This is a genomic window from Streptomyces ziwulingensis, from assembly GCF_039542605.1.
Classification (GTDB): domain Bacteria; phylum Actinomycetota; class Actinomycetes; order Streptomycetales; family Streptomycetaceae; genus Streptomyces; species Streptomyces ziwulingensis.
The window spans coordinates 110,218-167,767 of sequence record NZ_BAABIG010000084.1; the positions used below are offsets into that span (position 1 = coordinate 110,218).

At 72.3% G+C, this 57,550-nt stretch carries 45 protein-coding genes, 1 tRNA gene and 1 pseudogene (2 of these 47 running past the window's edge); 21 read left to right on the plus strand and 26 right to left on the minus strand.

The features are described 5' to 3' along the window. Positions 1-1,278, plus strand: partial view of a sensor histidine kinase gene (locus ABEB00_RS32205; protein ID WP_345624224.1) — the 3' portion only. Its footprint begins 132 nt before the window's first position; the window shows 1,278 of its 1,410 coding nt (coding positions 133-1,410); the start codon falls outside the window, past its left edge; the stop codon is at positions 1,276-1,278. Positions 1,279-1,415: 137 nt separating this feature from the next. Further along, positions 1,416-2,870, plus strand: a complete 1,455-nt coding sequence (locus tag ABEB00_RS32210) for a glycoside hydrolase family 18 protein (protein WP_345624225.1) — start codon at positions 1,416-1,418, stop codon at positions 2,868-2,870. 107 nt (positions 2,871-2,977) lie between these two features. Here the strand turns inward: ABEB00_RS32210 and ABEB00_RS32215 are convergent, their stop codons facing one another. From ABEB00_RS32215 to ABEB00_RS32230, 4 genes are all read right to left on the minus strand, one after another. Beyond that, positions 2,978-4,417 carry a GH1 family beta-glucosidase gene (locus ABEB00_RS32215; RefSeq protein ID WP_345624226.1) on the minus strand — a complete coding sequence of 480 codons (1,440 nt, stop codon included), beginning with the start codon at positions 4,415-4,417 and terminating at the stop codon, positions 2,978-2,980. Between the two features lie 103 nt (positions 4,418-4,520). Then, on the minus strand, positions 4,521-5,429 hold the full coding sequence (locus ABEB00_RS32220; protein WP_345624227.1) for a carbohydrate ABC transporter permease: 909 nt from the start codon (positions 5,427-5,429) through the stop codon (positions 4,521-4,523). A 12-nt stretch (positions 5,430-5,441) separates the two neighbouring features. Then, positions 5,442-6,449, minus strand: coding sequence for a carbohydrate ABC transporter permease (locus tag ABEB00_RS32225; protein ID WP_345624282.1), 1,008 nt, complete (start codon positions 6,447-6,449; stop codon positions 5,442-5,444). 5 nt (positions 6,450-6,454) lie between these two features. After that, positions 6,455-7,774, minus strand: coding sequence for an ABC transporter substrate-binding protein (locus ABEB00_RS32230; protein WP_345624228.1), 1,320 nt, complete (start codon positions 7,772-7,774; stop codon positions 6,455-6,457). Between the two features lie 326 nt (positions 7,775-8,100). Here ABEB00_RS32230 and ABEB00_RS32235 point away from each other — a divergent pair, with 326 nt between their 5' ends. Further along, a complete protein-coding gene (locus ABEB00_RS32235; RefSeq protein WP_345624229.1) occupies positions 8,101-9,156 on the plus strand; it encodes a LacI family DNA-binding transcriptional regulator in 1,056 nt (351 codons plus the stop codon). Positions 9,157-9,170: 14 nt separating this feature from the next. Here the strand turns inward: ABEB00_RS32235 and ABEB00_RS32240 are convergent, their stop codons facing one another. Together ABEB00_RS32240 and ABEB00_RS32245 are read right to left on the minus strand one after the other, a co-directional pair. Continuing rightward, the gene (locus ABEB00_RS32240) at positions 9,171-9,707 is read right to left on the minus strand and encodes a hypothetical protein (RefSeq protein ID WP_345624230.1); all 537 of its coding nucleotides are present in this window, start codon (positions 9,705-9,707) and stop codon (positions 9,171-9,173) included. Positions 9,708-9,906: 199 nt separating this feature from the next. Beyond that, positions 9,907-10,227: pseudogene (locus tag ABEB00_RS32245) on the minus strand (winged helix-turn-helix transcriptional regulator); the annotation flags it as partial. A 35-nt stretch (positions 10,228-10,262) separates the two neighbouring features. Between ABEB00_RS32245 and ABEB00_RS32250 the strand changes: the two are divergent. Beyond that, the gene (locus ABEB00_RS32250; protein ID WP_345624290.1) at positions 10,263-10,397 is read left to right on the plus strand and encodes a hypothetical protein; all 135 of its coding nucleotides are present in this window, start codon (positions 10,263-10,265) and stop codon (positions 10,395-10,397) included. 64 nt (positions 10,398-10,461) lie between these two features. On the opposite strand, the gene ABEB00_RS32260 is transcribed toward ABEB00_RS32250, so the two are convergent. From ABEB00_RS32260 to ABEB00_RS32280, 5 genes are all read right to left on the minus strand, one after another. Then, positions 10,462-11,124 carry an HAD family hydrolase gene (locus ABEB00_RS32260; RefSeq protein ID WP_345624232.1) on the minus strand — a complete coding sequence of 221 codons (663 nt, stop codon included), beginning with the start codon at positions 11,122-11,124 and terminating at the stop codon, positions 10,462-10,464. Positions 11,125-12,168: 1,044 nt separating this feature from the next. Further along, positions 12,169-12,241 (minus strand) — tRNA-His (locus ABEB00_RS32265). 131 nt (positions 12,242-12,372) lie between these two features. Beyond that, positions 12,373-12,975: an oligoribonuclease gene (orn, locus tag ABEB00_RS32270; protein ID WP_345624233.1), complete on the minus strand. Its 603-nt coding sequence runs from the start codon at positions 12,973-12,975 to the stop codon at positions 12,373-12,375. A 205-nt stretch (positions 12,976-13,180) separates the two neighbouring features. Further along, a complete protein-coding gene (locus tag ABEB00_RS32275; RefSeq protein WP_345624234.1) occupies positions 13,181-14,374 on the minus strand; it encodes a helix-turn-helix domain-containing protein in 1,194 nt (397 codons plus the stop codon). Between the two features lie 386 nt (positions 14,375-14,760). Then, positions 14,761-15,009: a hypothetical protein gene (locus ABEB00_RS32280; protein WP_345624283.1), complete on the minus strand. Its 249-nt coding sequence runs from the start codon at positions 15,007-15,009 to the stop codon at positions 14,761-14,763. A gap of 454 nt (positions 15,010-15,463) precedes the next feature. Here ABEB00_RS32280 and ABEB00_RS32285 point away from each other — a divergent pair, with 454 nt between their 5' ends. Beyond that, positions 15,464-15,991, plus strand: a complete 528-nt coding sequence (locus tag ABEB00_RS32285; RefSeq protein WP_345624235.1) for a universal stress protein — start codon at positions 15,464-15,466, stop codon at positions 15,989-15,991. Positions 15,992-16,025: 34 nt separating this feature from the next. Here the strand turns inward: ABEB00_RS32285 and glmS are convergent, their stop codons facing one another. Together glmS and ABEB00_RS32295 are read right to left on the minus strand one after the other, a co-directional pair. Further along, positions 16,026-17,843, minus strand: a complete 1,818-nt coding sequence (gene glmS, locus ABEB00_RS32290) for a glutamine--fructose-6-phosphate transaminase (isomerizing) (protein ID WP_345624236.1) — start codon at positions 17,841-17,843, stop codon at positions 16,026-16,028. A 136-nt stretch (positions 17,844-17,979) separates the two neighbouring features. Beyond that, entirely contained in the window at positions 17,980-18,237 is a 258-nt protein-coding gene (locus ABEB00_RS32295) for a hypothetical protein (protein ID WP_345624284.1), read from the minus strand. A gap of 165 nt (positions 18,238-18,402) precedes the next feature. On the opposite strand from ABEB00_RS32295, the gene ABEB00_RS32300 reads away from it, so the two are divergent. Further along, a complete protein-coding gene (locus ABEB00_RS32300) occupies positions 18,403-19,965 on the plus strand; it encodes a purple acid phosphatase family protein (protein WP_345624237.1) in 1,563 nt (520 codons plus the stop codon). Between the two features lie 209 nt (positions 19,966-20,174). Here ABEB00_RS32300 and ABEB00_RS32305 read toward each other — a convergent pair whose 3' ends face one another. Genes ABEB00_RS32305 through ABEB00_RS32320 form a run of 4 tightly spaced genes read right to left on the minus strand, consistent with a single transcriptional unit; the run spans position 20,175 to position 25,880 of the window. Further along, a complete protein-coding gene (locus ABEB00_RS32305; protein ID WP_345624238.1) occupies positions 20,175-21,338 on the minus strand; it encodes an acyl-CoA dehydrogenase family protein in 1,164 nt (387 codons plus the stop codon). A 4-nt stretch (positions 21,339-21,342) separates the two neighbouring features. Beyond that, the gene (locus ABEB00_RS32310) at positions 21,343-22,275 is read right to left on the minus strand and encodes a hydroxymethylglutaryl-CoA lyase (RefSeq protein ID WP_345624285.1); all 933 of its coding nucleotides are present in this window, start codon (positions 22,273-22,275) and stop codon (positions 21,343-21,345) included. 8 nt (positions 22,276-22,283) lie between these two features. Continuing rightward, positions 22,284-24,257, minus strand: a complete 1,974-nt coding sequence (locus ABEB00_RS32315) for an ATP-binding protein (protein WP_345624239.1) — start codon at positions 24,255-24,257, stop codon at positions 22,284-22,286. A gap of 6 nt (positions 24,258-24,263) precedes the next feature. Further along, entirely contained in the window at positions 24,264-25,880 is a 1,617-nt protein-coding gene (locus ABEB00_RS32320) for a carboxyl transferase domain-containing protein (RefSeq protein WP_345624240.1), read from the minus strand. 97 nt (positions 25,881-25,977) lie between these two features. Between ABEB00_RS32320 and ABEB00_RS32325 the strand changes: the two genes are divergently transcribed. The 4 genes from ABEB00_RS32325 (at position 25,978) to ABEB00_RS32340 (ending at position 29,804) form a co-directional block, all read left to right on the plus strand. Beyond that, the gene (locus ABEB00_RS32325; RefSeq protein ID WP_345624241.1) at positions 25,978-26,619 is read left to right on the plus strand and encodes a TetR/AcrR family transcriptional regulator; all 642 of its coding nucleotides are present in this window, start codon (positions 25,978-25,980) and stop codon (positions 26,617-26,619) included. Positions 26,620-26,757: 138 nt separating this feature from the next. Next, positions 26,758-27,915, plus strand: a complete 1,158-nt coding sequence (locus tag ABEB00_RS32330) for an acyl-CoA dehydrogenase family protein (RefSeq protein WP_345624242.1) — start codon at positions 26,758-26,760, stop codon at positions 27,913-27,915. Between the two features lie 36 nt (positions 27,916-27,951). After that, entirely contained in the window at positions 27,952-28,824 is an 873-nt protein-coding gene (locus tag ABEB00_RS32335; RefSeq protein ID WP_345624243.1) for an acyl-CoA thioesterase, read from the plus strand. A gap of 5 nt (positions 28,825-28,829) precedes the next feature. Continuing rightward, complete coding sequence (locus tag ABEB00_RS32340) at positions 28,830-29,804, plus strand: cation diffusion facilitator family transporter (protein ID WP_345624244.1); 975 nt, start codon at positions 28,830-28,832, stop codon at positions 29,802-29,804. Positions 29,805-29,829: 25 nt separating this feature from the next. Here the strand turns inward: ABEB00_RS32340 and ABEB00_RS32345 are convergent, their stop codons facing one another. Beyond that, entirely contained in the window at positions 29,830-30,621 is a 792-nt protein-coding gene (locus ABEB00_RS32345) for a phosphatase (protein WP_345624245.1), read from the minus strand. 160 nt (positions 30,622-30,781) lie between these two features. Here ABEB00_RS32345 and ABEB00_RS32350 point away from each other — a divergent pair, with 160 nt between their 5' ends. The 4 genes from ABEB00_RS32350 to ABEB00_RS32365 all read left to right on the plus strand — a co-directional run bounded on the left by ABEB00_RS32350 (position 30,782) and on the right by ABEB00_RS32365 (position 35,329). After that, positions 30,782-31,480 carry a hypothetical protein gene (locus ABEB00_RS32350; protein WP_345624246.1) on the plus strand — a complete coding sequence of 233 codons (699 nt, stop codon included), beginning with the start codon at positions 30,782-30,784 and terminating at the stop codon, positions 31,478-31,480. A gap of 202 nt (positions 31,481-31,682) precedes the next feature. Continuing rightward, on the plus strand, positions 31,683-32,663 hold the full coding sequence (speB, locus tag ABEB00_RS32355) for an agmatinase (RefSeq protein WP_345624247.1): 981 nt from the start codon (positions 31,683-31,685) through the stop codon (positions 32,661-32,663). Next, entirely contained in the window at positions 32,660-34,345 is a 1,686-nt protein-coding gene (locus tag ABEB00_RS32360; protein ID WP_345624248.1) for a thiamine pyrophosphate-binding protein, read from the plus strand. Before speB ends, ABEB00_RS32360 begins: the two co-directional genes overlap by 4 nt. 384 nt (positions 34,346-34,729) lie before the next feature. Then, the gene (locus tag ABEB00_RS32365) at positions 34,730-35,329 is read left to right on the plus strand and encodes an NADPH-dependent FMN reductase (RefSeq protein ID WP_345624249.1); all 600 of its coding nucleotides are present in this window, start codon (positions 34,730-34,732) and stop codon (positions 35,327-35,329) included. 18 nt (positions 35,330-35,347) lie between these two features. On the opposite strand, the gene ABEB00_RS32370 is transcribed toward ABEB00_RS32365, so the two are convergent. Beyond that, entirely contained in the window at positions 35,348-36,157 is an 810-nt protein-coding gene (locus ABEB00_RS32370) for an endonuclease I family protein (protein ID WP_345624250.1), read from the minus strand. Between the two features lie 156 nt (positions 36,158-36,313). After that, positions 36,314-38,602 carry an ArnT family glycosyltransferase gene (locus ABEB00_RS32375; RefSeq protein ID WP_345624251.1) on the minus strand — a complete coding sequence of 763 codons (2,289 nt, stop codon included), beginning with the start codon at positions 38,600-38,602 and terminating at the stop codon, positions 36,314-36,316. Between the two features lie 162 nt (positions 38,603-38,764). Between ABEB00_RS32375 and ABEB00_RS32380 the strand changes: the two genes are divergently transcribed. Further along, positions 38,765-39,853 carry an esterase-like activity of phytase family protein gene (locus ABEB00_RS32380; RefSeq protein ID WP_345624252.1) on the plus strand — a complete coding sequence of 363 codons (1,089 nt, stop codon included), beginning with the start codon at positions 38,765-38,767 and terminating at the stop codon, positions 39,851-39,853. A gap of 72 nt (positions 39,854-39,925) precedes the next feature. Here the strand turns inward: ABEB00_RS32380 and ABEB00_RS32385 are convergent, their stop codons facing one another. Together ABEB00_RS32385 and ABEB00_RS32390 are read right to left on the minus strand one after the other, a co-directional pair. After that, positions 39,926-42,670: a KGGVGR-motif variant AAA ATPase gene (locus ABEB00_RS32385; protein WP_345624253.1), complete on the minus strand. Its 2,745-nt coding sequence runs from the start codon at positions 42,668-42,670 to the stop codon at positions 39,926-39,928. A 21-nt stretch (positions 42,671-42,691) separates the two neighbouring features. After that, positions 42,692-43,108, minus strand: coding sequence for a hypothetical protein (locus ABEB00_RS32390; protein ID WP_345624254.1), 417 nt, complete (start codon positions 43,106-43,108; stop codon positions 42,692-42,694). Between the two features lie 106 nt (positions 43,109-43,214). On the opposite strand from ABEB00_RS32390, the gene ABEB00_RS32395 reads away from it, so the two are divergent. The 3 genes from ABEB00_RS32395 to ABEB00_RS32405 all read left to right on the plus strand — a co-directional run bounded on the left by ABEB00_RS32395 (position 43,215) and on the right by ABEB00_RS32405 (position 49,058). Next, the gene (locus ABEB00_RS32395) at positions 43,215-46,946 is read left to right on the plus strand and encodes an ABC transporter ATP-binding protein (protein ID WP_345624255.1); all 3,732 of its coding nucleotides are present in this window, start codon (positions 43,215-43,217) and stop codon (positions 46,944-46,946) included. Between the two features lie 203 nt (positions 46,947-47,149). Further along, a complete protein-coding gene (locus tag ABEB00_RS32400) occupies positions 47,150-47,491 on the plus strand; it encodes a hypothetical protein (RefSeq protein WP_345624286.1) in 342 nt (113 codons plus the stop codon). Between the two features lie 133 nt (positions 47,492-47,624). Next, a complete protein-coding gene (locus tag ABEB00_RS32405) occupies positions 47,625-49,058 on the plus strand; it encodes a S28 family serine protease (protein WP_345624256.1) in 1,434 nt (477 codons plus the stop codon). Between the two features lie 248 nt (positions 49,059-49,306). Here ABEB00_RS32405 and ABEB00_RS32410 read toward each other — a convergent pair whose 3' ends face one another. Together ABEB00_RS32410 and ABEB00_RS32415 are read right to left on the minus strand one after the other, a co-directional pair. Continuing rightward, positions 49,307-51,160: a glycoside hydrolase family 3 protein gene (locus tag ABEB00_RS32410; protein WP_345624257.1), complete on the minus strand. Its 1,854-nt coding sequence runs from the start codon at positions 51,158-51,160 to the stop codon at positions 49,307-49,309. A gap of 108 nt (positions 51,161-51,268) precedes the next feature. Then, a complete protein-coding gene (locus tag ABEB00_RS32415; protein WP_345624258.1) occupies positions 51,269-52,186 on the minus strand; it encodes a LysR family transcriptional regulator in 918 nt (305 codons plus the stop codon). Positions 52,187-52,284: 98 nt separating this feature from the next. On the opposite strand from ABEB00_RS32415, the gene ABEB00_RS32420 reads away from it, so the two are divergent. After that, complete coding sequence (locus tag ABEB00_RS32420) at positions 52,285-53,181, plus strand: EamA family transporter (protein ID WP_345624259.1); 897 nt, start codon at positions 52,285-52,287, stop codon at positions 53,179-53,181. A 344-nt stretch (positions 53,182-53,525) separates the two neighbouring features. After that, complete coding sequence (locus ABEB00_RS32425; RefSeq protein WP_345624260.1) at positions 53,526-54,560, plus strand: hypothetical protein; 1,035 nt, start codon at positions 53,526-53,528, stop codon at positions 54,558-54,560. Between the two features lie 43 nt (positions 54,561-54,603). Here the strand turns inward: ABEB00_RS32425 and ABEB00_RS32430 are convergent, their stop codons facing one another. Next, positions 54,604-55,404, minus strand: coding sequence for a sugar phosphate isomerase/epimerase family protein (locus ABEB00_RS32430; RefSeq protein ID WP_345624261.1), 801 nt, complete (start codon positions 55,402-55,404; stop codon positions 54,604-54,606). A gap of 152 nt (positions 55,405-55,556) precedes the next feature. After that, a complete protein-coding gene (locus ABEB00_RS32435) occupies positions 55,557-56,603 on the minus strand; it encodes a LacI family DNA-binding transcriptional regulator (RefSeq protein ID WP_345624262.1) in 1,047 nt (348 codons plus the stop codon). 149 nt (positions 56,604-56,752) lie between these two features. Between ABEB00_RS32435 and ABEB00_RS32440 the strand changes: the two genes are divergently transcribed. Further along, positions 56,753-57,550: the 5' portion of a Gfo/Idh/MocA family protein gene (locus tag ABEB00_RS32440; protein ID WP_345624263.1), read on the plus strand. 354 nt of this gene lie beyond the right edge of the window; only the first 798 of its 1,152 coding nucleotides appear in the window; it begins with the start codon at positions 56,753-56,755; its stop codon lies beyond the right edge, outside the window.

Below are 57,550 nucleotides of genomic sequence, written 5' to 3' on the forward strand. Positions count from 1 at the left end.
GCGGCCGTCGCCCCGGCGCTCTCCATCACCACCGACCGCGAGCAGTTGGAGCGCGTCGTCGCCGCGGCCGGTTCCGACGACGCCGGGGTGGCCGTGCACATACCGGCGGCCGGCGGCGCCGGGGACGCCGTCGACATCGGCCGCACCCGCGCCGCCGCCGAGGACATCGCGGCCGTACGGGAACTGGGCCGCGCCTCCACCACCCAGGTGCCCGGCGGCTCCACCCTGCTCCAGCCGGTCGCGCTCAGCTCCGGCCAGATCGCCGTCGTCGAGGTCTACGTCCCCGAGTCCGAGATGACCAACGGCGTCGGCACGGCCTGGGCGGTGCTCGCCGCCGTCGGTGCCGCGCTCGTCGTCGGCTCGGTCGCCGTCGCCGACCGGCTGGGGATACGGATGGTGCGGCCCGCCCAGCGGCTGGTCGAGGGGGCGCACGAACTGGGCGAGGGACGGCTCGGCTCCCGGGTGCGGGAGGAGGGGCCGACCGAACTGCGGCTGGCCGCGGTGGCGTTCAACTCCATGGCCGACCAGGTCGTCCAGCTCCTCGCCAACGAGCGGGAGCTGGCCGCCGACCTCTCCCACCGGCTGCGCACCCCGCTGACCGTGCTGCGGCTCAACGCGGCCTCGCTCGGCCAGGGCCCGGCCGCCGACCAGACCCGCGCCGCCGTCGAGCAGTTGGAGCGCGAGGTCGACACCATCATCCGCACCGCCCGGGACGCCAAACCGCAGACCGCCGCCGCCGGACCCGGCGCCGGGTGCGACGCCGCCGAGGTGGTCCGCGAGCGGATGGGGTTCTGGTCGGCGCTGGCCGAGGACGAGGGCCGCAAATGGCGGGTGGCGGGAGCCGAACGGCCGGTGCGCGTCCCCGTCGCCCGCGCCGACCTGGCCGCCGCCCTCGACGCCCTGCTGGGCAACGTCTTCCGGCACACCGCCGAGGGCACCGCCTTCGCGGTCGACGTGCACAACGGCGAGGACGCGGTGATCGTCCTCGTCTCGGACGCGGGACCGGGCATACCCGACCCCGGGGCGGCCATGGCACGCGGCCGGGGCTCGGGCAGCGACGGGTCGACGGGGCTCGGCCTGGACATCGTGCGCCGGCTCGCGGAGTCCACCGGCGGGGACGTCCGCATCGGCTCCTCCGTGCTCGGCGGCACCGAGGTGCGGATCTGGCTCCAGCTCGACGGCCGGGCGCCCGTGCGACGTGGCCACCGGGGCGCGGTGCGCAGACGCAGACCGCCCCGGCAGACCCCCAGTGTTAATCGGTCCCGATCCCTTCCTTAAGCGCACCCTAAGATCACCGACCGCCGCCCGGATCAGGCACTTTGCCCGTTTCCCCGCGGCTAGCGTGCTGCCGCACCCCCTCCCCGGACCCCAGCCCCACGTCCGGGAACCCCGTGAACAGCGAAGGCAGGCACGCGATGAGTACGCACCGACGCAGGATCAGCGGCAGGAACAAGGCGATCGGCGCTGTCGTGGCGGCGGCCGTCGCGGGCGGCGGCGCGCTGCTGCTCACCGGCTCCGCCCAGGCGGCCGGGGTCGGCGCCGCGTACACGAAGACCAGCACCTGGTCGACGGGGTACACCGCGCAGTACGTCGTCACCAACGGCAGCGGGCAGGCGAAGGCCGGCTGGACGCTGGAGTTCGACCTGCCCGCGGGGACGAAGCTCGGCTCCCTGTGGAACGGCGAGTCGAAGGTGAGCGGGCAACACGTCACCGTCACCGCCCCGAAGTGGGACTCCGACGGCCTCGCCGCCGGCGAGTCGGTCACCGTCGGCTTCGTCGTGGACGGCGCCGCGGACCCCACCGGATGCACGGTCGACGGCACCGCCTGCGCCACCGACGCCGGCGCCACCCCCGAGCCCAGCGGCCGCCCCACCGAGACCGCGACGCCGACCGCCACTCCGACCGACACCGCCACCCAGACCCCCGCCCCCACCCCCACGGCGACCGCCTCGGAGGACCCCGGCACCGGCACCACCGCCGGCGCCGGCTTCGCCCCGTACGTCGACACCTCCCTCTACCCGGCCTACGACCTCCTCGCCAACGCCGAGGCGACGGGCGTGAAGGAGTACACCCTCGCCTTCATCACCGACGGCGGCGGCTGCACCCCCAGATGGGGCGGTGTCACCGACCTTGCGAGCGACGCGGTCGCCGCCCAGATCGGCGGCCTGCGCGCCGCGGGCGGCGACGTCCGGGTCTCCTTCGGCGGCGCGGCCGGCTCCGAACTGGCGACCACCTGCGCCTCCGCCGACGCGCTGGCCACGGCGTACGAGAAGGTCGTGGACGCCTACGACCTCACCAAGGTCGACTTCGACGTGGAAGGCGGCGCGCTGCCCGACACCGCCGCCAACACCCGCCGCGCCCAAGCGATCGCCACCCTCCAGCAGGACCACCCGGACCTGGACGTCTCCTTCACCCTCCCGGTGATGCCCGAGGGCCTGACCCAGCCCGGCGTCGACCTCCTCGCGAACGCGAAGGCGAACGGCGTCGCGACCGACACCGTCAACATCATGGCGATGGACTACGGCGGCTCCTACAGCGGCGACATGGGCACCTACGCCGAACAGGCCGCCACCGCCACCCAGGCCCAGATCAAGGGGGTGCTCGGCCTCTCCGACAGCGCGGCCTGGCAGGCGGTCGCCGTCACGCCGATGATCGGCGTCAACGACGTCGTCACCGAGGTCTTCAAGGTGGAGGACGCCACCCAACTGGTCGCCTTCGCCGAGCGGAAGGGCCTGGGCCGGCTGTCGATGTGGTCCGCCACCCGCGACAAGGCGTGCCCCGGCGGCCCCAAGCAGCAGGCCGACGCCACCTGCAGCTCCATAGACCAGGCGGCCAACGCCTTCGCGAAGGCGTTGGCCGCCTACAAGTAGGGCGTGCCCGGCCGGGAGCAGCGCGGGCCCGGACAGGACACGCGGGGCGCGGCGCCCCCGTCGGACGCCGCGCCCCGTTCCCCGCTCCCCCGTCCCCGGACAGTGGTCTACTCGGCCGGCTCCACCGACGGCAGCGTGCCCGTCTTCGCCGCGCGCCCGTACCACAGGGCGCTCGACTTCGGCGTGCGCTCCAGGGTCACGTAGTCGACGTACACGGAGCCGAACCGCTTGTCGTACCCGTACGCCCACTCGAAGTTGTCCATCAGGGACCACAGGTAGTAGCCGCGTACGTCGGCGCCGTCGGCCAGCGCCCGGCGGACCGCCGACAGGTGGCCGTGCAGGTAGTTCACCCGCTCGGGGTCGTGGACCCGGCCGTCGGAATCGGGCTTGTCGTCGTAGGCGGCGCCGTTCTCCGTGATGTACAGCGGCAGGCCCGGCACCTCCCGGGTGTAGCGCATGATCAGCTCGTGCAGACCGGTCGGGTCGACGGTCCAGCCCATCTCGGTGCGCTCGCCCGGCGTCTGGTGGAACGCCACGTCCTCGGCGGCCGGCCACGGCGAGTGGCTGCTGTCCCCGTGCCCGTCGGAACGCGGCGCGCGGGAGTCCGCGTCGGCCGCCGACACCAGGGTGGGCGTGTAGTAGTTCAGGCCCAGCGCGTCCAGCGGCTGCCGGATCGCGGTCAGGTCGCCGTCCTGGACGAAGGACCAGTCGGTCACCGACGCCGTCGCCTCGAAGAGGTGCTCGGGGTAGGCGCCGTGCAGGATCGGGCCGTGGAAGATGCCGCCGGACAGGTCGTCGATCTTCCGGGCCGCCACCAGGTCGGCCGGCTGCTGCGAGAGCGGGCGGACGACGGAGGTGTTCAGGCTCAGCGCCACCGAGTTGCGGGCCGGCATCACCGAGCGCAGGGCGACCGCGCCGAGCCCGTGGGCCAGGTTCAGGTGATGGGCCGCGCGCAGCGAGGCCGCCGGGTCGGTCCGGCCGGGGGCGTGCACTCCGGAGGCGTAACCGAGGAAGGCGCTGCACCACGGCTCGTTGAGGGTGATCCACTGCTCCACCCGGTCGCCGAGCGCCTCGCCGACGATCGCCGCGTACTCGGCGAACCGCAGGGCGGTGTCCCGCGCGGGCCAGCCGCCCGCGTCCTCCAGTTCCTGCGGCAGGTCCCAGTGGTACAGGGTGACCGCGGGCTTGATGCCCTTGGCCAGCAGTTCGTCGACGAGCTTGCGGTAGAAGTCCAGGCCGCGCTGGACGGCCGGGCCGCGGCCGGTGGGCTGCACCCGGGACCAGGAGACCGAGAAGCGGTAGGCGTTCAGGCCCAGGTCGGCCATGAGCGCCACGTCGTCGCGGTAGCGGTGGTAGTGGTCGACGGCGAGGTCGCCGGTCTCACCGCCGGCCGTCTTGCCCGGGGTGTGGCTGAAGGTGTCCCAGATCGACGGGGTGCGGCCGTCCTCCCGTACCGCCCCCTCGATCTGGTACGCGGAGGTCGCCGCACCCCAGAGAAAGGCGGACGGGAAGGTCACCGGGGTCTGTGGTGTCGCGGGTTCAGGCATGGAAGCGCTCCCATAGGAGGTCGAGAGGACCGACGAGTGGCGAGGGGGGAGGGGGCGGAGGGGCCGGGGCGACGGTGCCCGGGCCCCCGGGAGAGGAAGGACGTCAGCCCTTGACCGCGCCCTGCATGATGCCGCCGACGATCTGCTTGCCGAAGATCGCGAAGACGATCAGCAGGGGAAGCGTACCGAGCAGCGCGCCCGCCATGATCAGGGACTGGTCGGGGGTGTAGCCGCGGCCCAGGCCCGCGACCGCGACCTGCACGGTCGGACTGCCGGTCTGGGTGAGCACCAGGAACGGCCAGAGGAAGTCGTTCCAGGTCTGCACGAACATCAGCATGCCCAGCACCGCCATCGCGGGCCGCGCCGCCGGGAACACCACGTGCCACACCACGCGCCAACTGCTGGCACCGTCCACCCGGGCCGCCTCGATGACCTCGTCCGGCAGCGCCTGGAGCAGGTACTGCCGCATGAAGAACACACCGAACGCGCTCACCAGCGACGGGAAGATCACCGCCTGGAGCTGGTCGGTCCAGTCGAGCTTGGCGACCATCATGTACAGCGGGATGACGCTGAGCTGCGGCGGCACCATCATCGTGCCGATCACGACCAGCATCAGCGCGCCGCGCCCCTTGAAGCGGAGCTTGGCGAAGGCGAACCCGGCGATCGTCGACAGGCAGACGATGGTCAGCGCCGAGACGCCGGCGACCAGCGTGGTGTTGAGGAACGCCTCGCCCAGGTTGGCGTCGGTCCAGGCCAGCTCCAGCTTGTCGAACAGGTTGGCGCCGAACCAGAACGGCGGCGGGTTCTGCGCCAGCCGCTGGTTGTCGCGGGAGGCGGCGATCGCCGTCCACACCAGCGGGAACAGCGAGCCGAGCGTGAACAGCGCGAGGATCACGTACGCGATCGGCCCGGCGTGCATGTGCCCGCCCGCGCGGGACGCCTTGGCGCGCCGGGGCCGCTTGGGCGGCGGGAGCGCCGGCTCGGCCGGGGGTTTGGTCAGGGTCGTCGTCACGGCCGGTTCTCCTTAACTACTGGCGCGCAGCCGGCGCGAGATGAGCGAGTTGACGAGCCCGATCACGATGAGGATCAGGAACATCGTCCAGGCGATCGCGGAGGCACGGCCCAGGTGCTGGTTGACCCAGCCCTGCTCGTACAGGTAGAGACCGAGCGTCTGGAACTGGTGCTGGGAGCCGCCGGAGGCGCCCTTGTTCGCGTCGAAGAGCAGCGGCTCGCCGAAGACCTGCGAGGCGCCGATGGTCGACACGACGACGGTGAACAGGATCGTCGGGCGCAGCGAGGGCAGGGTGACGTGGATGAACTGCCGCCACCGGCTGGCGCCGTCCAGCGCCGCCGACTCGTACAGGTCCTGCGGGATCGCCTGCATCGCCGCCAGGTAGATCAGCGCGTTGTACCCGGTCCAGCGCCAGATGACGATGGAGGAGACGGCGAACTGGGACGCCCAGTGGCTGTTCTGCCAGTCGACGTTGTCGATGCCGACGGCACCCAGCGCCCAGTTGATCATGCCGTAGTCACGGCCGAACAGCAGCACGAAGACCAGCGAGGCCGCGGCGATGGAGGTCGCGTACGGGGCGAGCATGGCCACGCGGAAGAAGGTGGAGCCACGCAGCTTGTAGTTGAGGATGTGCGCCAGGCCCATCGCCATCAGCAACTGCGGCACCGTGGAGATGATGCCGATGGTCAGCGTGTTGCGCGCCGCGTTCCAGAAGAAGTCGTCGTCGAAGATCCGGGTGTAGTTGCGCAGGCCGACCCAGTTCATGTCGGTCGGCGCGGTCAGCTCCACCTGGTGCAGCGAGGCCCAGCCGGTGTAGATCAGCGGGAAGAGGCCGAACGCCAGGAAGAGCAGGAAGAACGGTGAGACGAAGGCGTACGGGCTCCAGCGCATGTCGCGCTGCCAGCGGCGGGAGAGCCGCGCCCGCTTCTTCTCCGCCTCGGGCGAGGCCCCGGCCGGCCGGCGGCCCGGGGCCGCGCCCCCCTTGACGGGGGGCGCGGCGGTGTCGTGCTCGGTCGCCATTCCGGTCACTGGTCCAGGTTGTTGTTGATGGTCTTGACCGCGTTGTTCCACGCCTCCTCGGGCGACTTGCCCTGGGCGACGAGGATGACGCCGTTGTCGGTCAGACCCTGCTGGACGATCTGGTCCTTCGGGCCGATGGTCTGCACCGGGCTGCTCTTGGCGGCCTCGGCGAAGATCTCACCGATCGGCGCGTCACCGGTCATGTCGTTCTTGGCGTTCTTGACCGCGGCCGAGTCGTAGGCGGCCGGGGTGCTCGGGAAGCTGCCCTGCACGGCGAAGAGCTTGGCCTGCTGCTCGGGCGCGGTCAGCCAGGCGGCCAGCTTCGCGGCCTCCTCCGTGTTCTTGCCGGACTTCGGCACCGAGAGGAAGGAGCCGCCCCAGTTGCCGGACTTCGGGGCGGTGGCCACGTCCCACTTGCCGGCCGCGTCCGCCTTCGACTTGCCCTTGATGTAGCCGAGCATCCAGGGCGGGCAGGACATCGCCGCGAACTTGTTGTTGGCGATGGTGGTGTCCCAGGCGGGCTGGAACTGCGTCTGGTTGCCGACCAGTCCGTCCTCGGCGGCCTTCGCGGTGAGGTCGAACGCGGCCTTCACGGCCGGGTTCTTCTCGTAGATGACCTCGCCGGAGGAGTCGTAGAAGCGCTCCTTCTCACTGCTGAGGATCGCCTGGATCAGACCGCCGGGGGAGTCGAGGAAGGTGGTGCCCTTCGGCGCCTTCTTCTGGTAGTCCTCGCCGACCTGGACGAACTTCTCCCAGTCGCCCGCCCAGAGCTTGGCGACCTCGGTGCGGTCGGTGGGCAGACCGGCCTTCTCGAACAGGTCCTTGCGGTAACAGATGGCCATCGGGCCGACGTCCGTGCCCAGGGCGACCGTCTGACCGTCCTTGGCGGTGCCCTGCTGCCACTTCCAGTCCAGGAAGTCGCCCTCCTTGCCGTACTTCGACAGGTCGAGGAGCTTGGCCGACTGGGTCTGCACGACCTCGGCGATGTTGCCGACCTCGACGCCCTGGATGTCCTGGAGGCCGCTGTTGGTCGTCAGGTGGTTGACGAGCGCGGGGTAGTAGTTCTCGTTGCGCTCGACGACGGTCTGCTGGATGTCGACGTCCGGGTGGAGCTTCTCGTACTCCTTGTACAGGCCGGCCTCCTCGAACCCGAAGGTGCCGAAGAGCCCCAGGGTGATCTTGGTCTTGCCGCTGCCGCCACCGGACGACGAACTGGAGTCGTCGCCTCCGTCATCGGCGCAGCCGGCCAGCAGCCCGGCGCCCAGCGACGCCACGGCCACGATGGCCAGCGTTCGGCGGGCGGTTGTCGTGCGTGCTGCTCGCATTGCATCCTCCAGTTGCCCTGACGTGCCGACCCCCCGGCCAACTGCATTGTTGGGCCCGTTAGTTCATCACTGTTCTACGCTGCGGCTCGGGCGGGGAACGTGCGGGATGTGTATGTGCCAGGTACTGTGGGAGCGCTCCCACAAGTGATGTGTTGAAGAGTCGTCGGTCCGGGCGGGGGTGTCAAGACAGTCGACGCGCGTATGTGCGTTCAGTTATCGGCCTGTTAACTGGACTTGGCCGGTCACACTCCGAGGAGCCACACCGGTACGACTGTTAAATTCCAGGCCAGCCGCAGAGTGCGGGGTGTCGACAGGAGGCGGAGCCGATGGCAGGCCACGGAACGCGGGGGCGGAGCGGTGGCCGGCCCACCCTGGAGGAGGTGGCGGCACGCGCCGGCGTCGGCCGCGGCACGGTCTCCCGGGTGATCAACGGCTCGCCCCGGGTGAGCGACGCGACCCGGGCCGCCGTCGAGGTGGCGGTGGCGGAACTGGGGTACGTGCCGAACACCGCGGCCCGCGCCCTGGCGGCCAACCGCACCGACGCGATCGCCCTGGTCGTCCCCGAGCCGGAGACCCGCTTCTTCGCCGAGCCCTACTTCTCGGACATGCTGCGCGGCGTCGGGGCCGAGCTGTCCGACACCGAGATGCAGCTCCTGCTGATCTTCGCGGGCAGCGACCGGGAGCGGCAGCGGCTCGCCCAGTACCTGGCCGCCCACCGGGTGGACGGCGTCCTGCTGGTCTCGGTGCACGCCGACGACCCGCTGCCCGACCTCCTCGCCCAGTTGGAGATACCCGCGGTGATCAGCGGCCCGCGGTCGGCCGCGGAACGCCTCGCCTCGGTCGACTCCGACAACTACGGCGGCGCCCGTTCGGCCGTGGAGCACCTGGCCTCCCGGGGCCGCGGCCGGATCGCCCACATCACCGGGCGGATGGACGTCTACGGTGCCCAGCGTCGCGTCGACGGCTACCGCGACGCCCTGCGCGACGCGGGCCTGGACACCGACGAACGGCTGATCGAGCGCGGCGACTTCAGCGAGGAGGGCGGCCGCCTGGCCATGGCGGAACTGCTGCGCCGCCGCCCCGACCTGGACGCGGTCTTCGCCGCCTCGGACGTCACCGCGGCCGGTGCCCGGCACGCCCTGCGGGCGGCGGGCCGCCGCATCCCGGACGACGTGGCGCTGGTCGGCTACGACGACTCGGCGATCGCCCGCCACATGGATCCGCCGCTGACCAGCGTCCGCCAGCCCATCCAGGAGATGGGCCGGGCGATGATGAACCTGCTGCTGACGGAGATCGCCGACCGGCGCCCGGCGGCCTCCCGGGGCCTGGACCGGCACCAGGCGGTACTGGCGACGGAGCTGGTGGCGCGCGCCTCCTCGTGAGGCGCGCCGGCCGGTCAGTCCAGTTCCGCGCGGGTCAGCGCCTCGGTGACCAGGCGGGTGGCGAAGTCCTGGTCGTCGGCGATCCGGTTGATCTGCTCGGCGAGCAGCACGGCCGTGGCCTCCAGTGGATTCAGCTCGGCATCGGTCCACTCCCCGTACTGCGCGCGCCACAGATTGGGGCTCAGACCGGTGCCCGCCGCGATGAGCAGCCCGGCCATGGTGGGGATGACCTCGGGCTGGAAGGTCCGGGGCATCTGCCGCATCGTGGCCACCAGGGTGGGCACCGAGTGCTCCAGTACGTCCTTGCCATGCTCCTCGCACGCCGCCCGCAGCCACTCCACCAGCATGTAGATGAGCGTGCACACCCCGTCCAGCAGCGCGTCGACGCCCTCGGAGTCGAAGGACGCGGCGAACTGGTCGAGCAGCCGCCGCTGTTCGGCATCGGCCCCGCCCTTGTCGTCGTAGATGGCTCTGAGCCGCGAGTCGACCATCAACAGCGCCGCGCCCACGTCGCCGGCGGGAGCGTTCTGGGGGCCACAGGGCGATGACATGGAACTCCTCCTCGTACGGCCGCGACGGGCGGCACGGTATGTCGTCCGTACGGTAGACCGGTGGGAGGAAGGGGGTCCGGGGAATGCGGGGGGATGCCTTTATTTGTGGGGTCGGGTCGAACGTCTGGGCGTGCGCGCGCCTCTGTCCTCCGTCGCCGTCGACGCCTGTGTCACCGCCGTGGGCGACGGGCCGAGCGCGTCACCGGCCCGCCTGCCCCGCAGCGGCATCGTCGGCGGCGTCGGCGGCGCCGGCCTCTTGATCGGCGGCCGTGCGGGCGCGGTCGATCTCGGCCATGTGCTCCTCCGCCCAGGTACGCAGCTCCGCGAGCGCGGCTTCCGGGGACAGCCCCAGTGCGGTGAGCCGGTGGAAGACCCGCGGCGGCACGGTCGGTTCGACCCGGCGCGAGACCAGCCCGTCGCGGGCAAGGCTCCGCAGCGTCACGGACAGCATCTTCTGCGAGACGCCGGGCATCCGGCGTCTCAGCTCCGCGAAGCGCACCTCGCGCGGTGCGGCGTCGGCCCGAGGACGATTTCGAGTCGTCTCGCCGGGAGTGGGTGCCCCTCACGCGCGTGCCCGACCTGGTGACGCGCGGCGAGGTCCGCGGTGCCGATGCCGTGGCGGCGCTGATGCTGCTGCACCACCTGCGCGTCACCAGGTGGACCGGGTGCGGGAGGTGCGGCGCGCGCTGACTCCGCACCAACACGAGCGGTGCGTGCGTGATCCGGATGAGGCTGTACCAGTGGGGTACGACGGTCAGCGCGCTCGCTCGTTGAACCGCTTGATCTCCGGGGACAGCTCCAAGAGGCTCTCGACTCTCATGGTCGGGAGCTTCTCCGCGTCCTCCGTCCGCCACTGGATCGTCGCCCACGGACCGCGGCGGACGAGCGCGGTGTGCATGCCGGCCGCCACCGCCGGCCTGATGTCGTTGTCGACGCGGTCGCCGACATACAGCAGCTCGGCCGGTTCGGCGGGGACGACCTCGGCTACCCGGTCGAAGAAGGCGCGGTCGGGCTTCGAAGCGCCCCAGTCGTCCGAGGTGCCGATGAGGTCGACGTCCGGGGTGAACAGCTCGCGGAGGATACGGCCGGCCCGGATGGTCTGATTCCCGGCGATGCCCAGCCACAGTCCGTCAGCGCGAAGGGCGGCGAGCGTGTCGCGGACGTCGGGGTAGAGGTCGTCCTCGTCGAAGTGTTCTGGCTGCCCGGCGGCCGCGCGGGCCTCCCGCTCGGTGTACAGGTCGAAGGCGGGCCGGAACTCCTGGAACACGTCGCGGTAGTCGCGGCCCTGGGCGATGACGGCGCCGAACATGGCGGCGAAGGTGTGGCGGGGGACGCCGAGCCAGTCGGCCCAGGTGCCGTACTCCCGGGTCTCGTCCACGAGGCATTCACCGACGTCGAAGATGACTGCGCGAATCATGGGCCGACCCTACCCACAGCCCGGCATCCCTTCGCCCGGGTAGCACTTTCCCGCTGGGCCTGACGCAGATGACCCGGATCGGGCATCCTGGTCATATGGCTAACCCGCCCTGCCCCGCCTGCGGAGGCTCCGGCCTGACCGACCACAGAGAACACACCGTCGAGACCGACCAGGACGGACGCCGGCAGCCGGTGGAACGCCGGTGGACCGGGCCTTGCTCCGCGTGCAACGGCACCGGCGAGGGCTGACAGAGGAGAGCACCATGCGACCGATCTACGTCTGTGTCGGCTGCGCAGTCACCTACCTGCCGCCCGAGCACCCCTCTTCCGGGCCGCCGGTGTCACCCGCGCACTGCGGGAAACCGGCGTGTGAGGAGGCCGTCCGCCAGGCCGTCGTCATGTCCGGGCTGTCGGAGGGGAGGATCGGCGAGCTGGCCCGGCGTGCTGTCGGTGTGGAAGGTGAGCAGCGGCTGCTCCTGCTGCGGCGCGCGTGCGGTCTGGAGGGTGCGTCGCCTCTGAGTCGCCGTGCCGTTCGTGGGCGCCGTGCCGGGGCTCCTCCTGGCGGTGGGCGCAGCAGGCTGCGGTAGCCGCTTCCGGGCATGACGAAACGGTCTCCACCGCCCGGAGGCGATGGGGACCGTTGGTCATGGGTGCTGCCGGCGTTGCGGCAGACGAGAGCGTCCGCGTCCCAGCTCGGCGCCTGCAGGTCGTACCCGTCCGGGCACGACGGCCCGGCCGGACCACGCTCCCCCGCGGGGCCTTGTGCTCCGGCAGGCCCGGGCTCACCCTGTGGTCCCGGCGGCCCGGCCTCCCCGGCAGGACCTGAAGCACCCGCTGCACCCGCCGCACCAGGTTCTCCATCAGCCCCGGCCTCACCGGATTCGCCGGACCGGCTCTCCGCACGCCAATGCCGTGGCGGCGCTGATGATGCTGCACCACCTACGCGTCACCAGGTGGACGTAGTCGTGTTCCCGCGCTGTTCCCGTGACCCTGGACGCGATCAAGGCCCGCCCCGTTTTCACAGGTCGGGCCTTGATCGATAAAGGGTGAGTGACGGGACTTGAACCCGCGACTTCCTGGACCACAACCAGGTGCTCTACCAGCTGAGCTACACCCACCATGACCGGTGCTGGAGTCCCTCGCGGGGTTTCCCTACCGGCCGAGAAAAAGTGTACAGGGTCCGAAGGGGTGCTCGCGCACGCCTTTCGCGGGGCCCTTTCCCGGCGGTTCGCGGAGCGGCCCGCCCCTACTACTGGGCGGGCAGGACGTGCTTCGCGGCGATCGCCTTGGCGGTGTCGGAGTCGGGGCCGGGCTGCGGTACGAAGACCGCCTCCCGGTAGTACCGCAGCTCGGCGATGGACTCGCGGATGTCGGCGAGCGCCCGGTGGTTGCCGTTCTTGTCGGGGCTGTTGAAGTACGCCCTCGGGTACCAGCGGCGGGCCAGTTCCTTCACCGAGGAGACGTCGACGATCCGGTAGTGGAGGTAGCCCTCCAGCGTGGGCATGTCCCGCAGCAGGAAGCCCCGGTCGGTGCCGACCGAGTTGCCGCAGAGCGGCGCCTTGCCGGGCTCCTTGACGTGTTCCCGCACATACGCCAGGACCCGCTCCTCGGCGTCGGCCAGGGTCGTACCGTGCTCCAGTTCGGTGAGCAGGCCGGAGGCGGTGTGCATCTGCCGCACCACCTCCGGCATCGTCTCCAGGGCCTGGTCCGGCGGACGGACGACGATGTCCACACCCTCGCCGAGGATGTTCAGCTCGGAGTCGGTGACCAGTGCGGCCACCTCGATGAGCGCGTCGTCGGACAGCGAGAGGCCGGTCATCTCGCAGTCGATCCACACCATGCGATCGTTCATGCGAACACCCTACGGCTGGCGTGCGGTTTTTCCGCCCCCGGCGTCGGATCGGGGGGCCTGGGAGGCGTGGGTGGTGCGGACGGCCGGGGCCCGGGACCGGTCCCCGCACCTCTCCTCGGCCGCGGGCGGGCCGCAGGTGGGCCGCGAGGGGCTCCGGGGCCGGGCGGGAACCGGTCCGTCGGTCCCGCCCGGCTCGCTCAGCCGGTCACGGCGCGCTGCGCTGGCCCGGGAGGCTCGCCGCCGGTGTCGGCAGGGAGGGGGCCGGGCGCCGGCTCTGGTAGGGCACCGTGCTCTCGGGGTGGAGGGCACCGGTCTGCTGGTCGACCGGGACGGGCGGTCGTCCGGCGTTCGGCTCGGGACCGTCCGCCGAGCGGTCGGCCTGCGGCCGGCGCGCGCGGTACGCCGCCCGGTACGCCGCCGGGGACGACCCGAGCTGGCGGCGGAAGTGGCCGCGCAGCGCCACCGGCGAGCGGAAGCCGCAGCGGCCCGCGACCTCGTCCACCGAGTAGTCGGACGTCTCCAGCAGCCGCTGCGCCTGGAGCACCCGCTGGGTGATCAGCCACTGCAGCGGCGCGCTGCCGGTCAGTGAGCGGAACCGGCGGTCGAAGGTCCGTCGGCTCATGTACGCGCGTGCCGCGAGCGTCTCCACGTCGAACTGCTCGTGGAGGTGCTCCAGCGCCCAGGCGACGACCTCGGCGAGCGGGTCGGCGCCGATCTCCTCCGGTAAAGACCGGTCGAGGTAGCGCTCCTGGCCGCCCGACCGGCGCGGCGGGACCACCAGGCGCCGGGCCAGCGCGCCCGCCGCCTCGTTGCCGTGGTCGGTGCGCACGATGTGCAGGCACAGGTCGATCCCGGCCGCGGTGCCCGCCGAGGTCAGCACGTCACCGTCGTCGACGAACAGCTCGCGCGGGTCGACGTGGACCGACGGATAGCGCTTGGCGAGCGTCGGCGCGTACATCCAGTGCGTGGTGGCGGGGCGGCCGTCCAGCAGCCCGGCCGCCGCGAGCACGAACGCGCCCGTGCACAGGCCGACGATGCGGGCGCCCTCCTCGTGGGCGCGGCGCAGCGCGTCCAGCGCGTCCTCCGGCGGCGGCGAGGTGATCGACCGCCACGCGGGCACCACGACGGTCCCGGCCCGGGAGATCGCCTCCAGGCCCTGTGGCGCGGTGAGTTCCAGACCCCCGGTGGTGCGCAGCGGGCCGTCCTCGCCGGCGCAGACCAGCAGCCGGTAGCGCGGCACGCCGGCGTCCTGGCGGTCGATCCCGAACACCGACAGCGGTATGGAGCTCTCGAAGATGGGGCCGCCGCTGAACAGCAGCACCGCGACGATCTCCTTGCGGCGTCGCCCGGAGAGTTTCCGGGCCGCGGCTTCCGGCGCGGCAGTGGAGTCGTGGCTCATCCTGCTAAGCCCCCCTCGGTGGTCGCGGCTCCCTGATCCTTTCGGGTCTGTCGCTCCAACACGTTTCCCCTCGGTCCTGCACGAGTCCCCCGCCGTAGACAGTCAAGATCGAATCTACTGTGTCCCGTCCTGCCGAGATGGCCGGTTCGGAGCTTGGGACAAAGTCGACATGGCAACTTGGCGTAAAGCATTCGATCACGAAGCGTTGCACTCCCGGGCGCCGCGGGGAAGTGCGCCTCGTGACGGTGGCCAATCCCCGTAGGGTGCGCAGGGTCTCCTGGACCCTTTCCGTGCAGGTGGAACGGGGATTGGGGGGTGGTTCGGGCAGGGAACACGCCGACTGTGGAAGTTGGCTGAAAAGATGCGGGCGCGTGCGCGGAAACCGGTCAGCCGACCGGTGTGTTTTTCCCACGGTGCCGACCGCCCCCGCGCGCCCCCGGAGGGGCCCGGTGGTGCCGTCCCCGAGGGGGCGCGGAGACCGCCCGCGCGCCCGCCTCCGAGCGGCGCAGCAGCACCCGGCAGGCGGCGGTGACCGCGGTCAGGCCGAGCGCCGTTCCCGCGGTGCCGGCGAGGGACGTACCGCACCACAGGAGCACGACCGGGACCAAGAGGCAACTGAAGGCCGCCCAGCGCATCAGGTCGGTGCCGCCGTCCCGGTGGTGCCGTTCGGCGGCGGCGGGGGCGGCTGCGGGAGCGGTGGCGGTGGCGGGGGTCGCGGAGGTGCCGGGGCGGTGCGGTCCGGGCGGGCGCGTTACCTGGGGATGGTCCACGGGGGTTCAACGCCCGTCCGGCCGGTCGGTCACTTCGGGACACCGCTCTCCGCGGGCTCCCACGGGGCGTCAGGCGCCCCGGTGGCGCAAGGGTGACCAAATCCCGCGCAAACCGCCTGTACAGCGCAGCAACCATTGCGTTACGGGCGCACCCTCGTGCATGCTCCGGGGAACCCCGGCACGGGGCGTGTCAGGCAACCTGGTGAAGGAGGCGTGCCGCCGTACCCTTGGGGGTATGGGATTGGGAAGATGATTCCCGGACACAGCTCCGCCGCACCGTGCCGTCCCTTCCAAAAAGGATCACAACGCCGAGACAGCCATGGCCGGTCACGACTTTTTCGAACCCGCGGACCGCAAGCGTCCGGTCGCCGATCCGACGGCGGCCGAGCCCCTGGCGGCGGAAGAGCCACGCCATTCGTGCGACCCCGCCTTCAAGCACGGAGTCGTCGTCGGCTTCGACGGCTCCACCTCCAGTGAGCGCGCCCTCGCGTACGCCATCGGCATGGCGCGGCGGCTGGCGCAGGGCCTGATCATCGTCCATGTGGCCAACCGGCTGCCCACCACGGTGTGGGCGGGCTGCGAGCCGCCGGTCTTCGTGGACGTCCCCGACCACCGCACCGAGGTCCTCGGGCTGGAGCTGGCCTGCGCGGACTATCTCGCCGAGGTGCCCTGGATCCTGGTCGAGCGCGGCGGGGACATCTGCCACGAACTCGAAGAGGTGGGGCGGGAGTACGAGGCGGACGCGATCGTCGTCGGCTCCACGCACGGCCTCGTGGGCCGGCTCTTCGGCTCGGTGGCGGGCCGGCTCGCCAAACGGGCGCAGCGGCCCGTGGTGGTCATCCCCTGACCACCGGGCCGCCGCTCCACTGAATGCGGGGCCGCTACTCCACCGTCACCGACTTCGCGAGGTTCCTCGGCTTGTCGATGTCCCTGCCGAGGGCCAAGGCCGTGTGGTAGGCGAGGAGTTGGAGGGGGATGCCCATGAGGATGGGGTCGAGTTCGTCCTCGTTCTTCGGCACGACGATGGTGTGGTCGGCCTTGGGCTGGTCCCGGTGGGCGACGGCGAGGATCTGGCCGCTGCGGGCCTTGATCTCCTCCATCGCGGCGCGGTTCTTCTCCAGCAGATCGTCGTCCGGCACGATCGCGACCGTGGGGAGGGCGGGCTCGATCAGGGCGAGGGGGCCGTGCTTCAGCTCGGAGGCGGGGTACGCCTCCGCGTGGATGTACGAGACCTCCTTGAGCTTCAGGGACGCCTCGCGGGCCACCGGGTAGCCCCGGACGCGGCCGATGAAGAGCATCGAGCGGGCCTCGGCGTACTGCGCGGCCAGCTTCTTGATCTCCTCCTCCTTCTCCAGCATCTCGGAGATCTGGCCGGGCAGCTTGCGCAGACCCTCGATGATGCGCTTGCCGTCGCGGACGGAGAGGTCGCGGGTGCGGCCCAGGTGCAGGGCGAGCAGTGCGAAGGCGACCGTGGTGTTGGTGAAGCACTTGGTGGAGACGACGCAGACCTCGGGCCCGGCGTGCACGTACATGCCGCCGTCCGCCTCGCGGGCGATCGCCGAGCCGACCACGTTGACGATGCCCAGTACCCGGGCGCCCTTGCGCTTCAGCTCCTGCACGGCGGCGAGCACGTCGTAGGTCTCACCGGACTGGGAGACGGCGACGTAGAGGGTGTCGGGGTCGACGACGGCGTTGCGGTAGCGGAACTCGGAGGCGGGCTCGGCGTCCGCGGGGATGCGGGCCAGCTCCTCGATCATCTGGGCGCCGATCATGCCCGCGTGGTACGAGGTGCCGCAGCCGAGGATCTTCACCCGGCGGATCAGCCGGGCCTCGCGGGCGTCCAGGTTGAGGCCGCCGAGGTGCACGGTGGAGAAGCGGTCGTCGATCCGGCCGCGCAGGACCCGGTCCACGGCCTCGGCCTGCTCGTGGATCTCCTTGTGCATGTAGGTGTCGTGGCCGCCCATGTCGTACGACGCGGCCTCCCACTCCACCGTGGTCGGCTCGGAGGTGGTACGGGTGCCCTCCGTCGTGTACGTGCGGAAGTCGTCGGACTTGAGGGTGGCCATCTCGCCGTCGTCGAGGGTCACTATCTGCCGGGTGTGGGTGACCAGCGCGGCGATGTCGGAGGCGACGAACATCTCCTTCTCGCCGATGCCGAGGACGACCGGGGAGCCGTTGCGGGCGACCACGATGCGGTCGGGGAAGTCGGCGTGCACGACGGCGATGCCGTAGGTGCCCTCGACGACCCGGAGGGTCTCGCGGACGCGGTCCTCCAGCTTCTCGGCCGTCGAACGGGCGACGAGGTGGACGAGGACCTCGGTGTCGGTCTCGGAGAGGAACTCGACGCCGTCCGCCTCCAGCTTGCGGCGCAGCTCGGCGGCGTTGTCGATGATGCCGTTGTGGACGACGGCGACCTTGTCGTCGGCCGACATGTGCGGGTGGGCGTTGGCGTCGGAGGGGGCGCCGTGGGTGGCCCAGCGGGTGTGCGCGATGCCGGTGGTGCCCTTGAAGCGCGCCGGGACCTTGGCCTCCAGGTCGCGGACGCGGCCCTTGGCCTTGACCATCCTCAGGCCGGCCGCCTTGGGGGAGGTCACGACGATGCCCGCCGAGTCGTAACCGCGGTACTCAAGCCGCTGGAGGCCCTCAAGGAGCAGGGGCGCCACGTCGCGCTTCCCGATGTATCCGACGATTCCGCACATGGATGCGTTTTCCCTTGGTCGTAGATCGGTCGTAGATCGGTCGTAGATCGCTCTTGGATCAGTCGTCAGTCGTCAGTCGTCAGTCGTCAGTCGTCAGTGGGTCTGGTCGAGTCGTGCACGGGCGGCGGGCGGGGGGTCAGCCGTAGACCATGCGGCGCAACTGGCGGAGTGTCAGTTCCGGGGGTGCCACCGCCCGGTACTTCAGTTCCGCCTCGATCCGCTCGAAGATCGTCGCGTTCACCAGGCCCTGGCTCTGCAACTCGCGGTGGCGGCGACGGACGTACTCCTCGGCCGTCTCGTCGAAGTAGGCGAGCACGTCCTGGACCACGCGCAGCGCCTCGCCCCGGCTGAGGGGCGTGGACCGCGTCAGATGATCAACGAGTTCGTCGTGCACCCGGTTGATCCTGGGGTACAGGAGGAGCTTCCGCAAGAATCCTGCCCGATATCGGGCAAGTGACTGTTGAAACTCTCATGAGACGCTGTTCGCCGCCTGTCCATCCGGCGGCTCGAATGCCGTTGCTCTAGGGGACGAGTTTCAGACACCATGGACATTCCTCGTATGGGCGTTCCCGAGAAGCTGGCCGAGCGCATGAGCATGGCCGAGCAGCACGAGTACCTGCGCGCCAAGTTCTCCCGGCGCACCATGATGCGGGGTGGCGCGGTCACCCTGGGCGCGGTGGCCGGTGGCGCGTTCGTGCCGGGTGCCACCGCGCAGGCCGCCACGCCGACGCGGAAGGGCTCCGCCGCCGAGACGGTCGACGGCGCCCTGGTCGCCCCCTTCGGCCGCCACCTCGCCTACGGCAACGACCCGCGCACCCAGATGACCGTCTCCTGGCAGGTGCCGATCGCGGTCAAGAAGCCCTTCATCCGGATCGGCGCCCACCCCTGGGACCTCTCCCGGAAGATCGACGCCGAGGTGCGCGCCCTGCACACCCCGGCCGGGGTCGGCACCAGCGGCGACCACACGCAGTACTACCTGCACGCCAAGCTCACCCACCTCAAGCCGGGCCGGACCTACTACTACGGCGTCGGCCACGCCGGCTTCGACCCCGCCCAGGCCCACCTGCTCGGCACCCTCGGCACCTTCACCACCGCCCCCGCCAAGGCCGAGTCCTTCACCTTCACCGCCTTCGGCGACCAGGGCGTCAGCTACCACGCCCTCGCCAACGACGGCCTGATCCTCGGCCAGAACCCGGCCTTCCACCTGCACGCCGGCGACATCTGCTACGCGGACCCGGCCGGCCAGGGCAAGACCAGCGACACCGGCTTCGACTCGCGCACCTGGGACCAGTTCCTCGCGCAGACCGAGACGGTCGCCAAGCAGGTCCCCTGGATGGTCGCGTACGGCAACCACGACATGGAGGCCTGGTACTCGCCCAACGGCTACGGCGGCGAGGAGGCCCGCTGGGAGCTGCCCACCAACGGCCCCGACCAGGCCAATCTGCCCGGCGTCTACACCTTCGTGCACGGCAACACGGCGATCATCTCGCTGGACGCCAACGACATCTCCTTCGAGATCCCGGCCAACCTCGGCATCTCCGGCGGCACCCAGACCACCTGGCTGGAGCGGCAGCTCAAGCGGTACCGGGCCGACGACGACATCGACTTCGTCGTCGTCTTCTTCCACCACTGCGCCTACTGCACCTCCACCGCCCACGCCTCCGAGGGCGGCGTACGCGACGAGTGGGTGCCGCTCTTCGAGAAGTACACCGTCGACCTGGTCATCAACGGCCACAACCACGTCTACGAGCGCACCGACGTCATCAAGGGCGGTGAAGTCGCCAAGGAACTGCCGATCGGCGGCACCGCCTACCCCGAGACCGACGGCGTCGTCTACGTCACGGCCGGCGCGGCCGGCAAGAGCCTGTACGCCTTCAGCGCCGACGAGTCGTACGAGGGCCACGAGAAGGACAACAACGCGGTGTCCTCGTTCGTCTGCGTGGACGGCGGCCGGGAGCAGGAGACGGTGGCCTGGTCGCGGGTCCGCTACCTCGACTACTCCTTCCTGCGGGTGGACGTCACCCCGGCCTCCCGGGGCCGGCTGGCCACGCTGAAGGTGCGGGGCATCGCCGAGACCGGCGAGCAGGTCGACCACTTCACGGTGGCGCGCCGCGCGAAGTAGCGACAGGGAGAAGCAGCGACACGGCGAGGCGGCCTCGGCCGGGCCCTCCCGGGGCGGCACGTCCCCGGGGGGCCCGGCCGCCGGGTGCGGGCGGTCGGCCGACCTTCCTTGTCGGCGTTCTCCCAGCTCAGCGTCTCGAACCAGCCGCCGGTCGCCTTCTTCGCCTCCTCCGGGGGCTCCACCAGGTTCACGCCGAGGGCCTCGGCCCGTCAGACCGGCATGAGCCCCAACTCCCGGGCGATCAGCATCCGCTGCACCTCGCTCGTGCCCTCGCCGATCTCCAGGATCTTGGAGTCGCGCCACATGCGGGCCACCGGGTACTCGTTCATGAAGCCGTAGCCGCCGTGGATCTGGGTGGCGTCGCGGGCGTTGTCCACCGCGATCGTCGAGGAGTACAGCTTCGCCAGCGCCGCCTCCTTCTTGAAGGGCTCGCCCGCCACCAGCCGCGAGGCCGCGTCGCGCCAGGCCAGCCTCGCGGTGTGGGCCTTCATCTCCATGTCGGCGATCTTGAACTGGACGGCCTGGTTGGCGCCGATCGGACGGCCGAAGGCGTGGCGCTCCTTGGCATACCCGACCGACTCGTCCACACAGCCCTGGGCGAGGCCGGTGGCGAGCGCGGCGATGGCGACGCGGCCCTCGTCCAGGATGCGCAGGAACTGGGCGTAGCCCCGGCCCTCCTCGCCCAGCAGGTTGGCGGCCGGCACCCGGACCTCGTCGAAGGACAGCTCCCGGGTGTCGGAGGCGTTCCAGCCGACCTTGGAGTAGGGCGGGGCGACCGTGAAGCCGGGGGTGCCGGACGGCACGATGATCGAGGAGATGCGGGGCGAGCCGTCGGGTTTGCGGCCGGTGACCGCCGTGACCGTCACCAGGGCGGTGATGTCCGTACCGGAGTTGGTGATGAAGCACTTGGTGCCGTTGATCACCCACTCGCCCGCCGCCTCGTCCAGCCTGGCCGTGGTCCGGGTCGCCCCGGCGTCCGAACCGCCGTCCGGCTCGGTCAGCCCGAACGCGCCCAGGATCTCGCCGGAGCACAGCCGCGGCAGCCAGGTCCGCTTCTGCTCCTCGGTGCCGAACAGGTGCAGCGGCATCGCGCCCAGCGAGACCCCCGCCTCCAGGGTGATGGCCACCGAGGAGTCGACGCGGGCCAGTTCCTCCAGGACGATGCCGAGCGCCAGGTAGTCGCCGCCCATGCCGCCGTAGCTCTCGGGGAAGGGCAGCCCGAACAGGCCCATGCGCCCTATCTCGCGGACGATCTCGTACGGGAACTCGTGCCGCTCGTAGAAGTCACCGATCTTCGGCGCCACGACGTCCTGCGCGAACTCCGCCACCGTGCGCCGGAGTTCCTCGTGTTCGGGGGAGAGTCTGTGGTCCATCGCTTCACTGCTCCTGGGGGGAGTCGTCGTGGCTGAGGGCTCGTACGGTGCGGGACGGGCTGGGCCGGCCGAGGTGCGCGGCCATCCAGACGCTGGTGGCGACGAGCCGGTCGAGGTCGACGCCGGTGTCGATGCCGAGGCCGCGCAGCATCCACACCAGGTCCTCGGTGGCGAGGTTCCCGGTGGCGGACTTCGCGTACGGGCAGCCGCCGAGGCCGCCCGCCGAGGCGTCCACCGTGCTGACACCGCGTTGGAGGGCGGCGAGGGTGTTGGCGAGCGCCTGGCCGTAGGTGTCGTGGAAGTGCACGGCGAGCGTGTCCACGGGGACGCCCCCGGCGGTCAGGGCGTCGAGCAGGGCGGTGACGTGTCCGGGGGTGGCCACGCCGATGGTGTCGCCGAGGCTGATTTCGTCGCAGCCCAGCTCCTTGAGGGCACGGCAGACCCGGACCACCCGGGCGACCGGGACGGCGCCCTCCCACGGGTCGCCGAAACACATCGACAGGTAGCCGCGGACGTGGACGCCGGCCGCCTTGGCGCGGGCGACGACCGGGGCGAACATGGCGAGCGACTCGTCCACCGTGCGGTTCAGGTTGGCCCGGGCGAAGGACTCGGTGGCGCTGGCGAAGACGGCCACCCGGCGGGCGCCGAGCGCCAGGGCGCGGTCCAGGCCGCGTTCGTTGGGGACGAGGACCGGCAGGGCCACGGGGAGGGCGGCCACCCTCGGGTACAGCTCCTCGGCGTCGGCGAGCTGGGGCACCCACTTGGGGTGGACGAAGCTGGTCGCCTCGATCGTGGACAGGCCCGCCCCGGCGAGCCGGCCCACGAACTCCGCCTTGACCTCGACGGGGACGACCGCCTTCTCGTTCTGCAGGCCGTCGCGGGCACCGACCTCGTGGATGCGGACCCGGGCGGGCAGTCCGGGCACCGGGACCTCCATCGGCAGGGTCACTTCTCCTCCGGTACGGGCGCCGGTACGGGCGCGTCGGCCGGCGGGTGCGCCGGGGCGTCCGCCGGCGCGTCCGCCGGGGCGACGACCGCCAGGACCTGGTCCATGGCGACCGTCGTGCCGGGGGCCACGTCCAGTTCGGTGACGGTGCCGGCGTGCGGGGCGGAGATGAGGTGCTCCATCTTCATCGCCTCCACCACCAGCAGGCTCTGTCCGGCGCTCACCTCGTCGCCGACGGCGACCTTCACCACCGTCACCGTGCCCGGCATGGGCGCGGTCAGCGAGTCGGCGCCCGCGCGCCCGGCGCGGCTCAGGGCGGCGCCGACCGGGTCGTGGTCGCGTACCTGCCAGGCGTCGCCGTCGCGGCCGAGCCAGTCACCGGCCCGGCGGAAGGTGTGCCGGACCCCGTCCAGCGTCACGGAGACCGTCTCGTCGGTGACGGTGTGGGTGCCGCGCGGGGTGTGCTCGACCGGATCGCCCACCCGCAGCGGGAAGGACGGCGGCCTGGGGGTGCCGCCGAGGCGCCAGCCGCTGGGCACCGAGAAGGGGTCCGTCCAGCCCTCGCCCTTCGGTCTGAGCGCCTCCAGCCGGACGGCGGCCGCCGCCTCGTACACCTCCTCGGGGACGTCCCCGGCGACCAGGCCGTCCACCTCGCGCTCCACCAGGCCGGTGTCCAGCTCGCCCGCCACCACCGCCGGATGGGCCAGCAGCCGCCGCAGGAACCCGGCGTTGGTCCGCACGCCGAGCGTCACCGTCCCGGCCAGCGCGGCGCGCAGTCTGCGCAGCGCCGTCTCCCGGTCGGGGCCGTACCCGATCACCTTCGCCAGCATCGGGTCGTACAGGCTGCCGACCTCGGTGCCCTCGCTGAGCCCGGAGTCGGTACGGACACCGTCCCCCTCGGGCTCGCGCAGTCTCAGGACGGTGCCGCCGGAGGGCAGGAAGCCCCGCGCCGGGTCCTCCGCGCACAGCCGGGCCTCGACCGCGTGCCCGGTCAGGCGCACCTCGTCCTGGGTGAAGCCGAGCGGCTCGCCCGCCGCCACCCGCAACTGCCACTCCACCAGATCCAGGCCGGTGACCAGTTCCGTCACCGGGTGCTCGACCTGGAGGCGGGTGTTCATCTCCATGAACCAGTACGAGGACGGGTCCGAGCCGGGGACGATGAACTCCACCGTGCCCGCGCCCCGGTAGCCGCAGGAGCGGGCCGCCTGCACGGCCGCCTCACCCATCGCCGCGCGGGTCGCCTCGTCCAGGAGCACGCTGGGCGCCTCCTCCACGATCTTCTGGTGCCGGCGCTGCAGGGAGCACTCGCGCTCACCCAGGTGGACGACGCCGCCGTGGCCGTCGGCGAGCACCTGGATCTCGATGTGCCGGGGCCGGTCGACCCACCGCTCCACCAGGAGCGTGTCGTCGCCGAAGGAGGCGCGGGCCTCGCGGCGGGCGGCGGCGATCTCCTCCGCCAGCACGGCCAGGTCCCGCACCAGCCGCATGCCCTTGCCGCCGCCGCCCGCCGAGGGCTTCAGCAGTACGGGCGCGCCCAGAGCGCGGGCGGCCTCGGTGAGGTCGGGGTCGCGTCCGCCGGGCACCACCGGCACCCCGGCCGCCGCCACCGTCTCCTTGGCGCGGATCTTGTCGCCCATCAGGGCGATCGCGTCGGCGGGCGGCCCGATGAAGACCAGCCCCGCCGCCTCGCAGGCGCGGGCGAAGCCGGCGTTCTCCGCGAGGAAGCCGTACCCCGGGTGGACGGCCTGCGCGCCCGTCCGGGCCGCCGCCTCCAGCAGCCGGTCGACGCGGAGGTAGCTCTCGGTGGCCGCCGCCGGTCCGATCCGTACCGCCGTGTCGGCCTCCCGGACGTGCCGGGCGTCGGCGTCCGCGTCGGAGAAGACGGCCACCGAGCGCACGCCCAGCGCCCGCAGCGTGCGCACGACGCGGACGGCGATCTCGCCCCGGTTGGCCACAAGCACCGTGTCAAACATGGGTCCTCACATCCGGAAGACGCCGAACTGGGGTTCTCCCAGCGGCGCGTGGGCGCAGGCGGTCAGGGCGAGTCCCAGGACCTGCCGGGTGTCGAGGGGGTCGATGACCCCGTCGTCCCAGAGGCGGGCGGTGGCGTAGTAGGCGTTGCCCTGGTGGGCGTACTGCGCGCGGACGGGCGCCTTGAACGCCTCTTCCTCCGCCGCGGGCCACTCCTCGCCGCGCGCCTCCCACTGGTCCCGTTTGACGGTGGCGAGGACCGAGGCGGCCTGTTCGCCGCCCATCACCGAGATCTTGGCGCCCGGCCACATCCACAGGAAGCGGGGGGAGTAGGCCCGGCCGCACATCGAGTAGTTCCCGGCGCCGTAGGAGCCGCCGACCACGACCGTCAGCTTCGGCACCCGCGCGCACGCGACCGCCGTGACCATCTTGGCGCCGTGCTTGGCGATGCCGCCCGCCTCGTAGTCCCGGCCGACCATGAAGCCGGAGATGTTCTGCAGGAAGAGCAGCGGGATGCCGCGCTGGTCGCACAGCTCGATGAAGTGGGCGCCCTTCTGCGCGGACTCGGAGAAGAGGATGCCGTTGTTGCCGACGATGCCCACCGGGTGGCCGTGGATCCGGGCGAAGCCGGTGACCAGGGTCTGCCCGAACTCGGCCTTGAACTCGGCGAACCGGGAACCGTCCACCACGCGTGCGATGATCTCGCGGACGTCGTAGGGGGTGCGGGAGTCGACCGGCACCGCCCCGTACAGCCCGAAGGGGTCCACCTTGGGCTCGGCGGCCGGCCGCACCTCCCAGGGCGGCGCCCCGCGCGCGGGGAGCGTGTCCACGATGTCCCGGACGATCCGGAGGGCGTGCGCGTCGTCCTCGGCGAGGTGGTCGGTCACCCCCGACACCCGCGCGTGCACCTCGCCGCCGCCCAGTTCCTCGGCGCTCACCACCTCGCCCGTGGCCGCCTTCACCAGCGGCGGGCCGCCCAGGAAGATGGTGCCCTGGCCGCGCACGATCACGGCCTCGTCGCTCATCGCGGGCACATACGCCCCGCCCGCCGTGCAGGAGCCGAGGACGGCCGCGATCTGCGGGATGCCGGCCGCGGACATCCGGGCCTGGTGGAAGAAGATCCGCCCGAAGTGCTCCCGGTCGGGGAAGACCTCGTCCTGCATCGGCAGGAACGCCCCGCCGGAGTCGACCAGGTACAGACAGGGCAGGCGGTTCTCCAGCGCCACCTCCTGGGCGCGCAGGTGCTTCTTCACCGTCATCGGGTAGTAGGTGCCGCCCTTGACGGTGGCGTCATTGGCCACGATCACGCACGCCCGGCCGCTGACCCGCCCGATCCCGGCGATGACGCCGGCGGCCGGGGCCTGCCCTTCGTACATCCCCTCGGCGGCCAGCGGCGCCAGCTCCAGGAAGGGCGAGCCGGGGTCGAGCAGCCGGTCCACCCGCTCGCGCGGAAGCAGCTTGCCGCGCGCGGTGTGCCGGGCGCGGGCCCGCGCGCCCCCGCCGAGCCGGGCCGCGGCCAGCCTGCCGCGCAGCTCCTCCACGAGGACGCGGTGCGCCTCCTCGTTGGCCCGATACGCCTCGGAGGCGGGATCTGCCGCGCTCGTCAGCTCCGGTGCCTGATGCATACCGCGGTCCCCTCACCCAGTGGTCCACCAGTTAATGAGCGTTAACGCACTCCCTTCAGGTTAACGACCGCTAACCTCCCTGTCTAGAATCGTTCCCATGGCCACCAGAACCGACGCCCCGACCCGCCGCGAGCAGATCCTCAAGGAGGCCGCCCGGCTCTTCGCCGAGCGCGGCTTCCACGGGGTGGGCGTGGACGAGATAGGCGCGGCGGTCGGTATCAGCGGTCCCGGCCTGTACCGGCACTTCCCCGGCAAGGACGCGATGCTCGCCGAACTGCTGGTCGGCATCAGCGGCCAGCTCCTGACGGGCGCGAAGCGCCGCCTGGCGGAAGCGGGCGGCCCCGGCGCGGCAGGCACGGCCGACGCGGCCGGCTCGATCGGCGCCGACCCGGAGGCGGTCCTCGACTCGCTGATCGAGGGGCACATCGACTTCGCGCTCGACGACCGTCCGCTGATCACCCTGCACGACCGGGAACTGGACCGGCTCCGGGACAGCGACCGCAAGCTGGTGCGCCAGCTCCAGCGGCAGTACGTGGAGCTGTGGGTGGAGGTGGTGCGCCGGGTCTACCCGGACCTCGCCGAGCCCAGCGCCCGCTCGGCGGTCCACTCCGTCTTCGGCCTGCTCAACTCCACCCCGCACCTCGGCCGGCCCGGCGCCCTGCCCGGCCGGGCCCGCACCGCGGACCTGCTCAGCCGCATGGCGCGCGGCGCGTTCGCGGCGGCCGGGGCGCGGGCGTGACAGGGGGCGTGCCGGGGAGTGCGCCGGGGGCGTGACGAGAGTTACCCGGAAGCCACTCTGGACGCCCCTCGCTACCCACCGGTACGGTGGGGTCTGAGCAAGCGCTTAGACAGACGTATTCCGGTGGAAGGTGGCGTGATGCGCCGTACGGTGTTCAACGAGGATCACGAGGCGTTCCGCGAGACCCTGCGCGCCTTCATCGAGGCCGAGGTCGTCCCGGTCTACGACGAGTGGTTCACCCAGGGCATCGTGCCCCGCGAGTTCTACCACAAGCTGGCCGAGCTGGGCCTGTTCGGCATCAACGTGCCCGAGGAGTTCGGCGGCGCCGGCCTGGACAGCCACAAGTTCGAGGCGATCCAGTACGAGGAGACCGCCCGCGCGGGCGTCACCTTCGGCGGCTCCGGCGTGCACGTGCTGCTCGCCCTGCCGTATCTGAAGATGCTCGCCACCGACGAGCAGAAGAAGCGGTTCCTGCCGAAGTTCGTCTCCGCCGAGGAGATGTGGGCGATCGCGATGACCGAGCCGGGCACCGGCTCCGACCTCGCGGGCATGAAGTCCACCGCCAAACTCGCCGCGGACGGCACCCACTACGTCCTCAACGGCGCCAAGACCTTCATCACCGGCGGTGTCCACGCCGACCGGGTCATCGTCTGCGCCCGCACCGCCCCGCCCACCGCCGAGGACCGCCGCCACGGCATCTCCCTGTTCGCGGTGGACACCAAGTCCCCCGGCTACTCGGTGGGCCGCAAGCTCGACAAGCTCGGCCTGCGCACCTCCGACACCGCCGAACTGGCCTTCGTCGACGTCAAGGTCCCCGTCGAGGACCTGCTCGGCGCGGAGAACAAGGGCTTCCACTACCTCGGCGCCAACCTGCCCTCCGAGCGCTGGGGCATCGCCTTCGGCGCCTACGCGCAGGCCAAGGCCGCCGTCCGCTTCGCCAAGCAGTACGTCCAGGACCGCACCGTCTTCGGCAAGACGGTCGCCAGCTTCCAGAACACCAAGTTCGAGCTGGCCGCCTGCCAGGCCGAGGTGGACGCCGCCGAGGCGGTCGCCGACCGCGCCCTGGAGGCCCTGGACGCCGGCGAGCTGACCGCCGCCGAGGCCGCGAGCGCCAAGCTGTTCACCACCGAGGTCGCCCACCGCGTCATCGACCGCTGCCTCCAGCTCCACGGCGGCTACGGCTACATGAACGAGTACCCGATCGCCCGCCTGTACGCGGACAACCGCGTCAACCGCATCTACGGCGGCACCAGCGAGGTCATGAAGATGATCATCGCGAAGAACATGGGCCTGTAGGGCGCGGACAACAGCGGCCCGGCACCACGGAGACCCATGAGCGAGGCACTGCAGTCGCTGCTCGACCTGCTCGACCTGGAGCGGATCGAGCAGGACATCTTCCGCGGCCGGTCCCGGTCCGCCGTCGTCCCCCGGGTCTTCGGCGGACAGGTCGCGGCCCAGGCCCTGGTGGCCGCCGGGCGGACGGTCCCCGAGGACCGCCACGCCCACTCCCTGCACGCGTACTTCCTGCGCCCCGGCGACCCGGACGTCCCCCTCGTCTACCAGGTCGACCGGCTCCGCGACGGCCGTTCCTTCACCACCCGCCGGGTGGTCGCCGTCCAGCACGGCAAACCGATCTTCGGGCTGTCGGCGTCCTTCCAGACGTACGAGGAGGGCCTCGACCACCAGGCCCCCATGCCGCCCGCCCCGGACCCGGCGACGCTCCCCACCAACGAGGAGCGGCTGCGCGGCTATCCGCACCTGCCCGCCACCACCGTCGAACGGTTCCTGGAGGCACGCGCGGCCGTGGACCTGCGGTACGTCGACGACCCGCCCTACGGCAGTTTCGGCGAGCCGCGCGAACCGCACTCCCAGGTCTGGTTCCGCACCGCCGGCAAACTCGCGGACGACCCGCTGCTCCACGTCGTCCTCGCCACCTACGTCTCCGACATGACCCTCCTGGACTCGGTGCTCCTCGCCCACGGGCGCGGCGGCTGGGCCCTCGGCGACGTCGTCGGCGCCTCCCTGGACCACGCCATGTGGTTCCACCGGCCCTTCCGCGCCGACGAATGGCTGCTGTACGACCAGCAGTCGCCGTCGGCCCACGGCGGCCGGGGCCTGGGCCAGGCCCGCATCTACACGCAGGACGGGCGGCTCGCCCTCTCGGTGATCCAGGAGGGCGTGGTCCGCGTGCCTCGGGAAGACTGAGGGCCATGGCGGAACAAGAACACGAGACCACGGGCGGCGGCGAGAGCACCTTCACGGTGATCGTCGCCGCCGTCGCCAATCTGGGCATCGCCCTCGCCAAGGCCGTCGCGGGCGTGCTCAGCGGCTCCAGCGCGATGCTGTCGGAGGCCGCGCACTCCTTCGCCGACACCGTCACCGAGGTCCTGCTGCTGACCTCGCTCAGACGCAGCGTCCGGCCCGCCGACGAGGACCACCCCCTCGGGCACGGCCCCGAGCGCTACATCTGGGCGCTGCTCGCCGCCGTCGCCACCTTCGTCGGCGGCGCGGTCTTCTCGATCTACGACGGTGTCCACACCCTCGTCCGGGGCGAGGAACTCGGCGACCCGCTGCTGTCGTACCTCGTCCTCGCCGTCGCCTTCCTCCTGGAGGGCTACTCGCTGCGCACCGGCCTGAAGCAGGCGCGCGGTGAGGCGGGGCGCGCCCGGGTGCCCTTCGGCCGCTATCTGCGCCGCACCCCCGACACCGCCGTCAAGGCCGTCGTCCTGGAGGACTCCGCCGCCCTGATCGGCCTGGTGCTGGCCGCGGGCGGACTGCTCGGCGGACAGCTCACCGGCTCCGGCGGCTGGGACGGCGCCGCGTCCCTGTGCATCGGCGCCCTGCTGCTCTACGTCGCCTGGGTGCTGGGCCGGTCCAACGCCGAGTTCCTCATCGGCCGGGCGCTGCCCCGCACCACGCGGGAGCGGATCCGCGCCGAACTGCTGGCGGTGGAGCACATCGAGGCCGTCCTGGAGCTGACCACGCTCGTGCAGGGCCCCCGGGAGGCGCTGGTCGCCGCCAAGGTCGACTTCCGGGACCTGGCGACGGCGGCCCAGATCGAGTGGGCCTGCGATCAGGCGGAGACGCGGCTGCGGGAGCTGTTCCCGGCGGTCCGGCGGGTCTACCTGGACCCGACGCCGGGGTACGCGCAGCGCCGCGCGGAGGGGCTGAACCCGTGGCCGTGACGGCAGCCCCTCCCACCGGGCAGGGCTACTCGGCCAGCCCCGCCGCGGCGAGCAGGTACGCCGTCATCGGGTCGTAGTAGCGCGGGCTGAGCACATGGTCGTCGAGCGGGATCGTGACCTGGAGGGTGCCCTCGGCCTCGGCGAGGAAGAGCGCCGGGTCGTTGCAGTCGGCGTAACCGCAGGAGTCGACGCCGTGCTGCCCGGCGTACCCCGCCCAGCCGTGGTCGGCGACGACCAGGTCGGGCAGCGGCCGGCCCGCGCGCTCCAGGCCGGTGAGGATCGCCTTCATCGGCTCGCCGGAGTGCGTGTGCCACAGCGTGGCGCCGTGCTCCTGCACCGCCACGTCCGCGAACTGCACCACGTACCCCTCGTCGGTCCGCAGCCCCTCGGGGATGACGACGATCTCGCAGCCGGCGGCGCGCAGCGCGGCGGCCGTGGCCCGGTGCACGTCCAGCAGGCCGCCGGGGTGGCCGGTGGCGAACAGCACCCGCTGCCCGCCGTCGGCCGCCTTGCGCAGCCGGGCCGCCAGCCGCTCCAGCGCGTCCACGGTCAGCTCGGGGTCGATGGTGTCCTGCCCGTAGCGGTGCTCGGCGTCGTCCACGACACCGACCCGCTCCGCCATCACCGCGAGCACGTCCTGCTCGTCGGTCCAGCGGTCGCCCAGCTCCAGGCCGAGCCAGAAGTTGCGGTCGCCGTTCGCCAGTTTCCGGTAGTGCGAGAGGTTGTTCTCGCGGGGAGTGGCGACCTCGCCCGCGATACGTGTTCTGACGAGGTGTTCGACGAGTTCGGCACGGCTGGGTGTCCCGGGTATCGGCATGGCTCCCATTGTGCGGCACCCGGCCGGGCCCGCGCTTGCGCGGGCACCACCGGCCACCTGCGAGCGCCCCCGTGAACCACTGGCCGCGTTCACGCGTAGTCCTGCCACGCGGTTTCGTGCCCCGGAACACGACGAGAACACGACGAGAGGAACAGCGGAGATGTCTTCACCCCCCGAGCGGCCGTACGACCGGAGCTACGCCACCTATCCCAACGACCCGCGGATGTGGTCGGGCAACGCACCGAGCCACAACTACGGCGGGTACTCCCAGCAAGCCGACGTCGATCGGCCCGCGAGCGTCGGCACCCCCGCCCCCGCGTACGGCGGCGGCCGGACCGGCGCCGAGGCGTACTACGGCGGCACGCCCGCCCCCTCGCAAGCCCCGCCGAGTTACTCCTTCGGGGGCGCCCCGTCCTCCGCGACGGCGGCCCACGGCTCCCCGGCTCCGACGTACCCGGGGTCGGCCGGGACGCCGTATCAGTCGGGTGGGTTCTCCGCGCCCGAGAGCGAGCGGCAGTCCGCCATCGCCTTCGCGGTCAACAGCCTCGACCCCGTCACCCCCTATGTACCGGACAGCCGGGACTACTCAGCCCAGAGTTACTCCGGGCAGGGGTACTCCGGGCAGGGCTATTCCGGGCAGGGGTACTCCGGAACCCCGCAGGGTTACTCCGGCCAGGGCTATGCCGCCCAGGGTTACTCCGGCCAGGGCTATGCCGCCCAGGGCCAGTCCGGGACCACGCAACGCCACTCCGGCGGCGGCCAGGGCCGGTCCGGGACACATTCCGGCACCACGCACCGCCACTCCGGCGGCGGCCAGGCTGCTTCTCGCCAAGCCGGCAGGCGTTCCGGCCGGGGCTGAAGCCGCCCAGCCCCCGGCGGCGGGGCCGGTTCCGGTCCCGCCGCCGGGGGCTCACCTCGTCCCACGCCGAACGGAACAACGGGTCCGGACGCCGGTCGATCGGACGAAACGTACACTTCGCAGTGGCTTTTCGGTCACCCCGTGCCAATCCGGACCGGCGGTACGCGACGAAGCGGACGAAGCGTACGAAGGAAGGCAGTTCATGAGCAGCAACGAGACTCCCCGCGGCCCCGTCGACTCCTCCCGCGTCCCCCGGTACGCCGGACCCGCGACCTTCGCGCGGCTGCCCCGTCTGGACGAGGTCGGCCGCGCCGACGTCGCCGTGGTGGGGGTGCCGTTCGACTCGGGTGTCTCGTACCGGCCGGGCGCCCGCTTCGGCGGCAACGCCATCCGGGAGGCGTCCCGGCTGCTGCGCCCGTACAACCCGGCGCAGGACGCCTCCCCGTTCGCTCTCGCCCAGGTCGCCGACGGCGGCGACATCGCCGTCAACCCGTTCGACATCCACGAGGCCGTGGAGACGATCGAGACGGCGGCCGACGACCTGCTGGGCACCGGCGCCCGGCTGATGACCCTCGGCGGCGACCACACCATCGCCCTGCCGCTGCTGCGCTCGGTCGCGAAGAAGCACGGACCGGTCGCGCTGCTCCACTTCGACGCCCACCTCGACACCTGGGACACGTACTTCGGCGCCGAGTACACCCACGGCACCCCGTTCCGCCGCGCGGTCGAGGAGGGCATCCTCGACACCTCCGCCCTCTCCCACGTCGGCACCCGCGGCCCGCTCTACGGCAAGCGGGACCTCACCGACGACGCGAAGATGGGCTTCGGCATCGTCACCTCCGCCGACGTCTACCGGCGCGGCGCCGACGAGGTCGCCGACCAGTTGCGGCAGCGCATCGGCGACCGCCCGCTCTACATCTCCATCGACATCGACTGCCTCGACCCGGCGCACGCGCCCGGCACCGGCACCCCGGAGGCCGGCGGCATGACCTCCCGCGAGCTGCTGGAGATCCTGCGCGGTCTCACGTCGTGCAACCTGGTGTCGGCGGACGTCGTCGAGGTGGCCCCGGCGTACGACCACGCCGAGATCACATCGGTGGCGGCTTCCCACACCGCGTACGAACTGACGACGATCATGTCCCGGCAGATCGCCCGGGGCCGCGAGGAGAAAGAGCCGCAGTGACCCACGACCACGACCTGGAACTCCGTCCGACGCCCGCGCAGACCGAGGCGGCGCTGAACCCCCCGGCCGGCCGCAACGGCGGAGACCTGGTCGTGGAGACCCTGGCCGGGCTCGGCGCGACCACCGTGTTCGGCCTGCCCGGCCGGCCCGCGCTCGCCCTGTTCGACGCGCTGCACCGCTCCGACCTGCGCTATCTCGGGCTGCGGGTGGAGAACAACGCCGGTTTCGCCGCCGACGCCTACGGCCGGATCACCGGCGAGGCGGCCCCGCTGCTGCTCTCCACCGGCCCCGGCGCGCTGACCTCGCTGGCCGCGCTCCAGGAGGCCGCCGCCGCGAGCGCCCCGGTCCTCGCCATCGGCGGCCAGGTCCCGACCGCCGGGCTCGGCGGCGGACGCCACGGGTATCTGCACGAACTCCCCGACCAGGCCGCCTCGTTCCGGGGTGTGGTCAAGTCCGTGCACACCGTCCGCGCCGCCTCGCAGATCCCGTCCGCGATCGCCGCCGCCTGGAAGTCGGCGCTGACCGCCCCGCACGGCCCGGTCTGGGTGGAGATCCCGCAGGACGTGCTGCTGGCCCCCACCACCCTGCCGGTGGTGACCGGCGTGGACGCGACCCCCGACGAGCCCGCCCCCCGGGTGGAACTCACCGCGGTCGCCGCCGACCTGCTCTCCCGCGCCGCCCGCCCGGCGATCATCGCGGGCGGCGGGGTGGTCCGCGCGGACGCCTCCCGCAAGCTGCGGCAGCTCGCCGAGCGGCTGAACGCCCCCGTGGTCACCACCTTCGGCGGCAAGGGCGCCTTCCCCTGGGAACACCCGCTCTCGCTCCGGTCCTGGCTGGAGGACCGGCACACCACCGACTTCCTGGAGGACGCCGACGTCCTCCTCGTCGTCGGCTCCGGACTCGGCGAACTCTCCTCGAACCACCACACCTTCCGGCCGCGCGGCCGGGTCATCCAGATCGAGGCCGACCTCGGCAAACTGGAGTCCAACCACCCCGCCCTCGGCATCCACGCCGACGCCCGCCTCGCCCTCCAGGCACTCCTGGAGACGGTGGACCGGCGCCCGGACGAGACCGCGCCGGAGCGCGTACGGGACCTCCTGGAGCGGGTCCGGGCGCGCCTCGACGCCCAGGGACTCGACCTGGAGCAGCAGGTGCTGGCGTCCGTCCGCCGCGCCCTGCCCACCGCCGCGCCCTCCTTCTGGGACATGACGATCCTGGCCTACTGGGCCTGGTCCGCCTTCGACCCGGGGCGCCCCAACACCATGCACTCGGCCCAGGGCGCCGGCGGCCTCGGCTACGCCTTCCCGGCCGCCCTCGGCGCCGCCGCGGCCGACCCGACCCGCCCGGTGCTCGCGGTCTCCGGCGACGCCGGCGCGCTCTACTCCCTCGCCGAGCTGGCCACCGCCCGCCAGTACGACCTGGACGTCACCTGGCTGATCGTCGACGACGGCGGCTACGGCATCCTGCGCGAGTACCCGACCGACGCCTTCGGCCGGTCCGCGGCGACCGGGCCGACCCGCCCCGACCACGTGGCCCTGGCCGAGTCGTTCGGCGTGCCCGGCGTACGCACCACGCCGGAGACCCTGGAGAAGGACCTCGCCGCGGCGCTGTCGGCCTCCGGCCCCTCGGTGGTCGTCCTCCCGGCCGTCCTGCGGATGTTCGCCCCCACGCACCTGGGCTGAGGACCGGTCACCGCACCGCACCGCACCGCCCGCAGCCGGCCCTGCCCCCGGGACGAGGGGGACGGTGTGGGAGACGGGGAGCGGGAGGAGGACGAGGAGAGGGATGAGGACGAGGAGAGGGATGAGGACGGGGTGGGGGCGGGCAGGCGGTCGACGGCCGCTTCCGTCTGCTCGCCGGCGGGCAGGAAGACGACCACCTGCTGCCCGTCCGAGGTCAGGTCGAGCGTCTCGCGGCGCAGCCGGAGCGGGCCCCCCAACGGGTGGTCGAGCCGCAGGACCCCGCGCGGCGGGACGCCGCGGCCGGGCAGTGCGCAGGGTGGCCCCGCGAGGGCCAGCCTGTACCCGGTCTGGCTGCCGCCGCGGCGGACGCCGATCGTCGTGGTCATGGACAACGACAGCAAGCACCGGCTCGTCATCCTCGTCGGCAGCGTCCGGGAGGGCCGGTTCGGCCCGGTGGTCTCCTCCTGGGTCGCCGGACAGGCCACCGCATACGGGGCGTTCGACGTGGAGGTCGTCGACCTCGTCGGCATCGACCTCCCGCTCGCGCTGCCGGACGCCTCGCCCAAGCACGCCGGCGACGACTACCCCCGCCCGGCCGGCATGGCCCCGCTGACCTCGGCGCTCGCGGCCACCGACGCGTTCATCGTGGTCACGCCGGAGTACAACCACAGTTGTCCGGCGTCCCTGAAGGCCGCCATCGACTGGCACTACACCCAGTGGGCGGCCAAGCCCGTCGCCTTCGTCAGCTACGGCGGTCCCGCGGGCGGCCGGCATGCCGTACTCCACCTGGAGAACGTGTTCAGCGAACTGCACGCGGTGACCGTCCGCGACGGTCTCGCCTTCCCCGACTACCCGGCCGTCTGGCGGGACGGCGTCCCGCTCGACCCCGCGGTGCACGGGTACGCCAAGCTCCTGCTGGAGCAGTTGGCCTGGTGGGCGGGGGCGCTCCGCACGGCCCGCGCGGCCGCCCCCTACCCGTCGTAGGAACCGCTGCCGGAGCCGCTACCAGATCGCCTCGACCCACTCCGGGTGGTCGATGAACGGGTTGCGGTTGTGCTGGTAGGTGTCGTAGATGACCTGGTTGCGCCTCTCCTCGAAGGCGCTCGGCGGGTCCTCGTCGCTCCACTGCTTGAGCACGGCGAGCTTGCCCATGTACGGGTTGCTGCCGTTGGCGACCTTCTCGTTGGGCTCCAGGTCGGCCCAGCCGTCGCCGCCCTCGTAGCGCACGGTCATGTAGAGGATCATGCGGGCGACGTCGCCCTTGTCGGCGTCGCGCGGCTCGAAGGAGTCGGAGTCGGTGAGGCTGCCGCCGCCGCCCGAGACCGAACTGCCGCCGTTGTCGAAGTCCTTGTTGCCGCGGACGCTGTTGACCTGCACGTCGGCGGGGCGCAGGTGGTGCAGGTCGGTGCCGGGGCCGGTCGCCTCGCCGAAGTCGCCGTGCGACTTGGCCCAGGTGTGCTCGCGGTTCCAGTCGCCGAGGTCACCGCCGTTGAGGGACTTGCCGCGGGAGACACCGCTGTACAGCAGGACCACGTTGGCGCTGTTGTTCGGATCCTGGTCGGTGGCCTTCAGCGCGTCCCAGACCGCCGAGTAGGAGATCTTCGTCTGGCTGCTGATGATCGTGTGCAGCGAGGACTTGAGGCTGGTCCCCGTCTTGCCGATCGCGTTCTTGTAGTACGTCGTGTCGTAGTCGGTCGTCGTCGCCGTGGCCGGGGCGGCCGTCAGGGTGGGGGTGGCGAGGGCGGCCAGCGCGGCCGCGGTGGCGAGCGCCACCGCTTTCCGCCGCCGGATCGGGATGCGTATCGCGAGCATGTGGGGTGTCCGATCTACGCGTGTTGAACAGGTCGGTGGGATGAGGGTGGCATGGACATGTTGTAGTTGTGGTGTACATGACGTGTCGATTGCGTGGCGACGGCCCCCGGCCGTGGTGGTCGGGGGCCGTCGCGTTCAGATTCGGTGCGTAGGCGGTCAGTTCACGTCAGAAGCATCCAAACGGTAGACGGTGGAGGTGCTCTCGGAGCCAGAGCCGGAGCCGGACCCGGAGGTCGATTCGGAGTCCGAGGTCGATTCGGAGGTGTCGGCGCCGTACTCGCTCGCCTTCACGGCCGTGCCGTTCTTCCGCACCCACTCCGTGACCTCGGTGCTGAGCGAGGAGTCCCCGCCCATGCCGCCGCCCATGCCGCCACCGCCGAGCTGGATGTAGTGCAGCTCGCCGTTCTTCACCAGCTCCTTGAGCTTGGCGAGGGTCATCGCCTTGTCGCTGCCGGACCATCCCCACATGGAGATCACCGGCTCACCGCTGCTCACGATGATCTGCGCCGCGCTCTGCGAACTCGACACCGCCAGCAGCCACTCGGCGCCGTCCTGGTGCTTCTTCAGGTAGGCGATCAGCTCACTGTCGGCACCGCCCATGCCGCCGCCCATGCCACCGCCACCCATGCCGCCCTCCGTACCGCCGGGCGCGCCGGTAGCCTCGCCGGACTGCCCACCGCCCGCCGCACCGGAGCCGGAGCCGGAGCCGTTCGGGGGAGTACCGCCCGCCTCGGCCGTACCACCGGGAGGCGTACCGCCGCCCTGGGGTCCGCCCTCGGCCGAGCCGCTGCCGCCCGAGCCGCTGCCGCCCGGCATGCCGCCGCCGGGGAAGCCGCCGCCCGCCTGGCCGCCCTGTTCGGAGCCGCCCGGCAGTTCACCGCCGCCCGGGAACCCGCCCCGGCCGCCGCCCGCGCCGCCGGGTCCGCCCATGCCGCTGCCCGTCGTGGGCCCGGCCGTCGGATTCGTCCCGCCCATACCGCCGCCGGAACCGGACGGCACCGACCAGGCGTACGCCGCCGGACCCGCCACCGAGGCGACGACCGCCGCGGCGACGGAGACCGCGAGCAGCCGCACCCGCCGGCCCGAGCGGAAGAGGATCAGACCCGCGATGGCCAGGGCCATCACCACGGCGATCGCCGGCCACAGCCAGGTGTTCCAGCCGGATGCCCGCCGCAGCAGCACGATCGCCCAGACGCCGGTGACACCCAGGCCCAGCGGCAGCACCCACACCCACCGCCGGTCGGTGCGCAGGGCGCGCAGCAGCATCACGCCGCCGCCTCCGCACAGGGCCGCGATGCCGGGGGCCAGCGCGGTCGTGTAGTACGGGTGCATGGTGCCCTCGGCCATGGCGAAGGTCAGATAGTGCAGGACGGTCCAGCCGCCCCAGAGCACCAGCGCGGCGCGGGTGGGGTCGGTGCGCGGGGCCCGGCCGCGCAGCACCAGGCCGCCGACGAGCGCGATGCCCGCGAAGGGCAGCAGCCAGGAGATCTGGCCGCCGAGGACGTCGTTGAACATCCGGCCGATCCCGGCGGTCCCGGCGAAACTGCCGCCGCCTCCGCCGCCTCCGCCGCCACCGTTGCCCTCGCCGCCGAGGACCCGGCCGAGGCCGTTGTAGCCCATGATCAGGTCCCAGGCGGTGCCGTCCGTCGAACCGCCGATGTACGGCCGCTCGTCGGCGGGTACGAGGGAGACGGCCGCCGCCCACCAGAAGCTGGAGACGGCGAGCACGACGGCGGCGAGCACCAGGTGGCGGGCGCGCTTCGCCCATCCGAGCCGCGAGGCGTACACGTACACGGCGAAGACGGCGGGCAGGGCGATGTAGCCCTGGAGCATCTTGGTGTTGAACGCGAGGCCGAAGCAGGCCGCCGAGCCCAGCAGGGGCAGCAGCCGGTCGGTGCGGACGGCCCGCAGGCCGAGCGCCGCCCCGCCCACCATCAGGAGGACCAGGAGCGTGTCGGGGTTGTTGTCCCGGTTGATGGCGACGGTGATCGGGGTCAGGGCGAGCACCAGCGCGGCGACGGCCGCCGCGCCGTGGCCCCACACCCGCTGCACGCTGGTGTGCAGGATCCAGATCGTGGCCAGCGCGGCCGCGATCATCGGCAGCATCATCTGCCAGGTGCCGTAGCCGAGGACGCGGCAGGACAGGCCCATGACCATCAGCGCCAGTGGCGGCTTGTCGACGGTGAGGAAGTTCCCCGCGTCCAGCGAGCCGAAGAACCAGGCCTTCCAGCTCTCCGTGCCACTGAGTACGGCGGCGCTGTAGAAGCTGTTCAGGCCGGACGAGGAGAGGTTCCAGGAGTACAGCGCGCCCGCTAGGACGAGGATCGCCAGCAGGGCCGGCAAGGACCAGCGGGGTGCGCTCCTCGGGGGCGCCGCGGGCGGCGGTGGCGGGAGCCGGTCGGCAGGTGTGGCCGCGGGACGGTGTGGATCGGTGGCTGAGGTCACGGTGGCATCGTCCGTGGCCCGCGTGGGCGCGCACTGTGGCCTGCCTGGCCGTTGCCTGTGAATCGCGGGGGGGGGGCGCGCTCGCGCCCCGCCGCCCGCGCCCCCCGTACGCTTCACGCACCGGCCCACCCGCCGTCACCCGCCCGGCCTACGCTGACCGCCATGCGTCTGCGCCCCTTCCTCACCACCCTCACCGCCTGCCTCGCGGCGACCACCTGCCTCACCGCCGTAGGCACCGCCTCCGCCACCGCCTCCGCCACCGCCTCCGCCGGCGTCTCCGCCACGGCCGCCGCCCCCGTGAGCGCCGCCCAGCAGAGCCGGCCGAAGAACGCCTGCTCACCGTCGGTCTCCCTGTCCTCCTTCTCCGACGCCCTGGACAAGACCACCTTCGAGGGCACCTACGTCGGCAACCTCTCCGCCCTCGCCCCCGACGGCCGCGGCACCCTCGCCGCCCTCTCCGACCGCTCGTCCCTGTTCCGCCTGGACGCGAAGACGCTCCGGCCCCGGTCCGTCATGGCGCTCACCGACGAGAACGGCGCCGCCCTCGACTCCGAGGGGCTCGTGGCCGACCGGGACGGTACGTACCTCGTCTCCTCCGAGACCGAGCCGTCGGTACGCCGCTACTCCCGGGCCGGGAAGATCCTCGACCGGCTCCCCGTACCGGCCGCCCTGCGGACCGCGCCCGCGGGCCGCGCCCAGGTCAACGGCAGCTTCGAGGGGCTCACCCTGCTCCCGGACGGCCGGACCCTCGTCGCCGCCATGGAGTACGCCCTCTCCGGCGACGACGCCGGCCTGGTCCGCCTCCAGACCTGGCAGCGCGCGAAGAACGGCCACTTCCGGCTCGGCGCCCAGTACGCCTACCCCGTCGGCACCGGCCTCGGCGTCCCCGAGATCACCGCGCTGTCCGACGGCCGCCTCCTCGTCCTGGAACGCGGCTTCACCTCCGGCGTCGGCAACACCGTCCACCTCTACCTGGCCGACCCCCGCCGGGCCACGGACACCAGCGGCGTCGACACCCTCACCGGCGAAGGCGTACGGACGGTCCGCAAGACCCTCCTCACCGACCTCGCCGCCTGCCCCGCCCTCGGCGCCACCGCGGGCCAGCCCCAGCCCAACCCGCTCCTGGACAACATCGAGGGCATGGCGGTCACCGGCCGCACCAAGGACCGCCTCGACGTACTCCTGGTCAGCGACGACAACCAGAACACCACCCAGACCACCCGCTTCCTGCGGCTGCGGGTACGGGTCTGACGTCCCCGCGGGGCCAGGTCGACGGACCAGGCCCCGTTCAGGGGCCGGAAGGAGCTGACCGGGGCGCCCCGCTCACCTGCGCCAGAGGACACGTGCTCGCCGCTCGCTGCCGAAGCCCAGACCGTGGCGGTAGATCTCCGCCACCCAGTACCGACCGTCGTTGCCCCGTGCGAAGACTCCAGATTCCACGAGAAAATCCGCCTCGGCGACATCGAGCCCCACCTCAGCCAGGGAGAAGGGAACCGTGACGGGCTCGCGGACCCGCTGAAGCCGGCTCAGCAGGTCACCGATCTCCTGGCTCTCGTCCTGGATGGCGCTGATTTTGATCGTGCTGCATTCGAGCAGGGCTTTCCGCATGGCGCTGGGTACGAGCACACGATCGTTCCAGGTCGTCTGGGGAATCGAATGACGTGCGGCCTCGGCCAGGAACACCACGACATCCCTGGCCTGCACCTGGTCCTTGAAATCTCCGAGAGCCGCGGGCACCCACAGGTGGGAGCGGGCCTCTTTCGACTTCTCCGTCCCCATCTTCCAGCCCCAGACGGGGATGAGGGCGTCCACCAGCGCCTCGTAGGAAAGTTCTGCGATCTCGGACTCCGGCATGACCTTGGGCAGCGCGTCGGCATGGGCGGTGACCCACAGGGCCAACCGCAGTGCCTCCTCCGTGTTCCAGCGCAGCGCATAGGGCTCGTAGCGTGCCAGTAGCTGCTCGCTGTTCTGGCGGACCGCCCGCTTCACAAGGTCTCGGCGCACGAAGACGATGAGTCCGAGAGGACGCCCGCGCAGCGAACGAAGCCAGGCGAGGACATCGATCAGAAGCACACGCAGCGCGGTGCGCTTGGTCTCTGTGTCCAGTGACTGCAGAAGGTCTTCGAGTCCGTCCATCACGAACACCGCTCGCGACTGCTTACTGAGTTCCGTGAGCGCGGTTTCCGCGTCACGATCCGCTGACGGTTGTACGCCCGCGGCGAGAGCCAGGCACTCGAGCCAGAGCTGACGCCATCCGATGTCGTCTTCCGCCCCGAGAGTGGAAAGGCCCAAGCGCAGCCGGTCCTTGATCTGCTGGGAAGTGGCGGCCTCTCCGGCCGCTGAGCTGTGCGTCCTGGCGAACGCGTCCCTGAGATCCTGAGTCGTCAGATCATCGTTCTCAAGATTGTCCGACTCCAGAACGGGAACCACGGGCAGATCCAGACGTACGTCCCGGACGCCGGACTGCTCGGCGAACGTGCTCCAGCTTTTCGCCGCGCAGGCCTTCGCGTACATGAACGTCTTGCCCGCGCCCTTGGCGCCCACGACGAGGGCCAAGGGCGGTTCGGTGCGGTGATCTCCGAGCAGGCGGCGCAAAGGATCGGTCGCGAGGAAGCCACTGGCTGACGACATGCCCTTTCGCTCGGCGTAGATGAGTGGCTGTGCGGTTTCCGCCAGGCGCTCACGGAGCGACGGGTAGTCGACGGGATGCGCCGTCTCATCCGAGTCCGCGACCTGGGACGAGACCGGTGCGGGCACGATCGAGTCCAGCACTTCGGACACTTTGCAGCTTTCCAGTACTCGCAGCACGGCGTCCCAGGAGGAGGGCAGTGCGAGCAGTTCCTCCCGGAAGGGGCTGAGCAGCGGCTGGGAGAGGACGTCGGCGTCCACTTCACCGGTGTCGTCGGAGTCGACCCCCGCGTCACCTTCCGGCGGCCTCAGTGACGAGAGCAGCGCACTGCTCAGCTCCGCTCGTGCCTGTTCCGCCTGCGCTTCATGCACGTCCTGCCGGTACTGCGTGACAATCACCGAGCTGGCCGGGTCCTTGCCACGCAAGGCGGGAGCGCGACGTCCCAACTGCTTCAGAAGCGTTTTCGTCCCTTCCAGTGACTGGTGACTGAGCGTGGTGACGAAGACGCGCTGCACCCGCGGGTCGAGGAGGACAGGAGCCGACAGCTCGGACGCCCCGGCGCGCAGATCCACGACGACGGTGTCGGCACCGGTGCGTACGGCCAGAGCGGCGAGGGCCTCGGTCAGGAAGTACGGCGAACGCCCGGGCGTCAGCAGATCGGCCGGCTCGATGCGCGGCGGGCCCAGGTGTTCCCTCCTGCTGGTAGGGACGACGGTGACTCGCCCGCCGCCGGCGAACCGTCCGACCTGCTGATTCGGAAGGTAGGCGGCCGCGATGTCGACGGCCGTTGTCCAACCGCCGTCCTCGGAGCCCTGCAGCAGCGCGAGCAGATCCTCGTAGGAGAAGTCGAGTTGTCCGCCCTGGGCCTTGTGCATCCAGGTGATCCCTGGTGCCTCGAGGTCCGAATCGACCAGCAGCACCTTTCCGCCCCTGCGGGCGATCGTGTCGGCCATGGCGACCGCGTGCACCGTGCGGCCCACCCCTCCCTTGAAGGAGTGGAAAGCCAGAATCTGCACGTCACCCTGGAAACGCTCGGTCGCGGGGCGTTGCAGTGCGTGGGCCAACTGGCGGGTGATGTGCTTCTCGCGCAGCAGGGGCAGGCGGCGCGGCTGATCCGCGTCGTCCGGCTCACCGCTGAGGACGACGGGGATACCGGTGAAGTCGGATGTGCGCGGGTCGTCGAGCCGGAGCATGAGCGTCCCCTCCTGCCAATCCGTCGATCCGGCCCCGAACGCGCTGTTCAGCCAGTTCTCCGCGGTCCCGGCCTCGATGCCACCGGACACGACCAGTTCCAGGCCGTCCCACCAGCCGTCCGCTGCGAGGAGCCACTCCGGCCAGCGGCCGGCGGCGGCGAGGGCCGCCAGGTGGTCGTCCACATCCACCCAGGTGAACAGGTGCTCCGGGGGCGTCAGCCCTTCCAGATCCGTCAATCCGGCCACGGCCTCGTACTCTCCTAGCCCTCAGTCCCGCTCGCACCACTTGATCAAAGCCTGGAGGGCCGCTTTCGCTTCCTTCTCCCCGGCCCCGTCGAGCTTCGCACCATAGCGCCACGCCTGATGCAGGTCTGCCAGGGCGACCGACGCGCCCCCAGGTCCGTGCAGCCGACAACGTCCGAGTTGTTTGAGCACGTCGTCCAGAGCACGGGGAAGGTTGAGTTCCTTGGCCAGCTTGCGCAGGTCGTGCGTAGGTTCCAGTCCCCCCGAGTCACGAAGGCCTCTGCGGAACAGAAGCCGCTCCTTCAGGCCGCATTCGGCGGCGTAGAAGAGCAGTAGCCCCACGGTGGCCGTGTCCTTGCCCCGCGCTTCCACCGCCTCCGCCGAGGCCTTCAGCTCGTCTCTTCTCTTCCTGAGCGCTTTGCCCCCCACCTGAAGCACCATGGGGGAATCCTCGCAGGACCGGCCGGAGAATTGTTGCGGCGGGATGAAATCCCGCCCCGCCCGCGTTGGTGCCTTCCGGTAGGACGGTACGACCGGAGGGCACCTGGTGGCAGAGCGACAGGGATGGGCACGACGACTGGCGGGGTACGCCTGGCGGCACCGTCGGGACGTGGTCCTGGCTCTCGGTTCCTCCCTGGGCGGCATGGCCGTCATGGCGCTGGTCCCGCTGGTCACCAAGGTGGTCATCGACGACGTGATCGGCGACCACAGCAGGTCCATGGGGGTCTGGGCGGGCGTGCTGATCGGCGCGGCCGTCGTCGTCTACGTCCTCGCCTACGTCCGGCGCTACTACGGCGGCCGGCTCGCCCTCGACGTCCAGTACGACCTGCGCACCGAGATGTACGCGACGATCCAGCGACTCGACGGGCGGCGCCAGGACGAGCTGTCCACCGGGCAGGTGGTCGGCCGGGCCACCAGCGACCTCCAGCTCATCCAGTCCCTGCTCTTCATGCTGCCGATGACCATCGGGAACGTCCTGCTCTTCCTGATCTCCCTGGGCATCATGGCGTGGCTGTCGCTCCCGCTCACCCTGGTCGCCCTCGCCGTCGCGCCCGCGCTGTGGTTCATCGCCCGCCGCAGCCGCACCCGTCTGCACCCCGCGACCTGGTACGCGCAGGCCCAGGCCGCCGCCGTCGCGGGCGTGGTCGACGGGGCGGTCGGCGGCGTACGGGTGGTGAAGGGGTTCGGGCAGGAGGAGCAGGAGACCGGGAAGCTCAGGGAGGTCGGGCGGAAGCTGTTCGCCGGGCGGCTGCGCACCATCCGGCTGAACTCCGTCTACACCCCCGCCCTGCAGGCCGTGCCCGCCCTCGGGCAGGTCGCCATGCTCGCCGTCGGCGGCTGGCTCGCGGTGGGCGGCCACATCACGCTCGGCACCTTCGTCGCCTTCTCCACCTACCTCGCCCAGCTCGTCGGCCCGGTCCGGATGCTCGCCGTGGTTCTCACCGTCGGCCAGCAGGCCCGGGCCGGCACCGAACGCGTCCTGGAGCTGATCGACACCGAGCCCACGATGAGCGAGGGCACCAAGGCGCTGCCCGCCGACGCCCCCGCCACCGTCGAGTTCGACGACGTCTCCTTCGCCTACGACACCGACCCGGGCAAGGGACGTAACGTCCTGGACGGCCTCTCCTTCGAGATCCGGGCCGGCGAGACCCTCGCCGTGGTGGGCTCCTCCGGCTCCGGCAAGTCCACCGTCTCCCTCCTGCTGCCGCGCTTCTACGACGTCACACGCGGCGCCGTCCTCATCGGCGGCCACGACGTGCGCGAGCTGACCCTGGACTCGCTGCGCGCGGCGATCGGCCTGGTCCCCGAGGACTCCTTCCTCTTCTCCGACACCGTCCGCGCCAACATCGCCTACGGCCGCCCCGACGCCGCCGACGAGGAGATCGAGGCCGCCGCCCGCGCCGCCCAGGCCCACGGCTTCATCAGCGAGCTGCCCGACGGGTACGCCACCACCGTCGGCGAACACGGCCTCACCCTCTCCGGCGGCCAGCGCCAGCGCGTCGCGCTCGCCCGCGCGATCCTCGCCGACCCCCGGCTGCTGGTCCTGGACGACGCCACCTCCGCCGTCGACGCCCGCGTGGAGCACGAGATCCACGAGGCGCTCCGGCAGGTCATGCGGGGCCGCACCACCCTGCTGATCGCCCACCGCCGCTCCACCCTGAACCTCGCCGACCGCATCGCCGTCCTCGACGCCGGCCGCCTCGCCGACCTCGGCACCCACGAGGAACTCCAGGAACGCTCCGCCCTCTACCGGCGCCTGCTCACCGACCCCGACGAACTGGGCGGCGTCTCGCCCGGCCACACCCCGCCCGCCGCGCCGGTCGAGGACACCTCCGTACGCGACGAGCTGGACGCCGAGTTCGACGCCGAGCGCGGCATCACCCCCAGGCTGTGGACCGGCGAGCGCGCCCCGCGCGACGCGGCCCTGGCGGGCAGCCCGGCCACCCCGGAGCTGCTGGCCCAGGTCGACGCCCTGCCGCCGGCCACCGGCACCCCGGACATCGACGAACGGGAGGCCGTGCGGCCCGAGGAGTCCTACGGGCTGCGCCGCCTGCTGCGCGGCTTCCGCACACCGCTCCTGATCAGCCTCGCGCTGGTCGCCGCGGACGCCGGAATGGGCCTGCTGCTGCCCGTGCTGATCCGGCACGGCATCGACGAGGGCGTCAACCGTCTCGCCCTCGGCGCGGTCTGGGCGGCCTCGCTGCTCGCCCTGGTCACGGTGGTCGTGCAGTGGGCGGCGCAGTCCGGTGAGATCCGCATGACCGGCCGCACCGGCGAGCGGGTGCTGTACGCGCTGCGGCTGAAGATCTTCGCCCAGCTCCAGCGGCTCGGCCTGGACTACTACGAACGCGAACTGACCGGCCGGATCATGACCCGGATGACGACGGACGTCGACGCGCTGTCGACGTTCCTGCAGACCGGCCTGGTCACCGCGTTCGTCTCGGTCGTCACCTTCTTCGGCATCATGGGCACCCTGCTCGTGCTCGACGTGCAGCTCGCCCTGGTGGTCTTTTGCACCCTGCCGCCGCTGATCGTCGCCACGTTCTTCTTCCGCCGGGCGAGCGTGAAGGCGTACGAACTGGCCCGGGAACGGGTCTCCGCGGTCAACGCCGACCTTCAGGAGTCGGTGTCGGGGCTGCGGATCGTGCAGGCGTTCCGCCGCGAGAACGACGGCAACCGCCGCTTCGCGAAGCGCAGCGACGACTACCGCCGGGCCCGCGTCCGCGGCCAGTGGCTGATCTCGCTGTACTTCCCCTTCGTGCAGTTCCTGGCCGCCGCGGCGGCCGCCGCCGTACTGATCGTGGGCGGCGGGCGGATCGACGACGCGACGCTGACCACCGGCGCCCTGGTGGCGTACCTGCTCTACATCGACCTGTTCTTCGCCCCCGTGCAGCAGCTCTCCCAGGTCTTCGACGGCTACCAGCAGGCCGCCGTCTCGCTCGGCCGCATCCAGGAACTGCTGCGCGAGCCCACCTCCACCGAGGCCGCCGACACCCCCCTCGACGTGCCCGCCCTGCGCGGCGAGATCGCCTTCGAGGACGTGCACTTCGCGTACGGCGGCGAGGAGGAGGCCCTCGGCGGGGTGACCCTGCGCATCCCCGCCGGGCAGACCGTCGCCTTCGTCGGCGAGACCGGCGCGGGCAAGTCGACGCTGGTCAAACTGGTCGCGCGGTTCTACGACCCGACCGGCGGCCGGGTCACCGTCGACGGCGCCGACCTCAAGTCCCTCGACCTCGCCGCCTACCGGCACCGCCTCGGCGTCGTCCCGCAGGAGGCGTACCTGTTCACCGGCACCGTCCGGGACGCCATCGCCTACGGCCGGCCCGAGGCGAGTGACGCCGAGGTGGAGGCGGCGGCCCGCGCGGTCGGCGCCCACGAGATGATCGCCACCCTCGACGGCGGCTACCTCCACGAGGTCGCCGAGCGCGGACGCAACCTCTCCGCCGGGCAGCGCCAGCTCATCGCGCTGGCCCGCGCCGAACTGGTCGACCCCGACGTACTGCTCCTCGACGAGGCGACCGCCGCGCTCGACCTGGCCACCGAGGCACAGGTCAACCAGGCCGCCGAACGTCTCTCCGGGCGGCGCACCACCCTGGTCGTCGCCCACCGGCTGACCACCGCCGCCCGCGCCGACCGGGTCGTGGTGATGGACCGCGGCCTGGTCGCCGAGGACGGCACCCACGAGGAACTGCTCGCCCGCGACGGCCGCTACGCGCGGCTGTGGCGGACCTTCGTCGGCGCCGCCGAACCGGAGGAGCCGGTCGGCGCCGGGCGCTGACGGGGGGGGCCGGGGCCCGCGCAACCACCGCGGCGGAGCGCGCGTCCGTACATCCGTACGACAATGATCGCCGCACTGATCGCCGCACTGATCGCCGCAAGGATCGCCGTACGGAGGAGACGACGACTGTGGGCACTGCCCCAGGGACAGGCCGGACAGGCCGGACAGGCCGGACACGCCGGCGGCTCGCGCTCGGCACGGCGCTGCTGACCGCCGCCGGGCTGCTCACCGTCGCGGTGCCGCAGCAGGCCGAGGCCGCCGCGTACTGTCCGGGCCGCAAGGTGCGCACCCTGCCGTTCGCCACGGGGTCCGTCCTCGTCTACAAGCGCGGGAGTTACGTCTGCGCGGTCACCGTCCCGAAGAAGACCGGCACCAAGCGGACGATGATGGTCAGCGTGCGGGCGCGCGGCGGGCGGCCGGTCGTGGACGAGGGGAAGTACAGCCAACGGGCCGGCCCGGTGACCGTCTACGCCGGTCAGCGCTGCGTCTGGGTGAAGGGCAGGGTGTCCAAGGGCTCGGTCAGCTCCGGTTGGATTCTCTGCTGACACCCTGTGCCGACGCACCGCCCGCGCACGCCCGGCGCACAGGTTTCGGCAAGGAAGTTTCCCGGTGCCCCTGGTGCGCCGCCGAGTTGCTCGGATAGCTTCCGGCGGACGTCAGTTACCCAGGGGAGGGTGCATGCGCAAGGCGCTCAGATGGCTGCTGGCGCTGGCGGTGCTCATAGGCACCGTCAGTACGGCAGGCGCGGCCACCGCCGCGTCACCGGAGGCCACCGGCTCCACCGACATCAAGGAGAGACTGCTCTCCGTGCCGGGGATGAGCCTGATCGAGGAGAAGCCGTACCCCGGCTACCGCTTCTTCGTCCTGAACTACACCCAGCCGGTCGACCACCGACGCCCGTCCAAGGGCACCTTCCAGCAGCGCGTCACCGTGCTGCACAAGGACACCGACCGCCCGACGGTCTTCTACACCGGCGGCTACAGCGTCTCCACCACGCCCAGCCGCCGCGAGCCGACCCAGATCGTGGACGGCAACCAGGTCTCCATGGAGTACCGCTACTTCACCCCGTCCCGGCCCGAGCCGGCCGACTGGTCGAAGCTGGACATCTGGCAGGCCGCGAGCGACCAGCACCGCATCTTTCAGGCCCTGAAGAAGATCTACCGGGAGAACTGGGTCTCCACCGGCGGCTCCAAGGGCGGCATGACCGCCACCTACTACGAGCGCTTCTACCCGCGCGACATGGACGGTGTCGTCGCCTACGTCGCACCCAACGACGTCGTCAACAAGGAGGACTCGGCGTACGACCGGTTCTTCGAGACGGTCGGGACGAAGGAGTGCCGCGACCGGCTGAACGGCGTGCAGCGCGAGGCGCTGGTGCGCCGGGCGCCGCTGGAGGAGAAGTACCGGGCGTACGCCGCCGGGAACGGCTACACCTTCGACACCATCGGCAGCCTGGACCGGGCCTACGAGGCGGTCGTCCTGGACTACGTCTGGGGCTTCTGGCAGTACAGCACCGTGGCGGACTGCGCCGCGATCCCGGCGGACGCGCCCAACGCCACCGACGACGAGATCTGGAACAGCGTCGAGACGATCTCCGGTTTCTCCTTCTACACCGACCAGGGGCTCGCCCCGTACACGCCGTACTACTACCAGGCGGGCACGCAGCTCGGCGCGCCGACGATCCACTTCCCGCACATCGAGAAGAAGTACATCCGCTACGGCTACCAGCCGCCGCGCAACTTCGTGCCCCGGGACATCCCGATGCGGTTCCAGCCGTTCGTGATGGACGACGTGGACTCCTGGGTGAAGCGCAACGCCCGGCAGATGCTCTTCGTCTACGGCGGGAACGACCCGTGGGGCGCCGAGCCCTTCCGGGTCGGCAGGACGACGCGGGACAGTTACGTGTTCACCGCGCCCGGCATGAACCACGGCGCCAACGTCGCCGGACTGGTTCCCGAGGAGAAGGCGCTCGCCACGGCCCGCATCCTCGACTGGGCGGGCGTCGCCCCGGCCGCCGTCCAGGCCGGCCGGGCCACCGCCGAGCCGCTGGCGGCGTACGACGCCAAGCTGGACCGGCGGGACGTCGAGCGCGAGCCGGCGCTGCGTCCGTGACACCCCGGTGGCGTCCGGCCGCCCGCGGGCCTCGTGCTCACCGCGGCCGGGCGTGGCCGACCGGTGGCTCCCCGCCGGGACGGACGTACAGTCCCGTCCCGGCGGGGCGGCGGGACCGGCCGGTCACCGCCTCCGTGATCCGGTACCGCGGTGCCCGCTCGCCCGCGCACGACACCGGGCGCACGCCAGGCGCGCGGGGGCCGTTGCGCGGGCTGGGGGAGGACCGTGCGGCGCGGGTCGTACCCGCGCTACGTCCGGTACGACAGCCCGTGCCCCACGGGGAACAGCACCGCCGACGGATCGTCCGCCCGCACCACCGGCACCGGCAGCCGGCCGCGCGGCCGCACCCGCCCGGCGAGCACCCGGGCCGCCGCCCGCACCTCCACGTCCGTCCAGGAGTAGGCGGCCAGCACGGCGGGGGCCCCGGGGAGGTGGGCCACGTCGTAGGGGTTGCGCAGCGCGACCACCGCCACCGGCCTGCCCGTGGCCAGCAACTCCCGCACCAGGGTGCGCTGCCCGCTGCCGGCGGTGACGTTGTAGGTGGCGACCACCACCGCGTCCGCCGCCCCGGCCGCCGCCACCGCCCCCGCGATCACGGCCGCCGACGGGGAGGTGCCGGTGGACCGGGCGGTGGCGGTGAAGCCCAGCTCGCCGAGGGCGCCCGCGAGCACCCCGGTCGGTGGGCCGGTGGTACCCGACGGCGAGGCGGGATCGGCCCCGACCACCAGCACCTTCGGGGTACGGCGCCGGGACAGCGGCAGCAGCCGCCCCTCGTTGACCAGCAGGGTCGTGGTCCGCTCGGCGATCCGGTCGGCGGCGGCCAGGTGCGCGCGGACGCCGACCGTACGGTCCACCTCCCGCGAGGAGGTGTACGGCTCCCGGAACAGGCCGAGCCGCGCCTTCAGCCGCAGCACCCGCAGGATCGATTCGTCCAGCCGGTCCTCGGTGAGTTCGCCCTCGCGTACGGCCGTCAGCACCGCGTTCCAGGCCAGGTCGAGGTCGGGCGGGTTCAGGAGCTGGTCGACACCCGCCTTCAGCGCCAGCACCGGCACCCGCGCGTCGCCGTACTTGATCCGTACGCCCTCCATCGCGAGCGAGTCGGTGACCACCACCCCGTCGTACCCGAGTTCCTCGCGGAGCAGGCCGGTGAGGATCGGGCGGGAGAGGGTCGCCGGATCGCCGGAGTCGTCCAGCGCGGGCACCACCAGATGCCCGGTCATGATCGAGTCGATGCCGGCCTCGATCGCGGCCCGGAACGGCGGCGCGTCCAGCTCCTCCCACTGGGCCCGGTCGTGGGTGATGAGGGGGATGCCGGTGTGGCTGTCGACCGCCGTGTCCCCGTGCCCGGGGAAGTGCTTGGCGCACGCGGCGACCCCCGCCCGCTGGTACCCCGTCACCTCGGCGGCCACCAGGGCGGCCACCGCCGCCGGTTCGGAACCGAAGGAACGGACGCCGATCACCGGGTTGGCCGGGTTCACGTTGACGTCGGCGACCGGCGCGTAGTCCTGGCGGATGCCCAGCGCCCGCAACTCCTCGCCCGCGATCCGCCCGAGCGCACGGGCGTCCGACCGCGACCCGCCCGCGCCGACCGCCATCGCCCCCGGGAGGAGCGTGGCCGGCGCGCCCACCCGGGCCACGATGCCGTGCTCCTGGTCGGTGGAGATCAGTACCGGCAGCCCGCGGGGCAGGCCGAGGGAGGCCCGCTGGATGCCGTCGGACAGCTCCGCGATCTGGTGCGGGTCGCGGGTGTTGTGCGCCCAGGTGAAGTAGATGACGCCGCCGACCCGGTACTTCTCCACCAGCTCGGCGGCGGTGCGGACGCCGATCTCGGTCAGGTTGGCGTCGATGTCCGCCTGGTCGGGGGCGGTCGCGGAGTGGCCGTAGACCCGCATCACGAAGAGCTGGCCGACCTTCTCCTCAAGGGTCATGCGGGAGACGAGGGCGCGGAGTGAGCCGTCGGCGGGGGCGGGCCGCGCGGCGGCGGTGCCGTCGGCCGCGAGAGCCGCGGTGACGCCCGCCGTGACCCCGGCGCCGGCGGCCAGGAGAGTACGTCTGGAGGGCTGAGCGGCGCTTGGCGTGCTTCGCGTGCTGCTGTCGGGCACGTGCGCTCCTTCCGGACTGAAGGAAACTTCCGAACAGTCACCAATATCCGGGAAGTTTCTGCCAGTCAAGGGAGCGCACAGGAGCGGCGGGCCGCCCGGCGCGGCGGGTCAGCGGGGCGCGCGGGCCGACACCCCGGGCCAGTGGGCGCGCAGGCTCCGTACGGTCTCGGCGATCGCCGGACGCCGGGCCGCGCCCGTCCGCCACAGCGCGTACAGCCGCCGTACCGGCATGGGGTCGAGCGGCACCTCCACCACCCCCGGGGGCAGCGGGCCGCGGCCCAGGCGGGGGATGAGCGCGACGCCGAGCCCGGCGGCGACCAGCGCCACCAGGGTCGGGTTCTCGTCGGCCTGGTGCACGATGTCCGGCTCGTGCCCGGCACCGCGCAGCGTCCGCATCAGCCAGTCGTGGCAGACCCGGCCCGGCGGCTGGCAGATCCACCGCTCCCCGCCCAGCTCCGCCCGCCGTACGGCCGCCCGGCCCGCGAAGGGGTGGCCCTCGGGTACGAGCAGATCGCACAGGTCGTCGCCGATGACCGCCTGCTCCACCCCGGCCGGCGCGGGCAGCGGCGCTATGTCCCAGTCGTGCGCCACCACCAGGTCGACGGCGCCCTTGGCGACCAGGTCGACGGAGAGGTGCGGGTCGACCTCGGTGAGGCGGGTGTCGAGGGCCGGGTGCTCCCGGGCCAGTTCGGCCAGGACCGCGGGGAGCAGGCCGCGCGCCGCCGACGCGAACGCGGCGATGGTCAGCCGCCCGGCCGGCCGGCCCCGCCGCTCCTCCAGCTCCGTCTCCGCGCGCTCCACGATCGCCAGCAGCTCCCGCGCGGTGCCGGCGAGCTGCCGCGCCTCGTCGGTGAGCCGCACCCCCCGCCCCTCCCGCTCAAGCAGCACGGTCCTGGTCTCCCGCTCCAGCTTGGCGATCTGCTGGGAGACGGCGGAGGGCGTGTAGCCCAGGGCGGTGGCGGCGGCGCCGACCGTGCCGTGCACCGAGACCGCGTGCAGGGCGCGCAGCCGCTGGAGGTCGAGCATGGCCGCTCCCGTGATCGCATCCGATGAAGCGTTGCTTCATTCAACCGTGCAGCAATCATCGCTGGTGCTTCACGGTGGGGGAAGGTGATCCTCGACGCATGGGTCCGTCACATCTCTGCCTCGCCGTCGCCGTCGCCGCCGTCTGGGGCGTCAACTTCACCGTCATCGAGATCGGCCTCGACCACTTCCCGCCGCTGCTCTTCTCCGCCCTGCGCTTCCTCGCGGCCGCGCTTCCCGCCGTCTTCTTCGTCGGGCGCCCGAAGGTGGCCTGGAAGTGGATCGTGTCGGTGGGGCTGGCCCTCGGCGTGGCCAAGTTCGGCCTGGTCTTCCTCGGCATGGACGCGGGCATGCCGGCGGGCCTGACCTCCCTGGTGCTCCAGATACAGGCGGTCTTCACCGCCGTGATCGCCGCCGTCGTCCTGCGTGAGCGGCCCACGCGCGTGCGGGTGGCGGGCATGCTGGTGGCCCTGGCCGGCATCGGTGTCGCGGCGGTCGACGAGGGCACCTCGGGTCCGCTCGGCGCCTTCGCGATGGTGATCGCGGCGGCGGCCTGCTGGGGCGTGTCGAACGTACTGACCCGCAAGGCGTCGCCGCCGGACGCGCTGAACTTCATGGTGTGGGTGAGCACGGTCCCGGTCCTGCCGCTGCTCGGCCTGTCCCTGCTCACCGAAGGCCCGTCCCGGGACCTGGCCGCCCTGCGCGCGCTGGACCTCCAGGGCGCCGGCACGGTGCTGTTCGTGGCCTGGATCGCGACCGTCTTCGGCTTCGGCGCCTGGGGCTGGCTGCTGCGCCGCCACCCCGCCTCCTCGGTCGCCCCCTTCTCCCTCCTGGTCCCCGTCTTCGGCATGTCCTCGGCGGCCCTCTTCCTCGGCGAGCCGGTCTCCCCGCCGCAGTGGTGCGCGGCGGCGCTGCTGGTGGGCGGCGTCGCCCTGACGTCGATCACCCCGAGACGCGACGCGGGAACACCGGCCCAGGCGGTCGCCGCCCCATGCTGATCCCTCCATGGTGATCTCGGCCCCCCTATTCGGCCCACGGATAAGATATTTGTCCGGCTAATCGTTCACCCGAGTGCCGCGCATCCGGTGGAGTGAGGGGCCGTTAACTCGATATGAGCGAGGTAACTGCGGGGAAGTGCCTTCCATGGGGGGCCGGACAGGGTCGCAAGACCAGGGTGGATGTGGTGTCGACGGGCGGATTCCCCGTCGCACACGGGGAGGCGGAGCCGATTCTCCGTGATTTCCTCGACGTGATGGGCGGACTGCAGAAAGATCTTTCCCGACGCTGGGCCACGGTGTGGGAATACCCCGTACCGGCTCGGCCGGAATGATCGGCCGGTACCGTGTACGAAGAATTCGCCTACAGTCCGGAAAACCCCGCCTACTATCCGCCCGGCGGCTACGGCTGGGACGGGGCGGGCCGCGGCCGGCACCGCGCTCCCGTGGAGGCGGAACCGCCACCCCTCGTGCCGGACCTCCCCTGGGACCCGGCCGAGGAGCTGGCCTTCATGCTCCAGGACGCCGTGCAGTGGCAGGGGACCGGCGCTCCCGCGCCGCCCGCCGCCGACGTCCCGGCCGAGGCACCCGTGCCGGGCGGCCCCTCGGACGACCTCCCGGAGGAGGCCGCCGGAGCGCCGCCGACGCGGGACGCCGCCCCCGGCCATCGCAAGACGCGCGCGCCGCGCGAGCCACGCACGCCGCGTGAGCCACGCGAGCGGCGACTGCCGCGCGGACTCGACGCCGTCAGTTACCTCACCGCCGCCCTCACGACCGTCATCGCCTTCGCGGTCAGCCTCCTGAGCGGCATCGTCACCTACGACCCCTTGCGCCTCGTCGCCCTGACCCGGCTGCCCTCGGACGTCGTGGCCTACTGGCCCCTGCTGGTGTACGGGCCGTGGCTGGTGGCGTCGCTCTCCGTGCTGCGGGCGGCGCTGCACCAGCGCCGCGCGGTCCACTCCTGGAGCGTCGTCCTGGTCTTCTCGCTCATCGCGGTCTTCCTGTGCGTGGCACAGGTGTCCGGGTCGGTCATCGACATCGCCGCGGCGGCCCTGCCCGGCCTCGCCGGTCTGGCCTGCTTCCAGCAGCTCGTACGGCAGATCACGCTGACCCGTCCGCCCCGGCGGGCGACACCGCGCCACCGGGTGCGCCCCGAGCCCGCGCGGCCGGCCGGCGCCGAGGAGGAGTCCGAGCCGGCGGCGGCCGAGGAGACCCCGGCCGCCGGCGCGCCACGCCGGGAGGGAGCGGAGCCACGGCGGCCCGGTCCCGCGCGCACGGTGCCGGAACCGGCCCCCGTGACCTATGTGATCAGCGAGAACCGGCCGCTGCGCAACCCGGGCCGCCACCAGCACGGCCCCGTACCGCAGCCCCGGCGGGCCTGACCCGGGGATGGTGCGGGGCCCGACGAGGGCCGGACGCGAGCGGTCAGGCCGCCTCGCCGACCAGTCGGTCCAGGTGGCGGCGGCCCGCCGCCAGCAGACCGGGCAGCGGGGCGGCGTTCTCGTACCACCGCTTCTCGTACTCCCAGCACAGCCAGCCGTCCCAGTGGTGCCGGGCGAGCAGGTCCACGCACTCGGTGAGCGGCAGCACGCCCGCGCCGAGCGCCAGCGGGGTGGTGTCCTCGGCGGAGGCGATGTCCTTCACCTGGACGTACCCGAGGTGCGGGGAGAGGGCGGCGAAGGACTCCGCCGGCTGCTCGCCGCCCAGCCAGGTGTGCATCACGTCCCACAGGGCGCCGGCCTGGAGGTGTCCGACCAGGCCGAGGACGCGCATCGCGTCGGCGCCGGTGCGGTGCGAGTCGTGGGTCTCCAGCAGGATGCGCACCCCGGCCTCGGTGGCGTCCTCGGCGGCCGTGCCCAGGCGCCGGGCGGCCGTCTCGTCGGCCTCCTCGGGGCTCTGGTCCGCGTCGCCGCCGGGGAAGACCCGGATGTAGGGGGCGCCCAGGTCGCGGGCGAGCCCGAGGAGGGCGCGGATCTCGTCGAGGACGGGCCCGTCGTCGCCGGGCGCGGCGATGCGCGCGTATCCCGCGACGCTCAGCACCTCGACACCGGCCGCCTTGAACTCGGCGGCGACCGCGGCGCGTTCGGCGGGGGACAGACCCGGATGGACCGGTTCCTCGGGGTGGGCGCGGAGTTCGACCCCGTGCCAGCCGTGCTCGGTCGCCAGCCGCAGCACGTCGGTCACGGGCATTCCGGGGACACCGAGGGTGGAGAACGCCAGCTTCATGACCATCGACAGTACCCGCCGGGGCAGCGCTTACTCCGCCGGTGCCCCACGGGGTCCTGGGCAGCGGCCCCGGGTACGCCCACACGGCCCCGGCCCGCCGGAAGAAAGACCCTCACCGTCGCTCCCGGGGCTGTCCGGAGGACCCGGCACCGTCACTCCCGGGGCTGTCCGGAGGACCCCCGCACCATCAGTTCCCCCCGCACCGTCGCGATCCCCCCGGGCGGTGCATCCTCCCGCCCCCGGGCGATCCGCCCCGCCCGGGCCCCCGCCTCCGCCAACGGCAACCGCACCGTGGTCAGCGCCGGTACCACGTCGATGCTGAACGGCAGGTCGTCGAAGCCCGCCACGGACACGTCGTCCGGAATCCGCAGCCCCGACTCCCGCAGCGCCGCGCACGCCCCCAGCGCGACGGAGTCGTTCGCGGCGACCACCGCCGTCAGCGCCGGATCGCGGCGCAGCAGCTCCAGCGTGGCCTCGTAACCCGACCGGCGGTCGTACCGGCCGTACACCGTCCACCGCGGGTCCTCCTCGACCCCGTGCGCGGCGAGCGCGGCGCGGTGTCCCTCCAGCCGGTGCCGGGTGGTGGTCCGCTCCTGCGGCCCCGCGATGTACCCGAGCCGCCGGTGCCCGAGTCCGATCAGGTGCTCGGTCAGCTCCCGCCCCCCGCCCCGGTTGTCGAAGGTCAGCGCGATCGCCCCGGTCCCCGGTGCCGGCGGCCGCCCGCACAGCACCACCCGCGTGCCCGCCTCCGCCAGTTTCCGCAGCTTCGCCGAGACGGCCGCCCGGTGCGGGGCGTCCTCCAGCGCGCCGCCGGTCAGCACCACCGCCGCCGCCCGCTGGCGCTGCAGCAGCGTGAGGTAGGTCAGTTCACGCTCCGGGGAGCCGCCCGTGTTGCAGACCACGGCGAGCCGCTCGCCGCCCGCCCGGCCGCCCGGACCGCCGATCTCGGACTGGATCGCGCTCGCCATGATCCCGAAGAAGGGGTCGGCGATGTCGTTCACCAGGATGCCGACCAGGTCGGAGGTGGCGGCGGCGAGCGCGCTCGCCGGGCCGTTGAGCACGTACTCCAGCTCGTCGACCGCCTTGAGCACCCGCTCGCGGGTGGCCGCGGCCACGGGATAGTTCCCGTTCAGCACGCGCGACACCGTCGCGGGCGAGACCTGGGCGCGGGCCGCCACGTCCGCCAGGGTCACCGTCATGTCCTCGTCCTCCGCCTCACCGCGAACGCGGTCTTGTCCAGACCACCGTGCACAGGCTAGCTTCGTACCCGATAGAAAGCGCTTGCTATCACGCCCGTCCCGGCGGAGGCGGCGCGCAGACCGGGTACGACGCGTATGAGGGGAATGACGTGACACGCAAGACGGTGCGTATCGCCATGAACGGCGTGACCGGACGCATGGGCTACCGCCAGCACCTGGTCCGTTCCATCCTGGCCCTGCGGGAACAGGGCGGACTCGACCTCGGCGACGGCACCGTGCTCTGGCCGGAGCCGATCCTCGTCGGCCGCCGCGAGCACGCGCTGCGGGCACTGGCGGACCGGCACGGCCTGGAGCACGTCTGCACCGACCTGGACGCGGTCCTCGCCGACGAGAGCGTGGACATCTACTTCGACGCCCAGGTCACCTCCGCCCGCGAGGAGGCGATCAGGAAGGCGATCGCCGCCGGCAAGCACCTCTACACCGAGAAGCCCACCGCCACCGGCCTCGACGGCGCCCTGGAACTCGCCCGCCTCGCCCGGGAGAAGGGCATCCGGCACGGCGTCGTCCAGGACAAGCTCTTCCTCCCGGGCCTGCTCAAGCTCAAGCGCCTCATCGACGGCGGCTTCTTCGGCCGGATCCTCTCCGTGCGCGGCGAGTTCGGCTACTGGGTCTTCGAGGGCGACTGGCAGGACGCCCAGCGCCCCTCCTGGAACTACCGGGCCGAGGACGGCGGCGGCATCGTCGTCGACATGTTCCCGCACTGGGAGTACGCGCTGCACGAGCTGTTCGGCCGGGTGAGGACCGTGCAGGCGCTCACCGCCACCCACGTCCCGCAGCGCTGGGACGAGAACGGCAAGCCCTACCCCGCCACCGCCGACGACGCCGCCTACGGCGTCTTCGAACTGGACGGCGGCGTGGTCGCCCAGATCAACTCCTCCTGGGCGGTC

Coding starts and splice junctions, on each gene's coding strand:
- ABEB00_RS32415 (WP_345624258.1), bottom strand. CDS start 52,186: ATGCTCGACCTCCAGCGGCTGCGCGCCCTGCACGCGGTCTCGGTGCAC.
- ABEB00_RS32260 (WP_345624232.1), bottom strand. CDS start 11,124: ATGATTCGCGCAGTCATCTTCGACGTCGGTGAATGCCTCGTGGACGAG.
- ABEB00_RS32310 (WP_345624285.1), bottom strand. CDS start 22,275: ATGGAGGTCCCGGTGCCCGGACTGCCCGCCCGGGTCCGCATCCACGAG.
- ABEB00_RS32285 (WP_345624235.1), top strand. CDS start 15,464: ATGGCCGGTCACGACTTTTTCGAACCCGCGGACCGCAAGCGTCCGGTC.
- ABEB00_RS32335 (WP_345624243.1), top strand. CDS start 27,952: ATGAGCGAGGCACTGCAGTCGCTGCTCGACCTGCTCGACCTGGAGCGG.
- ABEB00_RS32230 (WP_345624228.1), bottom strand. CDS start 7,774: ATGCGAGCAGCACGCACGACAACCGCCCGCCGAACGCTGGCCATCGTG.
- ABEB00_RS32215 (WP_345624226.1), bottom strand. CDS start 4,417: ATGCCTGAACCCGCGACACCACAGACCCCGGTGACCTTCCCGTCCGCC.
- ABEB00_RS32390 (WP_345624254.1), bottom strand. CDS start 43,108: ATGGTGCTTCAGGTGGGGGGCAAAGCGCTCAGGAAGAGAAGAGACGAG.
- ABEB00_RS32320 (WP_345624240.1), bottom strand. CDS start 25,880: ATGCATCAGGCACCGGAGCTGACGAGCGCGGCAGATCCCGCCTCCGAG.
- ABEB00_RS32365 (WP_345624249.1), top strand. CDS start 34,730: ATGGACAACGACAGCAAGCACCGGCTCGTCATCCTCGTCGGCAGCGTC.
- ABEB00_RS32340 (WP_345624244.1), top strand. CDS start 28,830: ATGGCGGAACAAGAACACGAGACCACGGGCGGCGGCGAGAGCACCTTC.
- ABEB00_RS32315 (WP_345624239.1), bottom strand. CDS start 24,257: ATGTTTGACACGGTGCTTGTGGCCAACCGGGGCGAGATCGCCGTCCGC.
- ABEB00_RS32305 (WP_345624238.1), bottom strand. CDS start 21,338: ATGGACCACAGACTCTCCCCCGAACACGAGGAACTCCGGCGCACGGTG.
- ABEB00_RS32325 (WP_345624241.1), top strand. CDS start 25,978: ATGGCCACCAGAACCGACGCCCCGACCCGCCGCGAGCAGATCCTCAAG.
- ABEB00_RS32430 (WP_345624261.1), bottom strand. CDS start 55,404: ATGAAGCTGGCGTTCTCCACCCTCGGTGTCCCCGGAATGCCCGTGACC.
- ABEB00_RS32240 (WP_345624230.1), bottom strand. CDS start 9,707: ATGTCATCGCCCTGTGGCCCCCAGAACGCTCCCGCCGGCGACGTGGGC.
- glmS (WP_345624236.1), bottom strand. CDS start 17,843: ATGTGCGGAATCGTCGGATACATCGGGAAGCGCGACGTGGCGCCCCTG.
- orn (WP_345624233.1), bottom strand. CDS start 12,975: ATGAACGATCGCATGGTGTGGATCGACTGCGAGATGACCGGCCTCTCG.
- ABEB00_RS32345 (WP_345624245.1), bottom strand. CDS start 30,621: ATGCCGATACCCGGGACACCCAGCCGTGCCGAACTCGTCGAACACCTC.
- ABEB00_RS32210 (WP_345624225.1), top strand. CDS start 1,416: ATGAGTACGCACCGACGCAGGATCAGCGGCAGGAACAAGGCGATCGGC.
- ABEB00_RS32380 (WP_345624252.1), top strand. CDS start 38,765: ATGCGTCTGCGCCCCTTCCTCACCACCCTCACCGCCTGCCTCGCGGCG.
- ABEB00_RS32370 (WP_345624250.1), bottom strand. CDS start 36,157: ATGCTCGCGATACGCATCCCGATCCGGCGGCGGAAAGCGGTGGCGCTC.
- ABEB00_RS32225 (WP_345624282.1), bottom strand. CDS start 6,449: ATGGCGACCGAGCACGACACCGCCGCGCCCCCCGTCAAGGGGGGCGCG.
- ABEB00_RS32435 (WP_345624262.1), bottom strand. CDS start 56,603: ATGACGGTGACCCTGGCGGACGTGGCGGCCCGCGCCCAGGTCTCGCCC.
- ABEB00_RS32300 (WP_345624237.1), top strand. CDS start 18,403: ATGGGCGTTCCCGAGAAGCTGGCCGAGCGCATGAGCATGGCCGAGCAG.
- ABEB00_RS32350 (WP_345624246.1), top strand. CDS start 30,782: ATGTCTTCACCCCCCGAGCGGCCGTACGACCGGAGCTACGCCACCTAT.
- ABEB00_RS32280 (WP_345624283.1), bottom strand. CDS start 15,009: ATGCGCTGGGCGGCCTTCAGTTGCCTCTTGGTCCCGGTCGTGCTCCTG.
- ABEB00_RS32330 (WP_345624242.1), top strand. CDS start 26,758: ATGCGCCGTACGGTGTTCAACGAGGATCACGAGGCGTTCCGCGAGACC.
- ABEB00_RS32405 (WP_345624256.1), top strand. CDS start 47,625: ATGCGCAAGGCGCTCAGATGGCTGCTGGCGCTGGCGGTGCTCATAGGC.
- ABEB00_RS32235 (WP_345624229.1), top strand. CDS start 8,101: ATGGCAGGCCACGGAACGCGGGGGCGGAGCGGTGGCCGGCCCACCCTG.
- ABEB00_RS32420 (WP_345624259.1), top strand. CDS start 52,285: ATGGGTCCGTCACATCTCTGCCTCGCCGTCGCCGTCGCCGCCGTCTGG.
- speB (WP_345624247.1), top strand. CDS start 31,683: ATGAGCAGCAACGAGACTCCCCGCGGCCCCGTCGACTCCTCCCGCGTC.
- ABEB00_RS32275 (WP_345624234.1), bottom strand. CDS start 14,374: ATGAGCCACGACTCCACTGCCGCGCCGGAAGCCGCGGCCCGGAAACTC.